Here is a 50,234-nt window from a genome sequence, read left to right on the forward strand (position 1 = left end):
TTGAGTGTCGTGGTCTTGCCCGAGCCAGTGCCCCCGGCCACCAGAATATTCAGCCGCGCCTTGACGCAGGCTTCCAAAAAGATGGCCATTTTTTCACTCATGGTTCCCAGGCCCACCAAATTTTCTACCGACAGTGCCTTTTGGGAGAATTTACGAATGGTGACCGTTGGCCCAATCAGAGACAGCGGCGGGATTATGATATTTACACGGGAACCATCGGAAAGACGGGCATCGACCAAGGGCGAGGCTTCATCAACACGCCGCCCCAGCGGTGCCAATATACGCTCAATAATATTCATCAAATGGTTATCGTCATAGAAGCGGGTATCCGAGAGAAGCAGCTTGCCATTGCGCTCCACGAAAATATCCTTGGGACCGTTGACCATGATTTCGGTAATGGAATCGTCCTTCAACAGCGGCTCCAACGGGCCAAGACCCAGGAGTTCGTCACAGATATCGTCCACCAGCACCAAACGTTCCGCCCGGGACAGATTGTAATTGTTGTTGACCATTTCCCGTTCCAGATAGGAAGCAATCAGGTTCTTGATCTGTTCCCTTGCTTCTTTCCCTTGGGAAATTAACTGCTGTTCCGCCACCGTCATTTCATCCACGATACGACGATGAATAGCCAGACGCAGCTGCTGAATCTGGTCAATCTGCACTACAGCCGAACGCCGTGCCGCAAAAGCCGAAGCCATCTGCGGCTGTTCTGTATTTTTCTGCTCCATCAGGCGGGAATAAGTCTGATTTGCTTCCACCTTGCTGGTTGTCACCGGCCGTGAAACACCATTGCCAGCAGCTACCTGCTCCGGCCTGTTTTCTACGGACAGATTTGCCCCCCGATTTTCCACTTCTTTAATCGCTTGTTCTTTAGTTCTGCCCAAACGCTTTAAGAGCGACATATCATCCCCACCTTGTTTTACATTACATTTACCAAAAATATCCCCAATTATTGCCTACATGCTTATGTACTATGTATTACCGGCACTAGATTGCTCCGGTTCTATTGGCATAGTGCATTGTAAGTTTAGTTTTTTCGGTAAAAAAGGAATAGCTATATTATCATCACGTGTCAACTTCACCGTTACAGTTACCGAACCAATGTCTGTGGAATTATTCGCTTCTTCAACATTTGCATTGAACTCAGGATTATACAAATTAGTCAAAGGCTTATAGTATTTATTCGCAGAGTTGCTGCTGTTCACCATATTTACAAGACGAGTACGCTTATCTGTATCACTCTGAACGGCGATTTCCCTGGCAGCTTCCCGCACAGCAGTATTGTATTGCAGGTAATCGGCAAAAACAAACCCGCCATAAATCATATTTAAGAGCAACATAAAAATCAAAGGAAGAACAAAAGCCAACTCCACTACAGACTGACCTTTCTGCCTGTTCATCAGCATCACCTTCCCCCTGAATAGCATTAGTGAAGAAAAGAGCTTCCCAAAATCTTAAGAAGCTCTTTTCTCTAATTTAAAAACCATTCTTCATTATAAGATAATTTACGGAGTTGTCGTACCAGTACCGTTTATTTTATTCGTTACTTCCGTAAATTTGGCTTGAATTGCCTGCCCCATACCGCTATCAGTCTTCAAAGCTATAACTGCAATCGCCACCACAAAAGCCAGAATCAGTGCATACTCCACAATGCCCTGACCTTTTTCAGACCAAATCTTAATACGCTGTAACATATCATCCACATCCTTTCTAGATAAAACAGGTTAATATAAATAATATAAATTATACATCTATGTGAACAATCTTCTGAATGACCACATAGCCGATAAGCTCCAAAAAGAGTGAAATCATCAATGCCATACGCCCCAATGGGTCATCAATCAGTATCATCAGCTGTTCAGGCTTAAAGATATACATGAATAACGCCATTACAAAGGGAAGAACAAGCAGTACCCATGCTGACAATCTGCCTTGTGCAGTCAGGGCGAAAATCTCGCGCTTCATGCGAATCCGTTCCTGAATGGTATCGCCGATATTATCGAGAATCTGTGCCAGATTGCCGCCGACTTCCCGCTGTATCAGCACGGAGGTTATCATCAAATCCAAATCGGCACTGCCAACACGGCGGCCCATGGCCTCCAGTGCCGCCTCCAAGGGCACACCCATGGAAACTTCCCGGGAAACCTGCGCGAATTCGTCACTGATGGGCGGTTCCATTTCCTTGGCCACCACCTCGACTGCCTGCGGAAAGCTATAGCCTGCACGCAGGGCATTAGCGACAGTAGTCAGACAATCCCCCAGCTGCTCTGTGAAGGCATTACGGCGGCGGTATGCCCGCCAGGCGACAAATATCCAAATAGCAGCCGCGACCAGCCCGCCCAGCAGGAAAGCCGTTGCCAGCTCCAAAGTCAGCATCCAGCCAATCAGAAAAGCAGCTAAGGCACTAACTACTAATAAGACCATAAATTCGCCGCCCAGCAGGGGAATTCCTGCCTGCCGCATACGAAAATCCAACGCTTGTATCGGCCCATGTTCCGCAATTGGTGCCGCCGCCTTCCGCAGCCAGCGGCGTATGCGCTCCAGATAGGGCTGCTCCATGACCTGACCAGCTTCAATCACATGATGACGGCGCAAGCGGTAAAAAATACTCATTCGCCGCACATGCTGGAAATACACCGCCACCAGGAGAATCAGGAAAAAAGCGGCCAAAGCAGAGATTATTGCTGCCAGAATAATCATCGCGCTCACCTCCGGTCACCAATAAGTGCAAAGGCAAACTCGGACACGGCATCAACAAAAGGTGACCCCTCCGGCAAGTCTTTCATCAACCGCCCGCTTCCCGTAACTTCTTTTATCCGCCGTTCCTCCGGCAGCATCAGCGTTACAGAACGCCCCAGTTCCCCCTCCAGTTTGCGCTTATGATTCTCGGTACAGTTCTGCACACCGGAAAACATCGTGTAAACCCGCTTTCCATAAGTGTCCCACATGTGGAACATTTTCAGCGAACGCTTCATGTGCCGGACTTCCTGCCCACTGCTCAGCATGGAAATCAGAATATCCGTATCCGCACATTCAGCCAAGGCCAAAGAAATCGGATTGAACCCCATCGGCAAATCCAATATGACATAGCGGAACAAACAACCCGCCATACGCACCACTTCAATCAGGCGGTTTGCTTCTACCAGTTCAGCGTGTTCCGGCTGCAGCGGACCACTCATAATCCAAACACCATTGCCTACCGGGTGAAAATAATTTTCCAGCGCAGCCGGTGTCAGCAAATTGATATCATGCGAGGCTTCCACCACATTATGGCGGGGTACTGCATCAAAGAACATAGCCACGTCTCCAAATTGCAAATCCGCATCAATAATGCCTACAGATTCACCACTTTTTTTAGCCAGTTCAATAGCCAGCACGGTTGCCACGGTAGTACGCCCCGAATGGCCTTTGGGACTGAAAAACGCCAATGTACGGGTCGGCAGGGCTTTTCCCCGCCGCTTGTAAATCTTCAGCGCTTCTATAACATCGGCAGAATTGAAGGGCTTCAGAATACAACCACTGGCCCCCGCAGACAGAAGCTGTTCTGCAACATTGGAGTTCCACTGTCCCATAAGGCCCAAGACCTGCGCCTGCGGATAACCTTTGAGAAAACGGGGGATTAGCGCCACAGCCCTTGGTTCATCTACATTGATCAAAAATAAGGTGGGACGAAAAACGCTGCTCTGCCCATAGGCCACATCCGCATCATGATAGGTCGAAGCCAAATCAAATGCATTATCAGCCTTGAGTATGCCCGCCATGCGGGACAGCAAATCCGGGTCCCGTTCTACAAGTATTACGCGATAAGTCACCTTGGTCACCAGCCCTTACTTCATATTCTGCGCCGTCAGCCATTCATCATCACCAAACAGCCACGAAAGGATTTTCTTTGCTCCCTTCTTTTCCTCCACCGGCATTGGCGTGATACGGGACTTCTTGGTGCGGTTGGTATAGCGGCCCACCAGCTGCCAATAACTCTGTGTCAGCGGTGACAAAGGTACACAATACATAAGCGGCTTTCCCATGCGGATAGAATAGGTAACAGCCGAGGAATCACTGGGCAAATGATGATAAATCGTCGTCCCTAGGAGCCGTTCTACATCGCGTGCTTTGATATAACGGTCTGAATCCGCCTGATTTTCCACCAGACAAATCTTACTTTCCTCATAATCAAAGCGCAGCAATGTGTCATAGCCAACTTTATAGTTCTTTACCGCCGGCAGAAAATCCAGCACACCCACAAAATTGATAACCGTACTCATATCCAGCATAGCCAGATTCAACGTGCTGAACACAGAGGTCAAATCCAGAACAATGAAGTTAAAGCCCTTCATGGAACTGATTATTTTCTCTACAGCCTCCACACTGATCAGATAAGCATCGTTTATCTCCCGTGGCGGTGGCAATACGGAAAAAGCCGTATCACCACACTTGTATTCCGTCAGGTAATCATCGATCTTGAAATTTTCCTCATCTTTCAGTATAGCCTTTTGGGCATCGGCGATGGTAAAATCACTCACCATATCCAAATAGCCCATAACATCGCCAAACTGCAAGTCCAGGTCTACCAAACATGTCCGATACCCTTCCTCTGCCAGTCCTGCAGCCAGATTGATGGCCGTAATGGTTTTACCACTGCCGGAGGAAGTGCTGAAAACAGAAATGATAATACTGCTGGTTGCATCCATTTCATCAACCCTCCCCTTCCCATATTGCGGCAGACTTTTACTTTTTATTTAAGACATCACGGTTCAGATATTTATCCAAAACGGACTCACTGGCCATTTCAGATGCTACCTGCTGGGAATTATCCCCTTCCCGCGTTACCGTATCTGCCTGTTCTTCTACAGCAGCTTCTTTCTGCTGCTCTGCTGTCGCATTTTCTTCATTGAGGTCTACTTTTTTCATTGCAGCCTTTTCCTGCTGACCTTTTCTGTAGAACTCCTGCATCTCGTTGGTCATATCCGCCTGAGAAGCACTGTTTTCGTCCACCAATCGCGGTGTAACCAAAATAATCAATTCCTGACGATTCCGGGATTTCGAGGTGTACTTGAAAAATTCACCAATGATGGGAATGTCACCCAGGAAGGGGAACTTGCGTACAACCTTATACTCCCGCGAATCCATCAGACCACCAATAACCATGGTGGAACCAGAAGTCGCTGTGACCACCGCATCAGCCCGTCGTTTATCCAAAATCGGCTGGTTATCCACGGTTTCCCCACTTGGCATGCTGACCTCGGTATGAATCGATGAAACAATACGATTTTCCGCATCGACCAACGGTTTGAACTGCAGGATAATACCATAATCCTTGAATTCTGTCTTGGGATTACCATTACTGTCCCTGGTTGTATAGGGAATCTCACCACCGACCTGAATCACAGCTTCTTCCCCACTCATCGTCGTAATGCTGGGACGAGAGAGAATCTTTGCCTTGTTCTGCGTAATCAAAGCCCGCAGAGCCACATTAATGTCACTATGATGTTCGGTCAACCATTTCCAAGGATTATTACGGAAGGTTGTACTGCCGCCCGGACCATAGGACTGTCCGCCGTAAAATACCCCCGGCGAATTGCCAAGGTATGAGCCGGAAGATGTGTCGGAAGATAAGTAGTCGGAAGCTGAGCCATAGACAAAACCCACATCCGAATTTTCTGTAGGATTGATGGCGACCACCTGTGCTTCCAAGCGGATTTGGGAAGGATGGCGCAGGTGCAACAGGTCAATTACCGTCCCCGTTGAGGAAAAATTATTTCCCCCGACTGCACCGGAGCGCGAATCCATACCAGATATTTGTGCCTGCATACGCATATTGGCATTGCTGCCTACACTGAGACTTCCATTCGCAGCTGTATCCTGTTTCACAAATAATTGTGCCGTCCGTACGGCCAAATTGCGTTCATACTGATTTTCCACTGTGCCGGTAAGCAAAATCTTGCCGTCAACCATTTTAACGCGTACCCCCGGCAAACCGATGGCGCTTTCAATGACTTTGGCCTGTCCTTCATCTTCGGGAGATACACCGACAATATATTCATACCGCGCCCCATCGACGCCCCAAACAAACAGGGAAGTCGTGCCAGCCTTATGCGCAACCAACAAAAATTCCGTTCGCGACGAGGGCACGCGCACAATCGTCGCAATTTCCGGGTCACCGACAGCAATACGGGCAATGGAGGTCGGCATAGATACATAACGAGAGCTGTGCACCCCGACGGATAATAACTCCGCTGCCGAAACGTTTGCTGTCCAAAGACAAAACAGGGCAAATAGTCCAATGATGATGTTCAAATTTTTCCGTTTCAAGCCGTCCACCCTCACTTCGCAGTAACTTTATCGCCTTCAATGATTTCAAAGCCGCCTGAGGAACGGGGCGCCGCTGGTGCACTGGCTGCCGGTGCATGATAAGCCGGAGCCGGCGCAGGTGCCGCCGCTTCTGTACGCGCTTTGACTACTTCGTTTCCTTTGGACGACCGCAAGGTATAGGTCTCCAAAAAGTTTCCTGTTTCTGCTGTATGGAACGGACGCAGTGCCAAATAAATATCGCCTATAGCTGCTGCAGAAACCAGCTGCAGCATATCGTCCGGCTCCAAAGCCAATGTAGCCGTAGCTGGCTTTGCCTGACCTGCTTTTTCCTTGACCGTATCTTTTTCCTTTGCCGTGTCCTGATTAATCCCCAAAAGCAGAACATTCTTGAGCAGGAAGCGGCTGGTAGCTCCCTGATTGGTTTTCTCCACCAGAATTACATCCACGTAATCCCCCGGTTTAGCAAACCCTGCAACACCGGTAATCTCGCTGATTCCTACTGACACTGCCCGGCAGTTTTCCGGTATTTCTCCTACAAAACCGACTTTGTTCTTGTCTACAATCAGTTTGGACAGGGTAACAATATCCCCGGCATAGATGGTCGAAGCTGCAGGCTGTCCCACTACATCCTGCATGCTCATCATCGCGCCCCGCGGAACTGCATCTACTGGAATTTCCTTGATTTCCAGCATATCTTCCTGTATCACCGTACGGGAGGGTATATCATCTTTAGCCATCACCACCTGTGTCATCGCTGTCTGTGTCTGTGCAGCAGGCACCGCCTTCTGCACATCTGCGGCCTTATTGCTCATCCCGGTCAAAGCCAGATAGACGACCAAAAATACCGCTACCGCCGTTCCCCCTGCCAGCATCAACAACTGTCTGGGCTGTAAATCGTTTAGTACATCCATTAGCTTGGAAAACATCGGCATCCCCTTCATTCCTGTATTATTTTTTGACACCCCATTGTAAATTGTCTATTTATTTTAATTATTTCTTTCTTTAATTATATCACCCTGCTGAAAAATTCGCAATAATTACACGTCATGCAACGAAATAAATATGACATCTGCTCATCGATTCGTAAAAAGTATTATGCATAACATTCGCTTTTTTGAAATAAAATCCTCTCTAAATACAATAAATATTTTCTCCATCTCTACTACTTTATTTACTGAAAATCTTCACTTTTTATGATATAATGTTATAAATATTAAAATTATCAAACAACAATAAAAACGAGGTGTAGCTTTATGGGTCGAAGAAGTATTCATAAAAAATTATTCCTGCTCTTAACCCTGATGGGCATAATCCCCATTGCAGTAGTGCTCGTTTACAGCGGATTTCGGCTGGCCGACCACATGGAACAACATGCCAAGAACACCGGCTGGCTGAATAATACCATTGTCAACGAACATCTGAGCAACATACTCCAAAATAATTTCTATACCCTGCATACCATTGCCGATGCACCAACCATCAAGAAATATCTGACCACCGGCAGCCCGGAAGATGAAGCGGCCCTTCTCCAATTGATTCGCAGCAATGATAACTTGTTCCGTGACAATAATATCACGGCAGTCACCAATACTGCCGGACAACAGTTACTCCGCAGTGATGGTTCTCCGCTCGTCGATGTCAGCCAGCGCCGGCATTTTCAGGAAGCCATGGCCGGACGGGATTATGCTTCCGATATTATTGTCAGCATGTCCACCGGCAAGATGATGATTGTTCTGGAAGTCCCCGTATTCAATGACCAGCGACAGCCCATCGGCATGCTGCAAAGGAATTTGACGCTGGATAACCTTCAGGAGTTCATTACCAAACAAAGCGTGAATGATATCTCCATTCTGGTTCTTGACCAGGAAAACAAGGTCATTGCCAACTCTCATCCGGATGCAGACGAGCCGGAAGATCCGGATTACTACAAAAAAATAATTCGCGTGATGGACGAAGAAAACGGCGTTGCCCGCATTGAACTGCTGGGAAAAAATTACTTTGTTACCTGTTCGCGCAATCAGCTGACCCACTGGAGTGTGGCGACTATTCAGCCGGCCAGCGTAGTTTACCGCACAGCCAACGAGGAAGTTGCCCGTGTCGGCATTATCGGCCTGCTGCTGCTGATTTTAGTCAGCATTTCGGCGCATATCATGGCCACCCGCCTAACCATTCCCATTCGCAAAATCTGCAAGGTGGTCACCGATATCGTCAAAGGCAATGATGATGAAAAACAGCTCAGCATCCTCTCCGAAGATGAACTCGGTGAAATGGCTATGGCCATCAACGAAATCCGCGCCATACGCAACAATATGAAACAGGAAAATGAAACCGACGCCCTGACCGGCCTTGCCAGCCGCGCTGCTGTAGAATCCATTTGCCGCCAGCGGCTGCAGGAATACGAAGAATCCTTCGCGCCCGGTATGATGGCCATTTTCCTTATCGATTTGGATAACTTCAAAAAAGCCACCAAGGAAGACGGTCACCAGTACGGCAACCGTATCTTGCAAAAATTTGCGCAGGGTCTAAAGGATATATTCCGTTCTTATGATACAGTCGGTCATCTCGACAGCGATGAGTTTGTTGTCATCATCGACCATCAGAAGGATTTGACCATCATCAAACGCAAGGCGGAAGAAATCAATAAAATGGCCCGCGAGCTCATGATTGGTGACACGAATGCCGGCATCAGCGCCAGCATCGGCATTGCCGTATCCCCGCAGAACGGCAAGACCTACAATCACCTGTTCCATGCGGCAGACCTGGCGCTGTTCGCCGCCAAGGAAAAAGGCCGCAACAGCTACCATATCGCCGGTGAAGACGAAGGCGAATTTGTCGGTCTGGAAAACCAAACGGACAGCCAATCCTAAAGGAAAAACAAAAAAAGCTAAATCTGCATGCATTTCGCAGATTTAGCTTTTTTTATTTTACTTGATTTTACTTGCCGATAATCCGGTCGTATATATATCCTTCCCGCACCCCCGAATCGCTGTAGGTAATCCATTGACTCTGAAACCTGCGGGACAGGACGCTGGCAATAATCAGCCCCGGTATGATGGTATTGAGCCGTTCCGGTACTGAACGCATCAATGTGACCGCCATATCCGGTGTCATGCCCAAATCGCTGACAAAAGTACTGATCATGGTACGGATATTTTTGGTTTCCAGCCGCCGATTGGCTGCGGGCAAATTAAACAGCTCATTATTCAGGGCACAGGCCCCCTTGAACGTGCCGCCAATACCAACGATTTCCGCCTCGCTGATGTTCAAGAAATCCGCAGCAGCACTAATGGTCGCTTCGGCTTCTCCATGCATTTCCATACATTCCTGCATGGTCGGCAGGATACCGCTTACATATTTTTTGGCAAACCCCAAAGATCCCAGCGGCAGGCTGGTCTTATATTGTATCTGCCGTTCCCGGTAGGTGACAATCTCTGTACTGCCGCCGCCAATATCAATCAACAACCCTGAAGCATTGTTCAGGCTGTGCGTTGCCCCGATAAAGTCCAGCGTGGCCTCCTCGTCACCACTGATAACCTGAATCTTTATTCCCGTGCGGCGCTCAATCTCCCCTACGGCCTGACTGCTGTTTTTGGCATTGCGCAAAGCCGCTGTGGTAAACGCTGAAACCTGTGTGATCTGAAAGCAGTGGAGGAATTTCTTGTATTCCAGCAAAGTCTCTACCGCCCGCTCAATTCCCTCTGGCTGCATAATACCATCTTCCACATAGGAAGCCAGTCCCACTGTGTTTTTACGCTTCATCAGCTGTTCAAAATGACCGCCTTCGATTAGATACACCGCCATACGAATGGTGTTGGAACCAATATCAATTATGCCATGGAGCATATATTGTTCTCCTGTTCACAATACGGCAAAAATCAGCGTTTCAAGCCGCTGCCCGTGATGGGAATAACCACCTTGTAGTTATCCGGCTTGCCATCAGCAAAGAACTTCTCTGCCCCAGCCAAAGCAGCTGCAGACGTCAGTTCTGCATATACGCCCTTGGAGCCTAAATACTTCTTGGCCTTGAGAATCTCTGCGTCCTCAACCGTCACCACATCACCGCCGGTTTGTTTGAGGATTTCCAGCATGGTGGTAATTCGTTTCGGCCGTTCAATGCGGATAGCATGCGCAATGGTGGTCTTTTTCGGCTGTTCCTCTACAACCTTGAATGCTTCATAGAGCGGTGCACACTTGGAACTCTGTACCGCCACAAAATGCGGCAGACGGCCCAGTTCCATAAAACCTAAATACAGGCCAATCATCATCGTGCCGTTGCCTACAGGCATGAAGATATATTCAGGAATCTTGTTGCCCAGCTGCTTGTAGATTTCCTTGGCCATGGGGCGCATGCCTTCAAAGAACAGCGGATTATACACATGGGAAGCATAATACGCATCGCCCAGTTCCTTCTTGACAGCGGCACAGGTGCTCATGCGGCCATTGGGTACTTTAACGATCTTGGCTCCATAAGCCTCAATCTGCTTGGACATTTCCGGGGAAATATCATCCGGCACATAGACGGTACATTCCATTCCGGCTGCCGCTGCATAAGCAGCCATCGAAGCCCCGGCATTGCCTGCAGAATCCAGCGCAATTTTCTTAATGCCCAGATGATGAATCTCATTGATCAGGGTATGGGCACCTCTGTCTTTGAAAGAACCCGTGGGCTGCAGATTTTCCAGTTTCAGGAGCACTTCCAGTTTACCTGCTTTAATGGGCAGCAGCGGTGTTTCTACTTCGCCCAAAGTAATCTCCTGATGCACTTCATCCATCGGATCTTTATGCAAACGGAACATACCACCGCACTCGCAGACATAAGAGTGCGTGTTCAATGGATAAGGTTTCTTACATTTTTCACAATAAAAATACATGGCAATTCCTCCCCCATAGATTGCTCAAAATCATGCTGATTGTGTATTCGTATGCTATTTTAATATATTCGCTATTCATGCCGCAATCCCTTTTTTCTCCCGTATTTTCCACAAATTTACAGAAAATGTAATTTTTCTATTGAAATCAAATGGCAAGTGTTGTATTATAAAAGAGGGAGAACAACGACATCTAGTATGTTGTTGTAGGCAGAAGGTATAGAGGCGGCAAAAGCGGGAACGTTCGGTAGTTCCCGCTTTTGTATTGCCTATTTTTATAAGGATGTGTGATATGGAAAATAAAATTTACGCCCTAATGGGGGCCCAGGCTTCTGGAAAAGCTGCTATGGCGGCCCAGCTATTAGACATCGGTATTCATTTCATACCAGTTTACACCACCCAGGATTTCAGTATACAAAAACGCACCCGTTACCATAGCCCCCGCGGACGTCTCTTTCACACGGTTCCCCGCGAGGAATTCAACCCGATGGATTTTGTCGTAGAATTCACGCACAAAGGGGAATACTATGGCTACCGCAAGGATGATATCCTCAATTCCCTCAGAGATCACACCATCAGCGTGATTATTTTGGAGATAGAGGGACTGAAGCCCATGAGCAAGCTAATCAAGAAAAAGCTGGAAACCATCTACCTGATGGCCGATTATGTGACCTTAGTGGATCGTCTCCTGCGTCTGGGCTACACAAATGATGAAATAAAATATCACCTGCAATATGCTGAAAACAACAAAGAATTCGATTTATGGAAAATCTGTAATCATATCATTCGCAACACCTGTGCTAAGGAAACCGCTCTTATCCAGCTTTTAAGCCTTATGGGGCTGACCACTCTGCTGCCGCAGGAAGAATTTGATCAACTGACAAAATAAGAGAATGGAGGAGGATTTTTATGGGCAATTTTGGAAAACTTGCAGGCAGATTTTTTTTGGCTTTGTTGTTTTTTACGGTATCCCAGCTGGGATTGGTCTGTGCATTGCCTGAGAGCGGACAAATTGCAGCAGCAAAGGGGATTTTATCCCAGGAGCGGATAAATGACTTTTGCGGTTTTTGGGAGGAGTCCCAGGATAAAATCGTCAGAATCAACGTCACCACGGCCGAGGAGGGTTGGTTTGGCATTGAGGTTTCCTGGCGGAGGAACAGCCGTCAGGTGGATATGTGGACGATGACCGCCAGACCGATAAACACCGATACACTGGAGTATGCCGACTGCAGTCATTATCTTCTCACCTATGGCCCACAGTATATCGAAAAAGAGGAACTTCTCTACAAAGATGGCACCGGAAAAATTCAGCTGTCGGGCAAAGATGTGCTGACCTGGCAGGATGACCAGGAACACAAGGGCGACGGTTTCGTGTTTATCCCCCTGACTTCACCACTGGGCGGCGGCCTGTAAGGAATTTAATCTGTAATTTTATAAAATGAGCCTTCTCCTGAGGAGAAGGCTCATTTTTATTGTCGTTTGAATTTATCGGCCGTTTGCCTGTGCACGCAGACGGGCAATGCGTTCGCTGGTCTGCGGATGCGTGCTGAACAGCTTGCTCATGGTCGAGCCAATCCCGCTGAACGGATTGATGATGAACATATGCGCCGTAGCCGGGGTGGCATCGCTCATCTGACGGCCATTCAAGGCATAATACTCGATTTTTTCGAGAGCATCCGCCAGATAATTGGCATTGCCGCAGATTTCAGCACCATCATGGTCGGCTTCATACTCGCGGGAGCGGGAAATCGCCATCTGAATCAGGCTGGCAGCTAGTGGAGCAAGAAAGACCATCAAGAGGGCTGCAATCGGATTGCCGCCTTCGTCATCATCACTGCGGCCGCCGAAGAAGGCAAAGAACTGCGCCGTATAGGTGATTACCGTAGCCATCATCGCCGCAATCGTGCCCGTCAGAATATCGCGGTTCTTCACATGCGCCAGTTCATGTCCCAAAACGCCGGACAGTTCGTTATAGTCCAAAGCACGCATAATCCCCGTAGTTACCGCTACCGCTGCATGGGACGGATTACGGCCGGTCGCAAAGGCATTCGGCGTATCCTCGTTGATGATGTAAACGCGCGGCATGGGAAGCTCTGCGTTAGCGGCCAGATTCTCTACCAGGCCATAGAGCTGCGGAGCTTCCTCCCGGCTGACTTCGCGGGCGTTGTACATCTTGAGCACCACCGAATCACTGAACCAGTAGGAAAAGAAATTCATGCCCAACGAAATCATGAGCATAAGCATCATGCCGCCCTTGCCGCCCACAAGACCGCCAATGAAAATCATAATGGCAGCCAGCAGCACCATCAGCATCAAGGTCTTCAAATTATTCATTATCCGTCACTCCCAACTTTTCTGTTCTCGCATAGCGTCTGTTCAAATAATAACCGGTCCCCAAAACAATAGCGACAAAACCGACCTTCATCGCTAAAGCATAGGGTTCAAAATACATGCCCAAACCTTTGTCTGCCACCATAAGTTCTGCCGCCGTCCAACCCAGGATTGCCGCGCCACCATAGATAAGGGCAGGCACCTTCTGCATGAGCTTCAGGAAAATCTGTGCCCCAAACAGCACGATGGGGATGGAGATCAACAGACCGCAGATGATAAGGCTCCACTTGCCTTCCGGCACTGTATTGGCCACACCAGCCAGCGACAGGATATTGTCGATACTCATGATGAAGTCGGCAATCAGAATCGTGCGTACCGCCGCGCCAAAGCTTGCCGGTGCTTCGCCTTCCTCGTTATTTTCCTTATGGTCGGTCAACAGTTTCACCGCAATGTAGAGAAGGGCCGCCCCGCCGATAAACTCGATATAAGGTGCCGCCAGCACGCTGGTGGCAAAAAGCGTACATACAATGCGGATAAAGACCGCACCGAAGCCACCGATAAAGATGGCTTTTTTCTTGTGATGCTCCGGCAGATTCTTACAGGCCAGCGCAATCAAAATCGCATTGTCACCAGAAAGCAGAATATCCAAAAGCAGAATCCCCGATAATGCCGCAAACCATTCGGGACTGAACATCCCTGCAAATAAAGATTCCATCATAGCTGCTCAAACTCCTTTTTTCCAACAAAAATAAATACCAAAAAGACCTCGCCCTACAAGCCGCCCGCAGGCCGCCTGTAAGACAAGGTCTTGCTTACTAAATTATAGTCGGCCATACCGGGTGCGATGCACCGTATTGACGATATCTGACCGTTCAGCTACTCCCCTTGTACGGGATTTATGCTATTACTATATCATAAAAAATCGGAATGTCAAATTAAAATTTGCTTAAATATCGAGATTGCGTACCAGTTTGGCATTTTCTTCGATGAACTGGCGGCGTGGCTCTACCTTATCGCCCATGAGAATCGTAAAGAGCTCGTCAGCGGCTTCAGCATCAGCCATTTCCACGCGCAGCATGGTGCGTCCTGCAGGGTCCATAGTGGTTTCCCAAAGCTGTTCCGGATTCATTTCACCCAGACCTTTGTAGCGCTGTACAGTGACACCGTCACGGCCAACTTCGTCGAGCTTCTTGGCCAGTTCTTCATCGCTGTAGGTATACCAATGTTTCTTGCCCTTGCGAATCTGATAGAGCGGCGGCTGGGCAATGAATACATGACCATGCTCAATCAGCGGTTTCATATAGCGATAGAGGAAGGTGAGGAGCAATGTCCGGATATGGGCACCGTCCACATCGGCATCTGTCATGATGATGATTTTGCCGTAACGGCGTTTTGCCAAATCAAAATCATCGCTGATGCCCGTACCAAAAGCCGTAATCATCGTGCGGATTTCAGCGTTGGCAAAAATCTTGTCGAGACGTGCCTTTTCGACGTTCAGAATCTTACCGCGCAGGGGCAGGATAGCTTGGAATCGTCTATCACGGCCCTGCTTGGCGGAGCCGCCTGCAGAGTCACCCTCTACGAGGTAGATTTCGGCCATTTCCGGGTCTTTGACGGAGCAGTCAGCCAGCTTGCCGGGCAGGCTCGATACTTCCAGCGCATTCTTGCGGCGCGTAAGTTCACGGGCCTTGCGGGCGGCTTCGCGGGCACGGGCGGCCATAATGGCCTTTTCGATGAACTTCTTCGTGATAACCGGGTTTTCCTCGAAGTATTCGGACAGACCTTCCGTCACGATGGAGTCCACAATACCGCGCACTTCGCTGTTGCCCAGTTTGGTCTTGGTCTGACCTTCGAACTGCGGGTCACGCACCTTGAGGCTGATAACCGCCGTCAGGCCTTCACGCACATCGTCACCGGAGAGATTGCCGTCCTTGTCCTTCAAAATATTCTGTTTGCGGGCAAAGTCGTTGGCTGCACGGGTCAGGGCGAGCTTAAAGCCAGCCAGATGGGTACCGCCTTCTTCGGTGTTGATGTTATTGACGAAGGAGTAGATATTCTCCTGATAGCTGTCGTTATACTGCAGGGCAATTTCCACGACCGTATCATCTTTGATGCCGTTGAAGTAAATCGGCACCGGATTGATTTTTTCCTTTTTGCGGTTCAGATGTTCGACAAAAGAGCTGATACCGCCTTCAAAATGGAACGTATCGCTTCTGAGTTCCTCACCACGCTCATCGTTGAGCACAATGGTAATACCATGATTCAGGAACGCCAGTTCACGCAAACGGTGTTTCAACGTGTCGTAGCTGTACGTGGTCACGGAGAAAATCTCCGGGTCCGGTACAAAGTGCACACGTGTTCCCGTAATCTCCGTTTCACCGGTTACATGGAGCTTTTCCACGGTTTCACCGCGCTTAAAGGAGATTTCATGGATTTTACCGTCACGTTTAACCTGTACTTCCATCGAAGTGGACAGGGCGTTAACAACGGATACACCTACACCGTGCAGACCGCCGGATACCTTGTAGCCGTCACCACCGAATTTACCGCCGGCATGGAGTACCGTCAGTACGACTTCCACAGCCGGCATACCGCTTTCATGCATGTCTACAGGGATACCACGGCCATTATCCGTAACGGTAATGCTGTTATCCTTGTGAATGGTTACATCAATCTTGTCGCAGAAACCAGCCAAAGCCTCGTCAATGGAGTTATCGACCACTTCGTAGACGAGATGGTGCAGGCCGCGCTCGGAAGTGCTGCCGATATACATACCGGGACGCATACGCACAGCTTCCAGACCCTCAAGAATCTGAATCTGTTCAGCACCATAATCGGCATCTACAGCCGTCACTTCAGCGCTGCTTTCATCGGTATGAATCTCAATGCCGGTGGTATCCACGCTCTCTATGCTGCTTTCTGCATTTTCTATATTCAACTGTTCATTATCGTTTGCCATGAAATCTTACGCTCCCATCATTCCGTAAAAGACTCCGATACTGCAAGGGGCGCAGCATCCTTTTCCATATCCATTGTATCATAAACCATCTGCGACCGCCGTTTTAAAGTCCATGGCGAAATCGCGGACAGGTAAGTTTTCTTATCGGTGAGGATCAGAGACTTTTTAGCTTCCTCATCTTTGCGAATTTCCAAGGGCAGCGTGTTCACCAGCCGTCCTGCCGTCTGCTCATTTTCCAAAAATTCGCTGCCTGTTCCTTTTTGAAACAGGGAATAATCGTGTATGGCAATCACATCTTTGGTTCGCACAGATACGCCATTGCCTAAATGGAGAAACATGGGTTACCTCCTCCCAAGTTTGATGACCTCATAGCGCTTGGGTGCTTTATAATCCTTGGGCCGATGCATATCAAACCGCAGGTCATAAAGTGCGCGGGTTATATTATCCTCATTGAGCTGCTCCGGCGGCAGACAGCGGTAGAGCATCACGAGCGTTTTGGCTTTTATGCTGGTCTTGTCGTTCACATCTGTATCGGCAGCCAGTTTCTGTACCATGATGGAGCGCTGTTCATTGACCATCTTCGTCGTACATTCCGGTACGTACTTTTTGACCTCCGGGTATCTTGCCCAAGGCATATCCCGAAGAACCTGCCGAACAGCTGCTGTTATTTTATCCCGCTGACTGCGCCTGCATTCATCGCACAAAGATTCCTCCGGTGCCATCAGACGGCCGCATTGCGGACATTTTTTATAGCTCTTGGCCAGCTTCAACTTCTGCAGCTGCAAATGCTTGCGGTAAAGATTACTTACAGCCCTGCCAATTTCCTCGTCCTCAGCCTCCGACCCCAAAACTTCCGCCGCCTGCATTTCTACAGGAGACAGGGGCATCTTGCATCGCTCCCGGCCCAAATTTTCCTCTGCTTCGGCAGGTGTCAGCCGGATTTCATCGATACCTTCACTATCGGCTTTTTCCCAGCGTTTGGTAAAAGCCACCTTCTCAATCATCTTTTGTCCTGCAAAATTATTGACCGATTGCACGATTTGCGGCATCATCATCTGCAATTCATTACGTAAAGACGAATTATCACTGTATATGTATAGGGTATCCTTGCGTATACCTTGCGGAGATGTATTATTGGCAATAAAATCGCCTACAATCTCAGGCCAATGCCATAGAACCCAGTGCATATAATATTTCTTTTCACAAGCTTTACCCATATGATTGAATGTCTTGCGGATAATACTATCCGGACGTTCCAAGCCCGGACTGCGGGCCTTCAAATTACCTGCCATAGCTTACCTCGTAATTTTCCCGGCCTCCACCTGATAATAGGTCCCCATACGCTCTGCTGGAAAATATGCACTGTCCGTTGCGGTAATCATCGTCTGAATCCGCTCCCGGCGAATGAAATCCAGCAACTGTCTGCGGCGGGAAGCATCTAATTCACTCATTACATCGTCCAGCAAGAGCACCGGATATTCCCCCGTCTCCGAGCGCAGAAATTCCAATTCAGCCAGTTTCAACGATAGCACGCCGGTACGCTGCTGTCCCTGCGAGCCAAAAGCGCGCAGATTGATTCCATTGACGGTAAGAATGATATCGTCCAAATGAGGTCCGCGGCCTGTAGAACCACGGAGGATATCGATTTCCCGATGACTTGCAAGCTCTTTATTATACCATGAATTGAGGTCATTTGTCACGTTTTGCCCCTCAGCACCATGAATATCATAGGTTATGGACAGGTTCTCCAGATTGCCGGAAATACGTCTCTGCATAAGGTTAGCCAGCATATTCAGCTTCTTGACTGCCTCCAGACGCTTCTGCGTAATTTTTATGGCACTTTCCACCAGCTGAATATCCCAAAGATCCAACATATCCACGCCCGCTTTGTGTTCCCGTATCTTTTTCAGGAGATTATTGCGCTGCGTGATGATTTTGCCATATTTGGCCAATTCATGATAATAAGCCGGACTGGCCTGGCTTATCTCCCCGTCCAAAAAACGCCGGCGAAGTGCCGGCGCCCCCTTGATCAGAAATAAATCCTCCGGGGAAAAAAGAACGGTATTCAGGCTGCCCACCAAATCTTTCGGACGAATCGGGTGCTCATTCAAGATAATCCTGCGCCGCTTATCCCGGCTGAATTGAAATTCCAAACCATTTTCTACGCCCAAGCGGGTAAATCCTAGCTGTACTAAAGCTTGTGGACAATCCCAACGAATAAGGTCTGTATCTGTATGCGTCCGATGGGAACGTCCCAGTGAAGCATAGTAAACCGCCTCAATGATATTCGTCTTACCCTGAGCATTCGCGCCCAGAAAAATATTGATGTTCGGATCAAATGTTAACTTTAACTCACTATAATTTCGGTAGTCCTTTAAATGTAATGAATAAATATGCATAAATGTACCATTCTATGTCTCTCAGTGGCGGACACAGACCCGCCAGGCCCCCATATCCGTGATTTCGACGATATCGCCATCATGGAGTTTACGGCGGCGAGCCGATTCTTTTTCGCCATTACGGTAAATAAGGCCCTCAGCCAGCAGGGCCTTGACTTCACCACCAGAGGGCAGTACGCCTGCCCATTTCAGAAACTGGTCCAACTGAATCTCCTCAGTTTCAATTTCAATATTTTCAGGTTTCATATGAAAAAAATCTCCTTCGTTTTAATGTGCAGTACGTACTGGCGTAACGACATAGATAAAGGCATCGTCTTTTTCCTCTTTGACCGTCATCGGAGAAAGCGGTTTCGTCAGGCGCAGTTCGCAGTTTTTGCTGTCAATGATCTTCATGACATCTGTAAGATACTGAGCGTTGAAGGCAATCGTGACATCAGGACCTTCGATAGACGCCGGAATGGTTTCTTCCGCATTGCCGATATCCGGGTTGTTGGAGGTGATATGCAGCTGGCCCTGAGCAAATTCCATCTTGATTACATTGTAGTCACCAGCTCGGGAAATCAGGGATACGCGGTCAACCGCAGCATTGAATTCCGCAGAATCCAAAACGACCAAAGTGTCGTGATTGGGAGGAATAACGTAATTGTAATCCGGGTACGCACCCTCAATCAGACGGGAAGTCATATAAATATTATCAAAGGCGAAGCTAATCTGGTTGAAATTGCAGCTGACCTCTACATCAGTGGGAATATCCGAGGTCATATTGTGGAGCAGTTCCTGCAGGATATTTGCTGGAATGATGACCTTGATGTTGCCTAGTGGTTCAGCGAACTGCTCATATTTCACAGCCAACCTGTGCATATTGGTAGCTGCCATGGTCACTTTGTTGTCAGCCACTTCCAGGTAACAGCCAGTAAATACCGGACGGGATTCGTCTTTGGAGCAGGCAAAAACGGTTTTCTTGATCAACGAACGCAGGATATTGTCCTTGATGGTGAACTGGACATTGCTTTCAATTGCCTTTACCGTTGGGAATTCGGCAGCGTTCATGCTGAGCAGGGTGAAATTTGCCTGATTGGAAGTAATGTTGATGATTTTTTCTGTACGATTGTAAGAAAGTGTCAGGCTATCCCCAGGCAGCTTGCGGATAACTTCCAGGAAATAACGTCCACTGACAGCGATTTGTCCCGGTTCTTCAATTTCTACAGGAATACGGCATACCAGGCCGATTTCATTGTTGGTGGCATGAAGTTCCAGAATATTATTTTCCGCTCTTAGAAAAATCCCGGCCAATATGGGGGTTTGGGGCTTGGAGGCTATGGCTTTGGAGACAATGGAAAGAGCGCTGGACAGTTCTGATTTAACACAGGTTATTTTCATGGGGCGAGGTCCTTTCTTTTTTTTAATATTACTCTATAGATTTATAAATAAATAGCCGTAGTAGTAGTAGGGCCTGTGGAAATGTGGAAAAGGGCGATGACGGCAGAGATTATCGACAGGCCGGCTGTTAATAAGGTGTTGACAATAAGAGGGTGGGTTATCCACATTATCCACGGAAATAAACACAGCTCTTATTTATCCACAAATTGCCAACAGGATTTCAAGATGCCTTTCCACAAAGTTATCCACGCCCTCATTGTGTAAAACGAGGGCGTGGATTAAACTTAGGTCAGACCTTCTGTATACGGTCAATCAATTCGTTGAGAATGCCGCCAAGGCGGGCATCGGTTTCTTTGTCCTGACTGATTTTGTCATAAGCATGAATAACGGTAGTATGATCCCGGCCGCCAAAGAATTGGCCAATCTGCGGCAGAGAGGTTTCCGTCATTTCGCGGCAAAGGTACATGGCAATCTGCCGCGGGTACGCTATTGTTCGCGTGCGCTTCTTGGATTGAAGGTCTTCAATTTTTATTTTGAAATAAGATGCTACGATTTCCTGAATCACGTCCATGGTGACTTCCTTGGCCTTGCCGTTGGGAAAGATATCCTTCAGGGCTTCGGCTACGAGGTCTGTATTCACCGGGCGTTTGGTCAGCGAAGCAAATGCGACAACGCGGGTCAGTGCACCTTCCAGCTCACGGATATTGCTGTCGATGCGGCTGGCGATGTAAACCATCACATCATCAGGAACACTGAAGTGGTCGCTCTGGGCCTTGTTCTTCAAAATGGCGATGCGGGTTTCCAAATCCGGTGCCTGAATGTCCGTGGTTAGTCCCCATTCAAAACGGGAACGCAGGCGTTCTTCAAGGCGTTCCACTTCGCGGGGCGGCCTATCGGAAGAAAGGATAACCTGCTTCTGGGCATCATAGAGGGTATTGAATGTATGGAAGAATTCTTCCTGCGTACTGGTCTTGCCGGAGATAAACTGAATATCGTCAATCAGCAGAACATCAATGTTGCGGTACTTCTGACGGAATTTGTCCGAGGTACCCTGCTGGATAGCCTGAATGATTTCGTTGGTAAACTGCTCGCTGGATACATAGAGCACCCGCATCTCGGGGTGGTTTTTGAGTACCCGGTTGCCGATAGCATGCATGAGATGGGTTTTGCCCAGCCCCACGCCGCCATACATAAAGAAGGGATTGTAAGTCTTGCCGGGCTTATCGGCTACCGCCATAGCTGCTGCATGGGCGAAATTGTTGGACTTACCGGTTACGAAGGTATCAAAGGTATATTTGGGATTAAGGGAAGAATTGTCGCCCGGAGCTACGATATGCGTTTCCGGAACGGGCTGTTCATCGGCAGTTTTTCCTTCGGGAAAGAGTGTTCCCTGATTGGGATTTTCTTTTTTCGCCGGCCGGCGTACAGGTTCATCTTCCGCAACGGCAGATGTGTTTTCCTGTACCGTCAGCAGGACGGTGATGGGGGCACCCAATACGGCGCGCGCGGCATCTTCAATAAAAGTCTGATAGTGTCCGGCAATCCACTCCTTGGCCATTTCGGTCTGGGTGCCGAGTTCCAACGTGTCATTTGCAAGGGAGAGCGGCTCAACGGGATTTAGCCAGTTAAATGCTGTGGGGGCCAGTTGTTCCTTCATCTTGTCCAGAATCTGTGCCCAGACAGCCTGCAGCTGTGTTTGCTCCATTTAGAAAGTTCCTTTCTGCATATAAAGTATGATAGGATTTTTTTCCACAGGTGTATAACTTTATCCACATGATTATCCACAGCTGTGGATAAGTAAAGGTTTCCACGAGGGGTGAGGCGGGAAAATGGGATAAAAATGCGGGAGTCAAATCCTCCCGAAAATCAATGCCTGTGAAGTTTTCCGCTAATTTATCAACAATATCTTACCAAAATCAAAGTGAGTTATCAACAGTTTTTCTGTGGATATGATGATATTGGCAAAAATTATCCACAGAAAGACGGCAAAAAAGCGTGGATATTATATTGACACTGCCACGGCCTTAAGCTATAATTTACAGTGATTCTTAGTGCGAGGGAGACCCTTGCCTGAGAGATGAATACGAATTTCTGAAATCAGAATAATATCCGTTTAAGGAGGTGTATACCGAATGAAGATGACTTTTCAGCCGAACAACCACTGGAGAAAGAAGACCCATGGCTTCCGTGAGCGCATGAAGACGAAAGGCGGCCGTCTCGTTTTGAAGAGAAGACGCCAGCGCGGCAGAAAGAAGCTTTCGGCATAAATTTTAAAGCAAGGTCACTTCCAAGTGACCTTTTTCTTTGATTATTAACGTTAAGTTTTTAGATAGATTTTGGTGAATTTAGGTATGTTTGAATTACCGAGAAGGCGAATGCTCAAGCGCCGTAACGACTTTCAGCGGGTTTACCGTCAGGGAAAGTCACTGGCTAACCGCTATTTTGTTCTCTATGTATTTGAATCGGAGGCTTTAGCGGGAAAAGTCGGTTTTGCTGCTGGAAAAAAACTGGGCTGTGCGGTGAAACGCAACCGGGTAAAACGGCTTTTGCGGGAGACTTACCGCCTGCACAGCCATGAACTGCGTCCGGGAATTGCCCTGCTTTTGGTAGGGCGGCAGGCTATGCTGAATGCAAAATGCCCGGCAGTGGAGCAGTCCTTTCTGTCGCTGGGAAAAAAGGCAGGCATTTTTCAGTGAAACGATTTTTGCTGGGGCTGGTTTGGCTATATCAGCATTTTATTTCCCCGTTGAAACCGCCGACTTGCCGTTATATTCCGACTTGTTCGGAATATGCGCGTATTGCGATTGAGAAATATGGGGCCCGCCGTGGCGGCTGGCTGGCGTTAAAGCGTATTTTGCGCTGTCACCCTTTCCACAAAGGTGGTTATGACCCTGTTCCATAAGGTTTATAGGTTTTTAGATTAGGACGTGATGGTTTGGAATTTTTTAGCTCGATTTTTTCTCCGATTGAAAGTCTCCTGCGTTTTGTGCTGGAGAGCCTCTTTGCGATAACCAGTGCGGCGGGTTTTGCCAGCTATGGTTGGGCAATCATTCTGCTGACGATTATCGTCAAGATGGCGCTTTATCCGCTGACGGTAAAGCAGGTCAAGTCCATGAAGGCCATGCAGGAACTGTCCCCGAAGATGAAGAAGATTCAGGAAAAATACAAGGATAACCCGCAGATGATGCAGCAGAAAATCGGTGCGCTGTATCAGGAAGCAGGCGTCAATCCGTTGGCTGGCTGTCTGCCGCTGCTCATTCAGATGCCGATTCTCATGGGCATGTATTATTCCCTGTATAATTTCAGCTATCCTACGCCGGAGTCCGCTTATTTCCTCTGGATGACCAGTATGTCTGACCCGGACCCGCTCTATATTCTGCCCGTCCTGTCGGCACTCACGACGTTCCTCCAGCAGAAGATGACCACGACGGATTCCAACAATCCGCAGATGAAGATGATGATGTTCATCATGCCGCTGTTTATCGGTTGGATCAGTATTAATTTCCCCTCCGGTCTGGTACTTTATTGGGTAACGATGAACGTGGTACAGATTGTTCAGCAGTGGTGGATGTATCGTGGTGATAACACCGCACCGAAAAAGGAGGCTGCCTGATGGCAAGCGTAGTTGAGGCAACGGGGAAAACCGTTGCAGATGCACTGTCTTCCGCTCTGCGGCAGCTAGGCTGCACGGAAGATGACGTGGACTATGAAGTTTTGGAAGCTCCTTCCAAGGGCTTTTTGGGCTTGTTTGGTGTAAAACCAGCCAAAATCAAGGTGACGAAGAAGGAAGCGACTGTGCAGAAGACGGCTGCTCCTGTAGAGCAGGAACCTGCGGCTGCAGAGACGGTTTGTGTCGAACCTGAAGCCGTTGAGGTGGAAGCTCCTGCCGAGACAAAGATAGCTGGTGTTTCCGCCGAGGAACAGCTGGCGCGGGCAGAAAAGTTCCTGCGGGAAGTATTTGCCGTCATGAACCTTGAGGTCAACTGGCAGCAGAGCGAAAGCGAAGAAGGCGTTGTCTTTAACCTTGAAGGCGAAAATTTGGGTATCCTGATTGGCAAACATGGCCAGACGTTGGATTCCCTGCAGTATCTGACCAATCTTGCCGCTAACCGCGGTGTGGCCGAAGACCGTGTCCGCGTGATTATTGACATAGAAGGCTATCGCGCCCGCCGCGAGGAAACCTTGATGCGCCTGGCTGGTCATCTGGCTGAAAAGGCCTGCCGCATCGGCGAGGAAGTTCATCTTGAACCCATGAACCGCCATGAGCGTAAAATCATTCACATGGCTCTGCAGGATAACCGCCGTGTGTCAACTTACAGCGCCGGGGAGGAACCGCGCCGTTATGTGGTGATTGTTCCCCGCCGCCGTCGTTCCCGCCGCCGCGATTATGAAGCGCAGGAACGCTACAACGAAGATTAATAAGCAATTTTGCTAAGAGAGCTGTGAAAGGGCTGTCTCATTATTGAGGCTGCCCTTTTACTATTATCGAGTAGGTGAGATTATGCAAGGAGATACGATTAGTGCTATTGCCACCGCCCAGGGCGAGGGCGGTATCGGCATTATCCGTCTGAGCGGAGAACAGGCAATAGCTGTAGCGGAAAAGATGTTCCGGCCTGCCAGCGGCAAGGTGCTTAGCGACTATGCCAGTCATCGGGCTGTCTATGGCCGTATTGTGGACGAAGCTGGTCAGGTTATCGACGAAGCGATGGTGCTGATTATGAAGGCGCCCCATTCTTATACGAAGGAAGATGTGGTGGAGCTGCAATGTCATGGCGGCGTTATGCCCCTGCGCAAGACGTTGGCGCTTACTTATCAGCATGGCGCAAGACCGGCTGAGGGTGGTGAGTTTACCAAACGTGCATTCTTAAATGGCCGTCTGGACTTATCCCAGGCACAGGCGGTTATGGATATCATCACCGCCAAGACCGACCGCTCGCTGAAAATGGCAACAGGCCATCTGACCGGTGCGTTTTCCGCGCAGATAAAATCCTTCCGGCAGGAGATTTTAGGGCAGATTGCGCACTTGGAAGCCGCCATTGATTTTCCCGAAGATGAAGTAGATGATGTGGTAACGGAAAGTGTAGCTGAAAAAGTGGTTGAAATACGCAACTATATAGCAAAACTCATTAAAACCGCCGGCACAGGCCGTATTCTGCGGGATGGACTTATGACCGCTATCGTCGGCAAGCCTAACGTTGGCAAGTCCAGTCTCTTAAATGCCTTATTGCAGGAAGAACGCGCGATTGTCACCGATATTCCCGGTACGACCCGCGATTCCATCGAGGAATATGCCAATGTGGGCGGCGTTCCCCTGCGCATTATCGACACCGCCGGCATTCGCGCCACGGAAGATGTCGTGGAAAAAATCGGTGTCGAAAAGGCACGGCAGATGGTCAGTGAGGCCGCTTTGGTACTGGCTCTCTTTGACGGTTCAAGGCCGCTGGACAGCGAGGACGAGGAAATCCTCTCCCTGCTTGCCGGGCGGGATGCTATCGTCCTGCTCAATAAGAGCGATTTGCAATCCGTGGTTACGGCAGAGGTATTATCTGCCAAGGCAAATGTTCCGGTTATCGAAATTTCCACCAAGGAAAATCATGGTCTGGATACGCTGGTGCAGGCGATTCAGGATAAGGTTTACGGCGGCGCGGTGGCAGCTGATGAAGGCAGTTTTGTCAGCGATGAACGGCAGGCCAATCTCCTGCGGCAGGCAGATATTCATTTAGCTGCGGCCCTCACGACCATTGAAGCAGGCATGGGGCTGGACTTTATCTCCATTGACCTGCGTTCTGCCTGGGAAAAATTAGGCGAAATCACCGGCGATACGGTGGGCGAAGATATCATTGATGAGATTTTCTCGAAGTTCTGTATTGGTAAATAAGAAGGTAAGGAAAATGGAAAGTAAAAACGTATTTGTTGCCGGCTCTTATGATGTAATCGTAGTGGGGGCAGGTCATGCCGGCGTAGAGGCGGCACTCGCAGCTGCCCGCATTGGCTGTAATACCCTGCTGACAACGCTTTCAATGGACAATATTGCCATGATGCCCTGCAATCCGTCCGTAGGCGGCCCGGCTAAAGGCCATCTCGTGCGGGAGCTTGATGCTTTAGGCGGGGAAATGGGCGTCAATGCCGACAAGACCTGCATTCAGTTCCGTATGCTCAACACGGGCAAAGGCCCGGCTGTCCATGCCCTGCGTGCCCAGGCGGATAAAAAGCTCTATCAGTTCACGATGAAGGAAACCTGCGAACAGACAGAAAATCTGGATGTCAAACAGCTCTTGATTGATAAACTGCTGGTCGAAGATGGCAAAGTTACCGGCGTACAGTCCGAAACCGGTGAAATCTATCAGGCCAAGGCTGTCGTTATGGCTACGGGAACTTACCTCAAGGGCCGTATCATTATCGGTGAACACACTTACGAGGGCGGCCCTGCCGGACAGCGGGCGGCGGTGAAGTTCTCCGATTCGCTCAAAGAATTTGGCGTAAAGCTGATGCGCTTTAAGACGGGTACGCCCGCCCGCGTAGATGCCCGCACCCTCGATTACAGCAAGATGGAAATTCAGCCCGGTGATGAGGAATGCCGCAACTTCTCCTTTATGAGCGATGAAGTGACCCGTGAGCAGATTCCCTGTTACCTGACCTACACCAACGAAGAAACCCATAAAATCCTGCGGGACAATATGGAACGTGCCCCGATGGCCAATGGCATTATCGAGGGTATTGGCCCCCGTTACTGCCCGTCCATTGAAACGAAAATCCTGCGTTTCCCAGACAAAGAGCGCCATCAGCTGTTCTTAGAGCCGGAAGGCCGTCATACCAACGAGGTCTATGTGCAGGGCATGTCCACGTCCATGCCCATGGATGTACAGCTCGACTTCCTGCGCACCATTCCGGGGCTGGAACACGCCAAAGTCATGCGCGCCGGTTATGCCATTGAATATGACTGCATTGACCCCACCCAGTTAAAGCCGACGCTGGAATTCAAGAATATCCACGGCTTTTTCTCGGCCGGACAGGCTAATGGCACCTCCGGTTATGAAGAAGCGGCGGCACAGGGCATTATCGCCGGTATCAATGCCGCCATGCTGATTAAGGGTGAAGAACCGTTGGTATTAAAGCGCAGTGAAGCCTATATCGGCGTGTTGATTGATGATTTGGTGACTAAGGGAACCAATGAGCCGTACCGCATTATGACGAGCCGCGCCGAATACCGCCTGCTGCTGCGGCAGGACAACGCCGACCAGCGATTGACGCCGCTCGGCCGCCGTGTCGGTTTGGTCAAAGATGACCGCTGGGCAAGATATACCGAAAAACAGAATGCCATCAATGAAGCCTTGGACTATCTGCGCAAGAACAGCATTAACCCCACCAAGGAAATCACGGAAAAACTCACGGCAGCAGGTATTGAACCGGTGCGCAATGCGACGAGTTTCTATGACCTCCTGCGCCGTCCGGATTTGGACTATGATAAACTCGCAGAGCTTTTCGACCTGCCGGAACTCAATAAGGAAGTCAAACAGCAGGTGGAAATCACCATCACCTATGAAGGCTATATCAAAAAACAGCTGGAACAGGTCGAGCGCATGGAAAAACTCGAAGAAAAACTCCTGCCGGAAAACCTCAACTACGATGATGTACCCAGTCTGCGTGATGAGGGCCGGGAGAAGTTAAAGGCTATCCGTCCCCGCTCCGTAGGCCAGGCCAGCCGTATCAGCGGCGTATCGCCGGCAGATATTTCCGTGCTGCTTATCTGGCTTGAACAACAGCAGCGCCTTAAGGCAGGGGAGGGGAAAGCCGATGTTTAAGGAAGAACTTGCCAAAGCGGCAGCCGAATACGGCATAAACCTTAGCGCTACGCAGATGGAGCAGTATAACCGCTACTTCGAACTGCTGGTGGAGTGGAATGAAAAGATTAACCTCACCGCCATCACCGAGCCGAAGGAAGTTGCCATCAAGCATATGATTGACAGCATTACGGCCTATGATGAAAACCTCTTTAAGGACGGTACCACCGTGATTGATGTGGGCACCGGCGCAGGCTTTCCCGGCCTGCCCTTAAAGATTTTCTGCCCGGAAATCAAGCTGACGCTTATGGATTCCCTCAACAAGCGCATCAAGTTCCTGCAGACGGTGGTTGAGGAACTGGGGCTAAAGGATGTTGAATGCGTCCATGCCCGCGCTGAAGAAGGTGCCCGCAATAAAAAATACCGCGAGTCCTTCGATATCGCGGTATCCAGAGCCGTAGCAAGACTGCCCATTCTCTGCGAATACTGCCTGCCCTTTGTCAAAAAAGGCGGTCATTTTATCGCCCTCAAAGGCATGCAGTATCATGATGAAGCAGATGAAGCCGCCAAGGCCATAAAGGTCATGGGCGGAAGTAAGACGGAAATCCGTCCGGTGAAATTGCCGGAGCTTGACGACAAGCGGGCGGTCATCACGATTACCAAGACCATGCCCACGCCGAAAGCCTATCCGCGCAAAGCCGGGACACCAACCAAAAATCCAATCGTATAAAGCAGGAAAAGCCCTTATTCAACGCGAATAAGGGCTTTATAGCGATATGCGCTTTTGCGGAGAAAAATGAATGTTGAAAGGAGCGTTGTCTATGTGGAAAAAAATCGTTGCTGCCGTAGGCTGTGGGGTATTGTTGTGGGGAGGCAGCCCCGCAATGGCCGCTGAGCAGCAGAATGCCATGCAAGTCTATAAAGAGGCATATATGGCCAATCTCGATGATGAGCGGGCTTTATATACCAGTATGGATTTGTTTGGCCCAAATTATCATTGGGAACTGGATGCCAAAGGCAAGGTCTTGCGGAATAACAGCATGTATTTGCAAGGCAATCTGAGCTGGGAGCTTACGGAAAAAAAGACCGATATCACCAGCCATGAAAATATCCCCTTTTATATGGAGAATGAAAACAGCATTCTGACCATCTATGCACAGCGGGCAGGCAGCTGGGGCAAATTGACACTGCCGGGGATTCCTGCAGAGCTGGCAAATGTTTGGCGGACTGGTGCCGTAAACTTTATGGACGAAAGCCTGCAGGCGGTGAAAAACGTCTCCATTGAAAATGAAACCGACAAACATCAGGGCTTGCGGATTGTTATGGACGCAGGCAAAATGATACAGATATCGGAAAAATATTTAGACGACGATGGTACGGTTAAGCTTTCGGAAAAGGAAAAACAGGAACATAAAGCGATGATGGATAACCTGGCGAAGGCACTGCAAGGCACGGATTTAACGGTGGACTGGGTAGTGAATAAGGCCGACCGTAAGACTGTGACCATCAGCACCGATTTAACCCCAATGATTCGGGCGTATGCTAGAAATGTCATCAACGATATGGCTGCCGGAAAAATCAAATTGAGTGATGACGAACGCGAAATGATGGAATCGCTGGGCTATTTCAGCGAATTGAAGTTCTATATGAGCTATATGGGCGTCAATCAGAATGAAAAATTCACTATACCTAATGATGTCCGCAAATCCGCAGTGGAACTGCTCAATCTGACCGATATTCAAAAAGGCGTATCCGAAGCGTCACAGACGGGGAAAAAGTAAGAAAAAGACAAACGAAAAGCCGTCCATTGGTCTTGGACGGCTAATCTCCCTCTACGGCTGACCTTTGCCCGAGGTATTTACTGATTGCTGCACTACTTCATCAGCACGGTGAATAGATAGTTGGCTACCAATCCTGCTATCAAAGAAAGCAAGAAGTCACGCAACAAGGTTGAAAAATGCATTCACAGACCTCCCTTCCGCTGAGAGGTGCACAGCAAAATAAGTATAGCATTTTTTTTAGATGTATGCTACAATGAATATAGGTTGAGAATTGCATGAACAGTAGCGTTGCAGGTTGACCGCTTGTGACGCACAGGGTCCGCTATGAGGACATGAAAAGCCACTCTTTTGGTCGAGAGTGGCTTTTTTTTCTTGTATTTAAAATATAAAAATGGACTTTTGTGAAAATTTACGCTATAATGTAGGGTGCAGATAAAGATGAAAGATTACTGTGGATTACAAAAGGAATTGTAGGAGGACAGTGGAGATGGTGAAGAAGAAGGTATTGACGGTATTAGTTGTGGGAGCATGTCTTTTTGGGGGACAGTCCTTTGGTTTACTTCCTATAGATAAGGATTGTGCGGTGGCTGAAGCAAAAAGCCAGCCCCGGATTGAGGTTATGGATCGGGAGCTGAAAAAGAATAAGGGATATGAAGCTTCTGATGTATATCGTCGTGCTCACGAAATGATTTATAACGATGAAAAGCCGGGGCGTGATGGCCGCACCCGCATTGCCGTGGTCATCAATGGCGATGAAAATATGATTGTGGAAGACCGTATAAAGAATCAGGTGTACAGCCATTTACGAAAAAAATTCCCCATTGATTATTTTGCGGTTATGAAGGGGACAGATATCAACAGCAGGTTGTTGCAATATGCTGAGGACATGTATTATGACCAGCGGGAATATGCAACGACTAAGGAACGTGAGTATAACCATTCCAATTCCACGAGAGGAATAAGCGCTAAGATTAGCGGGGTAAAAAATATTTTTGATTCGGTAACAGATTCAGCACATAATGTGACATCATCAGATAATATTAAGGGAACTCGAAACGGTAATATGTATAATACCTATGAGAATGATAGTGACCTTGATGGTGATATTGATAATAGGTGGTATGGAGGGGAACGTAGGTCTGATGACTATACAGGTACAGTAGACCGCAATGCATCAGGAACAGGACATGTTGATACTGACACTGACCATAAGGGCTGGGGGGCATCTATTGGTTTTGGAGCCAGTACCAGTAGCAGTTCTGGGGATGAAACACGTGTAATAAAATCCTCAAAAGTTGACGTTGATGGCATGGCTGTGGGGAATCGTCCCCGTGGTCTTGCCGATATGCGGCGAATGGATTATGTGCGGGCTGGCCGCGAATGCAATTACGACTATGTATTTGTCCTGACCCTTAGCAATGGCAAAGGAAAAATCTATGGGCACGACTTTATTGTAGCGAATACCAATACAGTAACGAAAAATGTGTGGCTGCGTGTGCGCTTGGTGGATGTAAAGAGCGGCGATTATATCTATCGCAATGACATAGCCGCCCGCGGCGAAACGCATAACGGACATATCAATGGCCGCGTTTTGGAACGTTCGGTAGCTAATGCGATGAAGGAGGCGATGGACGATATCAAGGTTAGTGAGCGTTGACCATGTTGCATGATGATATAAGCAGGGGAAATCCCTGCTTATTTTTTCAGGGACGGAGAAAAGGATTTTTTTTACACATGGAGAAATAGTACACAAGATAGTTTTGTCAGAATAGAGGTGGGATAATGAAGAAGTGGCAGGGGTGGACAGTTGCAGTCCTTACGGCTTTGTGCTTGTGTATGCCTTTGACAACGCAGGCGGCAGAGGAAATCGGAGAAGAACCCGAAGAAATAACGACCAGTGAACCGAGAACGGACAACAGCCGTGCAGACGATTGGTTCAGCAAGCAGGACAGCAGCAGTTCGGAAAAAGGTGCTTTGGGCAGAGCGCTGGATAGCAAGCGTCAACAAAATGGAGAGGCCAATAAGAAGGTACGCTATGTCTATTTGTTGGAAGATAATGGTTTTGCCTACTATATGGACACGCGAAGTGCCAAATGGAAGAAAATACCTTATTCGGAAAATGAGGATATCGTAGATGTTTGGATTCGGCTAGTGAAAACCACGCCTGATGATGAGTACAGTTATCCGCAGAAGTATTTTCTTGAACACTATTATTTGCGGCCCAAGACGAAGCAAATCCAGTTTTTAAGTGAACTGGAGGTTGCCGGACGGCCGGATAATTCGATTAAGGAACGGCAGTACCGTGTACAAAATTGGGAGGATTTGATTTCTGGTTCCCTGGAAGATGAGATTTACCATAATGTCATGAAGTATATGAAGCGTGACCCCGTAGCTCATTGGTTTAAGGGAAAGAGTATGCGTGATGTGCTGGAAGATACCCTGCGTATATCCATATAAGAAAAAATACAAAATCGCTGACGGATTGCCGCCAGCGATTTTGTTGTGTGTATAGTATGTAAGAACGGGGTAAGCAAATTAATGATGGAACAAGCGAATATGCGTCATAGCCATGGTCATATTGTACTTGTCGCAGGTGGCGATAACATTATCGTCACGGATGGAACCGCCAGCCTGCGCGATGTAGCTGACACCGCTCTTGCGGGCGCGTTCGATATTGTCGCCGAAGGGGAAGAAGGCATCGGAGCCAAGAGCCACACCGGTTTGCGTAGCCAGCCAGGCTTTCTTTTCTTCGCGGGTAAGCGGTTCCGGTTTTTCGGTGAACAGATGTTCCCAGTTGCCGTCGGTTAATAGGTCTTCGCTTTCTTCGCCAACGTATACATCAATGGCATTGTCTCTGTCCGGGCGGCGAACTTCTTCTTTGAAGGGCAGGTTCATCACCTTGGGGCACTGGCGCAGATACCAGATATCTGCCTTGTTGCCCGCAAGGCGGGTGCAATGTACGCGGGACTGCTGACCAGCGCCAATGCCGATGGCCTGACCGTCCTTGGCATAGCAGACGGAATTGGACTGGGTGTATTTCAGGGTAATCAGGGAAATCAAGAGGTCACGCTTGGCGCTTTCCGGCAGTTCTTTGTTGACCGTGGGAATTTCCGTCAGGCAGTCAGGCGTAATCTTGATGTCATTGCGCTGCTGTTCAAAGGTAATGCCAAAGACCTGCTTCTGCTCCAAAGGCTCCGGCTGGTAGTTCGTATCCATCTGAATGACCAGGTAAGTGCCTTTGCGCTTGGATTTTAAGATTTCCAGTGCTTCGGCGGAGTAGGAGGGGGCAATGATGCCGTCGGAAACTTCGCGCTTCAGGAAGCTGGCCGTCTGGGCATCGCATTCATCGGAGAGGGCGACGAAATCCCCATAAGAGGACATACGGTCAGCACCACGGGCGCGGATATAAGCCGTAGCCACAGGGCTGAGTTCTACGCCCTCGACAAAGTAGGCTTTTTGCAGGGCTTCGGAAAGGGGAACGGCAACCGCTGCGCCAGCCGGGCTGACGTGCTTAAAAGATGCAGCGGCAGGCAGGCCGGTGGCTTCTTTGAGTTCACGCACAAGCTGCCAGCTGTTAAAGGCATCGAGCAGGTTGATATACCCCGGTTTGCCGTTCAGCACCGTAAAGGGCAGACCTTTTTCGCAGAAAACTCTGGCCGGTTTCTGATTGGGGTTACAGCCGTATTTCAGTTCCATTTCCGTCATTGCAAATCTCCTCCATATAACGCAAAAAAGCCGACACAAATCCAGGCATTCACCCAGACGGTCGGCTTTTCTTCCCTGTGCTCCCTGTGGTTATCCACTTCCGTCAGTCGCACAGCATCAACTACAACGAATTTAACACGAATAATATGCGCTTGTCAAGGACATTTTTAATTAGGCAAATGGCGAAAAAATTTCTGTTAGATTTCTTCTTTTTATGGTATGATAGGGATTAGTGAGGTTTGTTTTTTCCTGCGGCCAGCAAAAATGACCGCAGATTGCTTATAATTCAAGGGGGAACTTCGATTATGTTAAAAAGCATTGCAGTCATGACCAGCGGCGGCGACAGCCCCGGTATGAATGCGGCAGCCCGTGCAGTTGTGCGTACGGCGCTCTATGAAGGGGTAAAAGTTTGGGGTATCCGTGATGGTTATCATGGCCTGCTCGAAGAAAATATGTTTGAAATGCAGTCCAAAGACGTTGGCGATATCATTCAGCGTGGTGGTACGTTCCTGGGAACGGCACGCTGCAAACGCTGGAAGACGCCGGAAGGTCGTATGCTCGGCTATCAGCACCTCGTTGACCGTGGGATTCAGGGCCTGTGCGTAATCGGCGGTGACGGCTCCCTGCGTGGTGCTTCCCTGTTGTCGCAGGAAACGGGCATTCCTATCGTAGGTCTGCCGGGCACCATCGACAATGACGTTTGGGGTTCTGACTACACGATTGGCTGCGATACGGCAGCTAATACCATCATTGATGCCATCAATAAGTTACGTGACACGGCTTCGGCCCATCGTCGTGTCATCGTTATGGAAGTAATGGGCCGCAGTTCGGGTTGGCTGGCATTAGTTGCCGGCATCTCCGGTGGTGCAGAGTACATTCTCGTACCGGAAGAACCCTTCGATTTGGACAAGCTCTGCGATGATATGAAGAACGCTTATGCTCAGGGCAAGCGCTATATCCTCGTGGTTGTTGCTGAAGGTGCAGGCAATGCACAGGAAATCGGTGATTTCATTGCCAAGAAGACGGAACTCGATACCCGTGTAACGGTACTCGGCCACATTCAGCGTGGCGGTTCGCCGACGGTCATCGACCGCGTACGCGCCAGCCAGCTCGGTGAGCAGGCTGCACTGGCCTTGATTTCCGGTCTGTCCGATGTGGTATTTGGTTTCAGCAAGGGCCGTGTAGTGTCCATCGACCTGCATGACTCCGTAAACAACAAAAAACAGCTTGACCCGGAATACCTGCATCTGGCAAAAGTTTTGTTCTAAACATAATGATAAATAAACACAAAAGGGAGGCGATTCGCCTCCCTTTTTGCTGTTGTATGTTATTTTTGTCGAACGTGAATAATGTGGATAAATCTGTGGATAAAATGTGATTAGCTGTGGAAAAGCAGCGTTATTTTTTTACCAATTCTTTTGCCAGTTCGACCGCTTTTACGCCATCTGGTGCGTAGGCATCGGCGCCGGCACTGTCCGCATACTCTTGGGTAACGGCGGCGCCGCCGACCATGACTTTGGCGGCACAGCCTGCCTCTTTGAGGTCGGCAATAACCTTGTCAATCTGCACCATGGTGGTGGTCATCAGGGCACAGAGGCCGACAATATCGGCATTGTTTTCGATGGCGGCTCTGACGATATCGGTGCTGTCCACATCTTTGCCGAGGTCGATTAGCTTAAATCCGCTATTGGCCAGCAGGGCGCCGGTGATGTTCTTGCCCAAATCGTGCACATCGCCTTTGACGGTGGCAATGACGACTGTTCCCTGTTCCGGGGCCTGATTGACCGGTGTCAGTTCTTTGAGCTTGTTAAAGGCTGCCCGCATGGTTTCGGCAGACAGGAGTACCTGCGGCAGGAACATACGGCCTGCGCCGAAGTCCACGCCGATATCCGTCATGGCGGCAGTCAGTGCCTGCTCCGTGATGGTGTTGCCGTCAATTCCGGCGTTGAGGGCATTTTCGACCAGCATGGGCACTTCGTCCTTTTCACCGTCAATTACGGCTTGTTTGATGGCTTCCAGCGGTGTCTGCTCCGTCACTTTGGCGGTGGCGGCGGCTTTTGGTACGGCCAGGTTGGCCGCATTTTTGCTGTAGGCAAGACCGTTGGGGTCATCGCCTAAGAGCGCGGCAGAAGCCATCAGGGCGTTCTGCATGGATTCGTCATAGGGATTCATAATGGGGGCGTCGAGTCCTGCCGCCAGACACATCGCGAAGAAGGTGCTGTTAATCAGCGGGCGGTTAGGCAGGCCAAAGGAGATATTGGAAAGGCCCATGGTCGTCGGATAGCCGAATCGCTCTCGATACATCTGCAGGGTAATAAGCACTTCATAGCAGGCGTTCTTGTCGGCAGAAACAGTCATAACCAAAGCATCCAGCAGGAAATCGCCATCGTCTAAGCCTGCGTCCTTAGCGGCGGCAATGATTTTGTGCATGACTTCGATGCGTTCTTCGGCAGTTTTGGGAACGCCGTCCGGCGTGATGGGCAGACAGAGAATGGCAGCACCGTAGCGCTTCGCCAGAGGCAGGAATTTTTCAATGCGTTCCGGCTCGAAACTTACGGAGTTGATGAGGGCGCGGCCGGGATAGGCTTTGAGTCCTGCTTCTAATGCTTCGGCATCGCTAGTGTCAATGGCCAGTGGCGCATCGGTAAGCTGGGCGATTTCGGTGACGGCCTTGGCCATGGCTGCAACCTGGTCGATGCCGCCTACGCCCATATTGACATCGAGCAGATGAGCGCCGGCTTTGACCTGATTGACGGCTTCTTTTTTTACGCCGAGCAGGGAGCCTTCGCGGATTTCGGCGGCCAGTTTTTTACGTCCCGTGGGGTTGATGCGTTCACCAATCAGGCGGGTAGGCAGGCTCTTATCAATGCAGACGCTTTTGCTGCGGCTGGTCAGCCAAAGTCTTTTGGCTGGAAGTCTGCGTTCCGGCAGGGGCAAATCCTTTACGGCTTTGGCCAGTTCCCGGATATGTTCGGGGGTTGTGCCACAGCAGCCGCCTAAATAGCTGGCACCGGCTTCCAAAAGTTTTACGCCCCATTTGCCGAAATCTTCCGGCCCCATGGGAAAGACGGTCTGACCGTCTTTAAGGTAGGGCATGCCGGCGTTGGGCAGTACGCTGATGGGGCAAGTGCAGTTTTCCGCCAGCGTCTTTACGATGGGCACGAGTTCTTCCGGGCCGAGGGAGCAGTTGACGCCGATGATGTCTGCGCCCATGGCATCGAGAAGAATGGCGGCCGATTGCGGGTCAGTACCTGTGACGGTGCGGCCGTCCTCGCTGTAGGAAAGCTGACAGATTACCGGAATATTGCAGGCATCTTTGGCTGCCAGCAGGGCGGCACGCATTTCCTGAATGTCGATACAGGTTTCAATGATGAGGTAATCGGCACCGGCCTGGGCAAGGGCCTGTGCTTGCGCGAAGAAATTATCATAGGCTTCATCGAAGGCCAAATCGCCCAATGGTTCGATAAAACGGCCCGTTGGCCCCATGGAACCGGCGACTTTTGCCCGGCCCTGTGCGGCTTCTTTAGCAATTTTTACAGCGGCGGCATTGAGTTCGGCCATGCGGTCGGTCAAGCCATAGTGCTCTAATTTCAGCGGGCTGGCACCAAAGGTATTGGTTTCAATAATGGTGGCGCCAGCTTCGATATATGCCCGATGGATATTTTTTACCACTTCGGGATTTTCGATGTTCATGAGTTCCGGGCAGGCTCCGGGCTGAAGGCCGCCAGCTTGCAGCATGGTACCCATGGCACCGTCAAAGATTTCAATTTTACACATACATTCAGCTCCTGTTCTGGGAGATTTATTTTCTGCGGGAGGGGCAGTTCTTTTGCGTACAGGCGGCACAACCCTTGGGGCTGTGCTTCGCCGTACTGTTTTCCTGTTTGCGGTAGAGTCCAATGAGGGCGGTGATGCTCTTGCGCGGGGTGAGCATCATGGAGGTGGTGAGCTTTACGCCAATTTGTTCGGCCTTGGCCAATCGGATTAATTCCGGCTGCTGCGTTAGTGGCCAGTCCCCATAGCCGGGACTAAAGCGCCATTTCCGTAAAAAGCCCTGCGCGGCCATCTTGGGGCTGATGGCCTTTTCCATGCCATCGGCAAGTTGTTCCACGGCAGCGGTCGCGGCCGCGTCCATGAGGACAGCGCTGCTGTATTCCCCGCTCGAAAAGCGTCTGGTGATATCTTCTTCGATATCTTCGCCTACGGTAGCCGATAGGGCAATAACCTTTTCGCAGCCAGCCAGATGTTGGCCAATTTTTTTCCCCTGCAGCTTGCAGGGGGGATTGGCGTTTATCGTTTGTGTTTCACAATCGTAATCGTAAATCTCCCAGATTCCTTTAGGTTTTGCCAATAAGCGGGTATCTTCGCAGGCTTCCAGGATTTTTTCTTCGTCAAAGTCAACGGCTTTTTGCAGGCCTGCATAGCGCCGGGCTTCGGTTGCATCAATGGAAAGCAGGGGTGCATTATAAATAGGCATCAACTCACCACCTTAAAATTTTTTTACTGTTTCACGTGAAACAATAGCATTTTTTTGCATTTCATATTATTATATAGGTATGCTGTTTTTGGGCGAGGGTAAAATTTACATCTGTCCAAAAGAAAACCTGTAATGTAACAATTATACTTACTTTTAAGGAAATACACAAGCATTACTGTAACTTATAGCACAGTGTAAGAAAGTGGTGAACGATTTTGGCAAAGATTATCGCAGTTGCCAATCAAAAGGGCGGTGTGGGCAAAACCACAACGTCGGTGAATTTAGCGGCCTGTCTGGGGGCAAAGAAAAAGAAGGTCCTGCTGGTGGACTGTGACCCGCAGGGAAATGCCAGCAGTGGTTTTGGCGTGGATAAATCGACCTTGCAGGGCAAGACCATCTATCAGGTGCTGATTGACAATGTACCGGTAACAGAGGTGCTTCAAAAGACGGAATTCAAGGTGGATATTCTGCCGGCCAACATTGATCTGGCTGGTGCTGAGGTCGAGCTGGTGGCCGCAATTTCCCGTGAAACGCGGTTGAAAAAAGCACTGGATGCCGTGCGGGATAATTATGATTACATCATCATTGATTGCCCGCCCTCATTGGGGCTGTTGACGCTTAATTCGCTGACGGCGGCCGATTCAGTACTGGTGCCGATTCAGTGCGAATTTTATGCGTTGGAAGGTGTAGCGCAGCTCATGCGCACGATTGAACTCGTACGCAGCAATCTGAATGCGAATTTGAAGCTGGAAGGCGTGGTCATGACCATGTATGATTCCCGTACAAAACTGGCAGAACAGGTAGTGGCTGAAGTACGGAACAGCTTTGACACGATGGTTTACAAGACCATGATTCCCCGCAATGTGCGCCTGAGTGAAGCACCTTCCTTTGGTCAGCCCATCATTTATTATGATAAGAAATCCAAGGGCTCGGAAGTGTATATGAAGCTGGCGAAAGAGGTGATTGCTTGTGGCTAAGCAAGGCGGCCTGGGCAAAGGGTTAGGCGCATTATTGGGCACGCCAAAACCGGTCAGTGAAAACGTATCTGCAGAGAAGGCGCATAAAATCGCGATTGAGGCGATTCAGCCCAATCGCTATCAGCCACGCTTGGAGTTTGATGAAAGTGCCTTGGAGGAGCTCAAGGATTCCGTTAAGGAGTTTGGTGTTTTGCAGCCTTTACTGGTACGTAAGGTGGCAGAAAATCATTATGAGCTGATTGCCGGAGAACGGCGCTTGCGGGCGGCAAAACTGGCTGGTCTTACGGAAGTTCCGGTAGAAGTCCGGGAATACAACAACGAAGAAATCGCTCAGATTGCCCTGATTGAAAATATTCAGCGGGAAAATTTGAATGCGATGGAAGAAGCCAAGGCTTATGAGCGCTTGATGAAAGAGTTTAAGCTCACGCAGGAAACGGTGGCCAAAAAAGTGGGGCGCAGCCGTTCCCATATTGCTAACTTCCTGCGGCTCCTGAATCTTGCTGAACAGGTGCAGGCATATGTGGCCAACGGCAGTCTTTCCATGGGACAGGCCAAGCCACTGCTGGCTTTGGAAAATAAAGATTTGCAGCTGGAAGCGGCAGATTATATTCAGAGCAAGGAGCTTTCTGCCCGCCAGTCGGAACAGCTCGTGAAGAAACTGCTGGAAAATCCGCAGCTGTTCCATGAACAGGCAGGAGAAAAGCCGGAGAAGGTAAAGCCTGTGCAGGACATCTTTATTCGTGATGCCGTGGATACACTGAAGGAAATGTTTGGCACGCAGGTGCGGATTCAGAGCGGCAAGAAAAAGAGCAAACTGGAAATTGAGTTTTATTCCCCTGAGGACTTAGAGCGCATCATGGGGACTTTGCTTGACCGAACGAATGCGAAGCAGGTAAAGAAAGATGCGCAGCAGCAGTCTGTTCAGATGGGGAAATTCACGGTATAAAAAAGAGGGGTTTTGGTTTCTAGCATGGATATGAAATATTTTATGAAGTTTATGGGCGATAATATGCCATTTTTAGTAGTGATTATGGCTGTGGTTATATTGATTATGCTTTGCATTATGATTAAGCAGGCATGGACGCTCAGTTATATGAAGAAGCGCTATCGCAAAATGATGAGTGGCGTTGATGGGGATAATCTGGAACGGCTGCTCATGGGACATATCGATGAGGTGCGTCATGTGGTGGAAGAAAATAAGCGGCTGGATACTGAAAACCGCCGTATAGATGAGCTTTTGCAAATGGCAGTTACCCGTGTAGGCATGGTCCGTTTCCGGGCTTTTGAAGATATGGGCAGTGACCTCAGTTATGCCGTGGCCTTGTTGGATTCCCACAATAATGGCGTAGTGATGTCCAGTATTTTTGGACGCGAGGATTCTCGTGGTTATGCCAAACCGATTGAAGATGGAAAATCCATTTATCCGATGACGAAAGAAGAAGAACAGGCTTTGCAGGAAGCGATGAGCAAGGCAAAATGATTTTTTTGAGAAAGGAAGGCTCAAATGTCAGCAGACAATGAAAAAAGTAAGACTGCTGCGGAGGAGTATACGATTAAATTTATCCCCCCACAGGGTGGCGACACTAAGACGATTCGCCTGCCGGGTGCGCTGTTGAAATACGGTGTGATTTCTCTTTTGGCTGGCGCGATGCTCTTTGTTGGTGCGTTCAGCTATGCGGTGTACAGCACGTTTGTCAATCGCAATGGCGCCGCCGAGATTGAAGATTTGCGTCAGGTAAACAGCATTCAGCAGGAACAGCTTTTGCAGCTGGCCAAGAAAGCGAATGCGCTGCAGGAAGATATGAACCAGCTCAAGAAGCTGGAAGAGGATATTCGGCGTTTATCCGGGGCACAGCCGATGCAGGAAAATAATTCAGGCAATGGTGATGGCAGCCAAAGTACTGACCCGGAAACGCATAACGGGCAGGGGGGGCCAATCAGCACACCTACGGTGCAGAATGTCAGCGATACATTGGCATTGGTGGAGCAGGGCCTGGCTGTCCGGCGGCAGTCCCTGAACGCATTGAAGGAAGAACTCAGCCAGCGGCAGCAGGAACTTAAGGCAGTCAGCATTAACCTGCCTGGGGGCACAACGCCTGCTATTTGGCCTGCACGCGGTGTAGTAAGTTCGCCGTATGGTCTGCGCTGGAATGGTTCGGATTTCCATCCGGGAATTGATATTGCCAATGATATGGGAACACCGATTCTCGCAACGGCAGACGGTGTGGTGCGTGTGGCTGGCTGGAATGATGGCGGCTACGGCAACATGGTGGATATCGACCATGGCAATGGCATTATGACCCGCTATGGGCATGCCATGCAGGTGGCGGTAACGGCTGGACAGCAGGTTCGCCGGGGGCAGGTAATCGCCTATATGGGCAGTACCGGATTCTCGACGGGGCCGCATGTGCATTATGAAGTGCGGATTAATGGGCAGGCGGTAAATCCATCCGCATATCTTCATTAAATTTTGTTTGGTTAACCTCATAGCATAAAGGCGCCCGCGGGGCTGTTGTTATGTTTTCTTCGCCATAGACAGGCTTGTCAAAAGCTGCGAAAACATAACAACAGCCCCGCGGGCTTAGTTTGTTGCATTGGATTTTTCATCTTGGCAATAAGGCGCCCCAGGGGACTGGCAGTATTTTTCCTTCGCTGAGACAGGCTTGTCAAACGCTGCGGAAAAACACAGCCAGTTCCCTCGGGCTTGGTTCGCATTATAGAAGATTTTCCTTTAGGTGTTATAGGGGCTGTTCGTTTGGATAGGGGATTGCTTGTTTTGTAGTCCTTTGATGATGTATAATTAAATATGTCTATAGAATATTAAGAAAAGTTATAACCGGAAATAGGGGCGGTTGTATGTCGTTGAGTGGGGATTTAGTCGTATTTATTGACGCGGAAAATGCTTCGCCTAAGTGGGGCGTGCCGCTTTATGTGTGGCTCTGCCAAAATTTTAAGGTGCGGGAATGTTATTGCGTGGGCAATCGGTCTAAAACGGGAAATGAGTATTTGCGTCTGGAAGGGCCGAAGTTCCACATTGTCAATAGCATGGTGGGGAAGGATTCGGCAGATACCTGGCTGGTTATGCTGGGGACGCGGGAGCTTTGTTTGCGGCGTTCGGTGAAGAAAATTGCGATACTTTCCAATGACCGGGATTTTGCGCCGCTGGCCTATCTTGCCGCTGAACGCAAGAAGAAGCTGATTATCTATGCGGCTGCGGTCAGTGGTGTGGAAGGGCTGAAGCAGGCGATAAAGCGGATTGAGCCAGGGGAATCTGCGGCGGTGGAAACCATTGATTTAGATAAGCTCGTCGGTCAGCAGCTGGGCCGGCCGGTAGAGAGCTGGCAGGAAAAGCTGCTCACGGGTGCTAGAAAATTAATTAAGTTTCCCGGAAAACTTTGGCCGAGAAAAAACAAGACTGCTGCTCTGCCTTCGGCGAATGTAATGGAGCCGTATCTGCTGACACTGGCAAAAGGAAAAGCGGTCAGCAGGAATGTGGGCAAGAAAAAAAAGAAGGGGCATCAGAAGCAGGAACTCTCGTTGGTTTTCAGCCAGCCGGATGGTGCAAGTGAACGCTTATTTCGCAATTTATCTCCGGAACTGCACAATTATTTAGCCAAACGCCAAAGTCAGGTAAAGTTGATTCTCGCACCGGGAATAAATGGTGAGATTATAGAAGTTCCCTTTATCAATGGTATGCGCGATACGGTTTTTTTGGCGTTTCTCGTCGCCTTTAAGGTGGTCAAAAAAGGTAATCTTGATGATGTATTTTACCGTTCACTGGGGTTGGTTTGCCGTCAGAACGCTGTCTATTACGACAGTGAGGAATTGGATTCTTTTGCTGCTGATGAATAAGTATTATGTATACTTGTTTGCTGTTCCAGCGAAAGGAAGAAGGCTATGTATTCCTGTATACCGTAAAAAAATACATAACATAACAAAAGCATTATAAAAGAAAAAGCCTTATGCATTTCCGTGCATAGGGCTTTTTTATTGCCTTTTCAGCTATACCTAATTTGTCACACTGTAAATGAGTATTTTTATAAAAATACAATTATAAGAATAATTATACATAAAATAGATTATAAATCGCTATTTTATAAGGGGTTATCACAATCATAAATGCATAATTTTTAGCTTTGGTCTTATTGACACAGGTTTACAAAGTTCTTATAATATTAATTACGTTGTAATAAAAATACATTGAGTAAGGACAAAGATGTGATATTTTGTATACATTCGCAAAGGAGCGACAATTATGTGCAGAATTGGTTCGATAAAAAGCAAGGTGCCTATTCAGCCCTCCAAGGCCCTTCATTTGATGCTTCCACAACAGGAAGGACATGATAATTCGGGCTTTGCCATGGTCATGCAGGACCTCTATGGCATTTTCTCCAATTATAAGGATAAGCCTTTGCTTTCACTGGCTTGCACGCAGCGTGGTGCTCAGCTGGTCGAGGACTATATGGATGCGCATAACTTTGTGCCGCTCGCTGAGTGGATTCCGGTTCCGGATAAGCGTCCCGGCCTCGATATCAAGGCCATGCCTTACTACATCTTCCGCAATTATGATTATCCGGAAGAAGCTGGTCATATGAGCAAAGAGGAGAAGGAAAATCTCCTGCTCGATACGCGGCTGGCTCTGCGCAAAATCCTCACGGAAAACAATGCCGGTTTTGTGTATTCTTTTTGGCCGGATGTGCTGACGCTGAAGGAAATCGGTGACCCCGCAGATATTGCGACCTATTTCCATCTTTGGGATGACAATGGCTGTCTCGTGGCTAAATCCATCGTGGCACAGTGCCGTCAGAATACGAACTATGACATCGTGCGCTATGCAGCCCATCCGTTCTTCCTGCAGGGCTATACGCTTTGTGCTAACGGCGAAAATACCTTCTATACGAAGAACAAGGAATTTCAGTCTTCCCTGCACCGCGGCTATATCGGTTTTGAATCCGATTCCCAGTGCTTCCTGAATACCCTGCATTATGTGCACCATGAACTCAAATGGCCGCTGACCTATTATAAGCATGTCATTACGCCGCTGCCCTTTGAAGAATGCGAGCAGCGGGAGGATAAGGATGTGCTGGTGGCCATTCGCCAGTCCCTGGCCAATCTGGAAATCAACGGGCCGAATACGGTTATCGGTGTGCTGCCGGATTGCCGCATGATTACCTGCTGTGATTCCAAGAAGCTGCGCCCGGTAGTGGTGGGCCGTGATGAAAACATGGTAGCGATTTCTTCGGAGGTCTGCGGCATCAATGAAATCATGCCGAATCGTGACCAGTCGCAGGATATTTATCCCAATGAACGTGAGATTGTCGTGATTGACAATGACCTGGAGGTACAGAGATGGAAGCAGTAAAAACACAGGATATCGGCGTCAATGACCTGCCGTGGAAAATCGAATATCACGCAGAACGCTGTACTATGTGCGGCAGCTGCGTGGCTGGCTGTTCCTTCAAGGCCATCAAGGTAGAAGTGCAGAAGCAGTCGCTGACGGTATCGGAAGGCAGCCAGCCGGAACCGAAACATACGCATATCGCAAGACCCATCATCAAGCAGGTGGCCAGTCTCACGGATTTCTGCCGCGGCTGTGGCATGTGTGAAAAGATTTGTCCGAATAATGCCATCCGTCCGGTGCGCAATGCAGATACCCGCAAGACCCTGCTCTCAAAGGATAATGGCCCCATCAAGCGCGGTGGTCGTACGAATCTCAACGCCCAGCGCACGCTGGACAGTATTGTGGTGGGCCGTATCTCCCAGATGACGGACCCGTCTTTGGACGCTGCCCGCCATACCTTCGATATCCGCGCGCCTTTCGGCCGGGTACTGCCCGCTAAAGACCTGCCCTTTGAAATCAAGGACGGCAAGCTGGTGCAGAAGTCTAAGACCCCGCCCGTGGATTGGATTTATCCGCTGATTTTCTCCGATATGTCCATCGGTGCGCTGTCGACCCGTGCTTGGGAAGCTGTGGCTTTGGCTGTCGGCTATCTCAATGAGAAATGCGGTCTGCCGGTGCGCATGAGCTCCGGTGAAGGCGGTATGCCGGTTAAACTGTTGGAATCGGATTATCTCAAATACTTCATTATTCAGATAGCGTCCGGCCATTTTGGCTGGAACCGCATCATCAAGGCTATGCCGCATATGGTTACGGACCCGGCGGGTATCCTGATTAAAATCGGTCAGGGTGCAAAACCTGGTGACGGTGGCCTCTTGCCCAGCGCGAAAGTTGCTGAACATGTACAGGCTATCCGTGGCGTACCGAAGGCAACCTTGGCTTCGCCGCCGAACCATCAGGGCTTGTACTCCATTGAGGAATCGGTACAGAAAATGCACTTGTCCATGAATGCGGCTTTCGGTTTCCGCGTGCCGGTCGGCATCAAATGTGCGGCTTCGGCAACATCCGTATCGGTATACAACAACCTGTTGCGTGACCCCTATAAGATTTGCGGCGGCTTCTTCATTGATGGCATTCAGGGCGGTACTGGTGCAGCCAATGAAGTTTCCCTCGACCATACGGGCCATCCGGTGGTTTCGAAGATTCGTGACTGCTATCTGGCGGCCGTCAAGCAGGGCCTGCAGGGGCAGATTCCCCTCTACGGCGGCGGCGGTATCGGCATGACCGGCAATGCGGCGGCCGATGCGTTTAAGCTCATGTGCCTTGGTGCCAACGGCGTATTCGTCGGTAAGGTACTCATTCAGCTTCTGGGCTGTGTCGGCAACGAGCAGGGCCGCTGCAACTCCTGTAATACGGGCAAATGTCCCATGGGTATCTGCACACAGGACCCGCGTCTGGTCAAGCGTCTGGATATCGACAAGGGCGCGCAGAAGATTGTGGACTATGTACTGGCCTTCGATTCCGAGCTCAAAAAGCTTATGGCGCCTATCGGCAACAGTTCGCTGCCTATCGGCCGCAGCGATGCATTGGTATCCACGGACAAGGCCGTGGCCGACCAGCTCGGCATTCAGTATGTATGTTAATAGGGGGATAGCGTAATGTTCAAGATTAATACCATGAAGGGACATGACCGTATGTCCACCCAGGACCTGCTGCTGGCTATTGAAGAAGCCGTACGGCAGGGCGAAACGGAATTTGAAGTAGCGGCTTCCGGCCAGCATGATATTGGCGGCCCGCTGTGGCATCCGGAAGGCAAGACGCTGCATTTCCATATTACCAATGCCGGTCAGCGTGCAGGCTCCATGTGCCTGCCGGGCACGGAAATCGTGGTAGAGGGGGCGACCTCTGCTGATGTTGGCTGGCTTAACGCTGGCGGTATCATCACCGTCAAGGGCGATGCCGGCGATACGGCAGGTCATTGCTCCTCCGGCGGTAAAATCTTTATCGGCGGTCGCAGCGGTACCCGTACGGGTTCCCTGATGAAGCATGACCCGCTCTATGAAGAACCGGAACTCTGGATTCTCAAAAATACGGGGTCATTCTCCTTTGAATTTATGGGCGGCGGCCGGGCCGTGGTTTGCGGCTATGACAGCGCCGAATTTTCTTCTGTGCTCGGTGAACGTGCCTGTGTCGGCATGGTCGGCGGTGTCGTCTATGTTCGCGGCAATGTCGATGATTTCCCGGCGGATATCAAATGCCTGCCCTTAGATGATGAGGATATTGCCTTCCTGCAGGGCGGTATGGACGATTTTCTGAGCCATATCGAACGTACGGAGCTGAAAGGCGAACTCACCAACTGGCAGGAATGGCAGAAGCTCACTCCGCTGACCTTTGCGGAAAAGGCAGCCAAGGGCAACAACAAGCCGTCCATGCAGGCCTTTCGCTTGAATGAATGGGTTAAGGGCGGTATCTTCTCCGATGTTGCCCATGATGATTTTGCGGTGCATAACACGCTGTCGACGGGGCTTTACCGTCTGCGTGTACCGAGCTGGGATAATGCCAAATTTGCGGCACCCTGCGAATTCAACTGCCCGACTGGGATTCCGACCCAGCGCCGCTTTGACCTGATTCGTCAGGGCAAGCTCGATGAAGCCTTCCAGCTGGAGCTTGATTATACGCCATTCCCCGGCTCGGTTTGCGGTTCCGTATGTCCGAATCCCTGTATGGATGGCTGTACCCGCGGCAGCATTGATGAGCCGATTCAGATTGGCGCCTTGGGCTATCGCTCGGCCTTCCTGCCGGTGGCAAAACCCTCCGTACAGACAGGCAAGAAAATCGCCGTTATCGGCGGCGGTGTAGCAGGCCTTTCGGCCGCTTGGCAGCTGGCCCGCAAAGGTCATAGTGTAACGGTCTATGATGAAGCGGAGCATATCGGCGGCAAGCTGGAACAGGTTATCCCGCGCGGCCGTCTGTCCCATGAACTCCTGGAAGCCGAACTCAAACGCATTGAAAGCGTAGGCGTAAAATTCGTATCTTCCTGTAAGGTGAATAAAGATAAATTTGCCCAGCTGCGCGGTGAACATGATGCTGTTGTTGTGGCAACAGGCGGCACAAAATCCCGCTTCTTCCCCTGGGAAGGTGCAGAACGACTGACTATGGGCCTCGAATACCTCAAGGCCATCAACCGTGGCGAGCACCCGAAGACGGGCAAGCATGTCGTCGTTATCGGTGCAGGCAACTCCGGTATGGATACCTGCCGTGGCGCTTACGAAATGGGCGCAGAAACAGTAGTAGCGGTGGACGTACAGAAACCGGCAGCCTTTAAAGAGGAAATCGACTATGTGGAAGGTTTGGGCGGCAAGCTCGTCTGGCCGTTCTTCACCAATAAGATTACGGCTGAAGGCGTCTATGCCAATGACGGCACCTTCATTCCCGCCGACCAGGTTATTGTGTCCATCGGTGAGGAGCCAGTGCTCGATTTCCTGCCCGAAGATGAAGGCATTGAATTCTTCCGCAAGAGTTGGCTCGTGCCGAAGGCTGACCAGTCCATTGCAGAGGGCGTATTCACGGCCGGTGATACCATCAAGCCGGGCAGACTTACGGACGCCATCGGCAGCGGCCGTAAAGCGGCTTACTACGTTGACCAGTATGTGATGGGACAGGAGATTAAGCCCTTCCCGCAGAAACAGCAGATTCCGGCGGGGAGACTCTCCAAGGCTTACTTTGACAAATGCCATCACTGCCTGCTTGGCGACCCGGTGGACGACCATGCACGCTGCGTCAGCTGCGGTACCTGCCGTGACTGTAAGATGTGTTTGGAATCCTGTCCGGAAAAAGCCATCACTCGCATTGAAAAAGCAGATGGCAGCTGGGAATATGTATCTGACCCGGATAAGTGCATCGGCTGCGGTATCTGCGCTGGTGTCTGCCCCTGCGGTGTTTGGAGCATCGAGGATAATCCGGAACCGATTAAGATGTATTCTACCGGTGCAAAAGCCTAAAATTAGATATTGTTTCACGTGAAACAAAAAGAGGATTGCTCATGGCGGGCAATCCTCTTTGTTTTCGCTATGTTTATTTGGCGCAAAAGCCTGCGCTGGTCAGGCCGTCGATGGTTTCGACAGCTTTGCCGTTTTGATAGTGCAAATCCGATACAAGCACCTTGCGAATATAGTGTTTCTGTTTCTCGCCTTTATCAAAGGTGAAATAGCTGCTGGCTGAGTGAATGACGAGGGGATTTCCGTTCGCGTCCTGTCCTAAGTACATCATCACATGACCGGGCTTGAACAGAAGTGCTCCCACAGGTGCCTCTTTTACCTTGGCGAAACGCTGGGCTGTGGTGAGACCGTCGAATTTCAGGCTCTGGGTCATGGCCAGCTCCTGCTGGTCGGCGTCGCGCGGAAGTTCAATGCCCATGCTGCGGTAGATATCAGCGACAAAGGAGGAACAATCCACGCTGTCGTCCATACCGCCCCAACCATATTCATCACCGAGGAATTTCATGCTCTGACGTATAAAGTTGTTTTGGGTGCAGGGGAGGAAACCTTTATGGACGCTGTCATCATCGGTGATTTTTACCGTTGCTTCGCTCAAGACACCGTTTACCTCTACGGGCACATAAGCCAGCCAGGTGTCATGGGCCTGCAGTTTATTCGAGGCCAGCGGGATAACGCTGCCCATTTGGAACAGAACCGTCCAAGCGCCGCCTACAGATACAACTTTTTTATTGGCTGTTACGACAAGGAAATCCTTGGGATTGACATAACGCTGCCAATGCTGGTGGTCGGTGACAGCCAGTGCACCAAGGCTTACCCAGCCCGTATAATGGCGCGCCTGACAAAAGGCAAAGGCACCGTCTTTGCTCTTGTGCAGAATAATCACAGGCTCTGCCGGGTCGAGTGCTGTGGCCTGCATGGAATCATAGTGGAGACAGGTCACATCATCAAAGTAATTATCGGCTGTAGGCAGCAGGCGCATATTCGTGCGCTCTGTGATTAAAGCATATTGTCCGGTGATATTGCCGGTTAAGTTTTCAAGATTACAGTTAGCTTGTACTTGTTTGAAGTGCTCTGTAGAAACTTGTTTGCCCTTCGCATCATAGGCCTCTCCAGGCGTTTCTTCACCACGGTAATCCTGTTGGGCAGCCAGTATCATTTCTTTAACATCTGCAGCCGATTTGTTGATATTATAGGCTGCTAAATCCACCAGACTACTGCTTTTTTCTCGCATTGTGCGGTTGATGGTATTGATTTCCTGCTGGGTGAGCAAGTCTTTGTCGCCATTAACTGTATGTTTTGTCCAATACGACGGTGTGGCAAGCTGGCCGGTAATGGCAATGCTATCGGCAGCAAATGCCGGAAGTGGTGAAAACATCATGGCACAAAGTCCAAGGCAACACCCGCTCATAGCAGTCAGAATTTTTTTCTTCATCGAGAGACTTCCTTTCCAATTTTAATAAGTGACTCTACTATATATTCGCCATGATGTGAGCATTATCCTATCTGTTTTTTGTTTCACGTGAAACATAAGCAGGCATTCAATGTTTTCGGCTTATTCGTTTTTTGGCTGAGGTTATCCAAAATGCCGTAAAAACCCTAACTTTAGTTATGGGGATATAAGGCGTGTCCACCGAATTTACGTAAGTAATTGAAATTACTTTTTAACTTGTGTTGTATTATTTTTCTTAAAGTTGTATAATACAAATATGGGAGAAATAAAATATCATTCAATCCACAATATCGTATATTCATGTAAGTACCATATCGTGTTCTGTCCCAAGTACCGCAGAAAAGTGTTGGTCAATGGCGTTGACACCAGACTAAAGGAGCTGGTCAAGTCAATCTGTGAAGAAATCCAAGTCGATGTAATCGAAATGGAAATCATGCCAGACCATGTGCATCTTCTACTGGAGGTTCACCCGCAGTTCGGT

General features: G+C 49.5%; 47 protein-coding genes and 1 riboswitch (1 of these 48 only partly in view). Of the genes, 24 read left to right on the forward strand and 23 right to left on the reverse strand.

What is annotated here, in order from left to right:
• The 8 genes from G598_RS0103310 to cpaB all read right to left on the reverse strand — a co-directional run.
• Nucleotides 1-728 carry the 5' portion of a TadA family conjugal transfer-associated ATPase gene (locus tag G598_RS0103310; protein ID WP_037363123.1) on the reverse strand. Its footprint begins 622 nt before the window's first position, so only the first 728 of its 1,350 coding nucleotides appear in the window; the start codon lies at nucleotides 726-728; its stop codon lies off the left edge, out of view.
• 243 nt (nucleotides 729-971) lie between these two features.
• On the reverse strand, nucleotides 972-1,400 hold the full coding sequence (locus tag G598_RS0103315; RefSeq protein ID WP_157833260.1) for a TadE/TadG family type IV pilus assembly protein: 429 nt from the start codon (nucleotides 1,398-1,400) through the stop codon (nucleotides 972-974).
• 105 nt (nucleotides 1,401-1,505) lie between these two features.
• Entirely contained in the window at nucleotides 1,506-1,694 is a 189-nt protein-coding gene (locus G598_RS0103320) for a Flp family type IVb pilin (protein ID WP_026765742.1), read from the reverse strand.
• Nucleotides 1,695-1,743: 49 nt separating this feature from the next.
• Nucleotides 1,744-2,700, reverse strand: a complete 957-nt coding sequence (locus G598_RS0103325; protein ID WP_051179869.1) for a type II secretion system F family protein — start codon at nucleotides 2,698-2,700, stop codon at nucleotides 1,744-1,746.
• A gap of 5 nt (nucleotides 2,701-2,705) precedes the next feature.
• Nucleotides 2,706-3,821 carry a CpaE/TadZ family protein gene (locus tag G598_RS0103330; RefSeq protein WP_026765744.1) on the reverse strand — a complete coding sequence of 372 codons (1,116 nt, stop codon included), beginning with the start codon at nucleotides 3,819-3,821 and terminating at the stop codon, nucleotides 2,706-2,708.
• Nucleotides 3,822-3,827: 6 nt separating this feature from the next.
• On the reverse strand, nucleotides 3,828-4,688 hold the full coding sequence (locus tag G598_RS16910; protein WP_051179871.1) for a CpaE/TadZ family protein: 861 nt from the start codon (nucleotides 4,686-4,688) through the stop codon (nucleotides 3,828-3,830).
• Nucleotides 4,689-4,725: 37 nt separating this feature from the next.
• On the reverse strand, nucleotides 4,726-6,309 hold the full coding sequence (locus G598_RS16915) for a type II and III secretion system protein family protein (protein WP_051179873.1): 1,584 nt from the start codon (nucleotides 6,307-6,309) through the stop codon (nucleotides 4,726-4,728).
• Nucleotides 6,310-6,320: 11 nt separating this feature from the next.
• On the reverse strand, nucleotides 6,321-7,235 hold the full coding sequence (gene cpaB / locus G598_RS0103345) for a Flp pilus assembly protein CpaB (RefSeq protein ID WP_157833261.1): 915 nt from the start codon (nucleotides 7,233-7,235) through the stop codon (nucleotides 6,321-6,323).
• Between the two features lie 327 nt (nucleotides 7,236-7,562).
• Between cpaB and G598_RS0103350 the strand changes: the two genes are divergently transcribed.
• Nucleotides 7,563-9,176, forward strand: coding sequence for a sensor domain-containing diguanylate cyclase (locus G598_RS0103350; protein ID WP_026765746.1), 1,614 nt, complete (start codon nucleotides 7,563-7,565; stop codon nucleotides 9,174-9,176).
• A gap of 67 nt (nucleotides 9,177-9,243) precedes the next feature.
• On the opposite strand, the gene G598_RS0103355 is transcribed toward G598_RS0103350, so the two are convergent.
• Nucleotides 9,244-10,152 carry a Ppx/GppA phosphatase family protein gene (locus G598_RS0103355; protein WP_026765747.1) on the reverse strand — a complete coding sequence of 303 codons (909 nt, stop codon included), beginning with the start codon at nucleotides 10,150-10,152 and terminating at the stop codon, nucleotides 9,244-9,246.
• Nucleotides 10,153-10,184: 32 nt separating this feature from the next.
• Nucleotides 10,185-11,180 (reverse strand): pyridoxal-phosphate dependent enzyme, encoded by a 996-nt coding sequence (locus G598_RS0103360; protein WP_026765748.1) that lies wholly within the window; start codon nucleotides 11,178-11,180, stop codon nucleotides 10,185-10,187.
• Between the two features lie 289 nt (nucleotides 11,181-11,469).
• Here G598_RS0103360 and G598_RS0103365 point away from each other — a divergent pair, with 289 nt between their 5' ends.
• Together G598_RS0103365 and G598_RS0103370 are read left to right on the forward strand one after the other, a co-directional pair.
• The gene (locus G598_RS0103365) at nucleotides 11,470-12,066 is read left to right on the forward strand and encodes a nucleoside/nucleotide kinase family protein (RefSeq protein WP_026765749.1); all 597 of its coding nucleotides are present in this window, start codon (nucleotides 11,470-11,472) and stop codon (nucleotides 12,064-12,066) included.
• A gap of 20 nt (nucleotides 12,067-12,086) precedes the next feature.
• The gene (locus G598_RS0103370; RefSeq protein WP_026765750.1) at nucleotides 12,087-12,590 is read left to right on the forward strand and encodes a hypothetical protein; all 504 of its coding nucleotides are present in this window, start codon (nucleotides 12,087-12,089) and stop codon (nucleotides 12,588-12,590) included.
• A gap of 72 nt (nucleotides 12,591-12,662) precedes the next feature.
• On the opposite strand, the gene htpX is transcribed toward G598_RS0103370, so the two are convergent.
• From htpX to dnaA, 9 genes are all read right to left on the reverse strand, one after another.
• Nucleotides 12,663-13,511, reverse strand: a complete 849-nt coding sequence (gene htpX / locus G598_RS0103375; protein WP_026765751.1) for a zinc metalloprotease HtpX — start codon at nucleotides 13,509-13,511, stop codon at nucleotides 12,663-12,665.
• Nucleotides 13,504-14,226: a TerC family protein gene (locus tag G598_RS0103380; protein WP_336433143.1), complete on the reverse strand. Its 723-nt coding sequence runs from the start codon at nucleotides 14,224-14,226 to the stop codon at nucleotides 13,504-13,506. Before G598_RS0103380 ends, htpX begins: the two co-directional genes overlap by 8 nt.
• A 228-nt stretch (nucleotides 14,227-14,454) precedes the next feature.
• Nucleotides 14,455-16,467 carry a DNA topoisomerase (ATP-hydrolyzing) subunit B gene (gene gyrB, locus G598_RS0103385; protein WP_026765753.1) on the reverse strand — a complete coding sequence of 671 codons (2,013 nt, stop codon included), beginning with the start codon at nucleotides 16,465-16,467 and terminating at the stop codon, nucleotides 14,455-14,457.
• Between the two features lie 17 nt (nucleotides 16,468-16,484).
• Nucleotides 16,485-16,805 carry an extracellular matrix regulator RemB gene (remB, locus tag G598_RS16920; RefSeq protein ID WP_051179874.1) on the reverse strand — a complete coding sequence of 107 codons (321 nt, stop codon included), beginning with the start codon at nucleotides 16,803-16,805 and terminating at the stop codon, nucleotides 16,485-16,487.
• Between the two features lie 3 nt (nucleotides 16,806-16,808).
• Complete coding sequence (locus tag G598_RS18450; RefSeq protein WP_026765754.1) at nucleotides 16,809-17,759, reverse strand: DciA family protein; 951 nt, start codon at nucleotides 17,757-17,759, stop codon at nucleotides 16,809-16,811.
• Nucleotides 17,760-17,762: 3 nt separating this feature from the next.
• A complete protein-coding gene (gene recF, locus G598_RS0103400) occupies nucleotides 17,763-18,866 on the reverse strand; it encodes a DNA replication/repair protein RecF (RefSeq protein ID WP_026765755.1) in 1,104 nt (367 codons plus the stop codon).
• Nucleotides 18,867-18,887: 21 nt separating this feature from the next.
• Nucleotides 18,888-19,112: an RNA-binding S4 domain-containing protein gene (locus tag G598_RS0103405; protein WP_026765756.1), complete on the reverse strand. Its 225-nt coding sequence runs from the start codon at nucleotides 19,110-19,112 to the stop codon at nucleotides 18,888-18,890.
• 21 nt (nucleotides 19,113-19,133) lie between these two features.
• A complete protein-coding gene (dnaN, locus tag G598_RS0103410; protein ID WP_026765757.1) occupies nucleotides 19,134-20,246 on the reverse strand; it encodes a DNA polymerase III subunit beta in 1,113 nt (370 codons plus the stop codon).
• A gap of 289 nt (nucleotides 20,247-20,535) precedes the next feature.
• On the reverse strand, nucleotides 20,536-21,951 hold the full coding sequence (dnaA, locus tag G598_RS0103415; RefSeq protein ID WP_026765758.1) for a chromosomal replication initiator protein DnaA: 1,416 nt from the start codon (nucleotides 21,949-21,951) through the stop codon (nucleotides 20,536-20,538).
• Nucleotides 21,952-22,378: 427 nt separating this feature from the next.
• On the opposite strand from dnaA, the gene rpmH reads away from it, so the two are divergent.
• The 11 genes from rpmH to G598_RS18455 all read left to right on the forward strand — a co-directional run bounded on the left by rpmH (nucleotide 22,379) and on the right by G598_RS18455 (nucleotide 32,265).
• Nucleotides 22,379-22,513 carry a 50S ribosomal protein L34 gene (rpmH, locus tag G598_RS0103420; RefSeq protein WP_014425951.1) on the forward strand — a complete coding sequence of 45 codons (135 nt, stop codon included), beginning with the start codon at nucleotides 22,379-22,381 and terminating at the stop codon, nucleotides 22,511-22,513.
• Between the two features lie 84 nt (nucleotides 22,514-22,597).
• A complete protein-coding gene (rnpA, locus tag G598_RS0103425) occupies nucleotides 22,598-22,942 on the forward strand; it encodes a ribonuclease P protein component (RefSeq protein WP_026765759.1) in 345 nt (114 codons plus the stop codon).
• The gene (gene yidD, locus G598_RS0103430; RefSeq protein WP_026765760.1) at nucleotides 22,939-23,148 is read left to right on the forward strand and encodes a membrane protein insertion efficiency factor YidD; all 210 of its coding nucleotides are present in this window, start codon (nucleotides 22,939-22,941) and stop codon (nucleotides 23,146-23,148) included. The genes rnpA and yidD overlap by 4 nt, the downstream gene beginning before the upstream one ends.
• A gap of 33 nt (nucleotides 23,149-23,181) precedes the next feature.
• Nucleotides 23,182-23,859, forward strand: a complete 678-nt coding sequence (locus tag G598_RS0103435) for a YidC/Oxa1 family membrane protein insertase (protein WP_026765761.1) — start codon at nucleotides 23,182-23,184, stop codon at nucleotides 23,857-23,859.
• Entirely contained in the window at nucleotides 23,859-24,665 is an 807-nt protein-coding gene (jag, locus tag G598_RS0103440) for an RNA-binding cell elongation regulator Jag/EloR (RefSeq protein ID WP_026765762.1), read from the forward strand. Before G598_RS0103435 ends, jag begins: the two co-directional genes overlap by 1 nt.
• 82 nt (nucleotides 24,666-24,747) lie before the next feature.
• Nucleotides 24,748-26,124 (forward strand): tRNA uridine-5-carboxymethylaminomethyl(34) synthesis GTPase MnmE, encoded by a 1,377-nt coding sequence (gene mnmE, locus G598_RS0103445; RefSeq protein ID WP_026765763.1) that lies wholly within the window; start codon nucleotides 24,748-24,750, stop codon nucleotides 26,122-26,124.
• 13 nt (nucleotides 26,125-26,137) lie between these two features.
• On the forward strand, nucleotides 26,138-28,048 hold the full coding sequence (gene mnmG / locus G598_RS0103450; protein ID WP_026765764.1) for a tRNA uridine-5-carboxymethylaminomethyl(34) synthesis enzyme MnmG: 1,911 nt from the start codon (nucleotides 26,138-26,140) through the stop codon (nucleotides 28,046-28,048).
• On the forward strand, nucleotides 28,041-28,757 hold the full coding sequence (rsmG, locus tag G598_RS0103455; RefSeq protein ID WP_026765765.1) for a 16S rRNA (guanine(527)-N(7))-methyltransferase RsmG: 717 nt from the start codon (nucleotides 28,041-28,043) through the stop codon (nucleotides 28,755-28,757). The genes mnmG and rsmG overlap by 8 nt, the downstream gene beginning before the upstream one ends.
• Nucleotides 28,758-28,848: 91 nt before the next feature.
• The gene (locus G598_RS0103460; RefSeq protein WP_026765766.1) at nucleotides 28,849-29,808 is read left to right on the forward strand and encodes a hypothetical protein; all 960 of its coding nucleotides are present in this window, start codon (nucleotides 28,849-28,851) and stop codon (nucleotides 29,806-29,808) included.
• A 487-nt stretch (nucleotides 29,809-30,295) separates the two neighbouring features.
• The gene (locus G598_RS0103465) at nucleotides 30,296-31,465 is read left to right on the forward strand and encodes a hypothetical protein (protein ID WP_026765767.1); all 1,170 of its coding nucleotides are present in this window, start codon (nucleotides 30,296-30,298) and stop codon (nucleotides 31,463-31,465) included.
• A 125-nt stretch (nucleotides 31,466-31,590) separates the two neighbouring features.
• Nucleotides 31,591-32,265: a hypothetical protein gene (locus tag G598_RS18455; protein WP_051179877.1), complete on the forward strand. Its 675-nt coding sequence runs from the start codon at nucleotides 31,591-31,593 to the stop codon at nucleotides 32,263-32,265.
• Nucleotides 32,266-32,343: 78 nt separating this feature from the next.
• On the opposite strand, the gene G598_RS0103475 is transcribed toward G598_RS18455, so the two are convergent.
• A complete protein-coding gene (locus G598_RS0103475) occupies nucleotides 32,344-33,513 on the reverse strand; it encodes a phosphoribosylaminoimidazolecarboxamide formyltransferase (protein WP_026765768.1) in 1,170 nt (389 codons plus the stop codon).
• Nucleotides 33,514-33,557: 44 nt separating this feature from the next.
• A riboswitch (ZMP/ZTP riboswitch) is annotated at nucleotides 33,558-33,634 on the reverse strand.
• A 184-nt stretch (nucleotides 33,635-33,818) separates the two neighbouring features.
• On the opposite strand from G598_RS0103475, the gene pfkA reads away from it, so the two are divergent.
• Nucleotides 33,819-34,781 (forward strand): 6-phosphofructokinase, encoded by a 963-nt coding sequence (gene pfkA, locus G598_RS0103480; protein ID WP_026765769.1) that lies wholly within the window; start codon nucleotides 33,819-33,821, stop codon nucleotides 34,779-34,781.
• Between the two features lie 130 nt (nucleotides 34,782-34,911).
• On the opposite strand, the gene G598_RS0103485 is transcribed toward pfkA, so the two are convergent.
• Nucleotides 34,912-37,290: a homocysteine S-methyltransferase family protein gene (locus tag G598_RS0103485; protein WP_026765770.1), complete on the reverse strand. Its 2,379-nt coding sequence runs from the start codon at nucleotides 37,288-37,290 to the stop codon at nucleotides 34,912-34,914.
• A gap of 25 nt (nucleotides 37,291-37,315) precedes the next feature.
• Nucleotides 37,316-37,990, reverse strand: coding sequence for a vitamin B12 dependent-methionine synthase activation domain-containing protein (locus G598_RS0103490; RefSeq protein WP_026765771.1), 675 nt, complete (start codon nucleotides 37,988-37,990; stop codon nucleotides 37,316-37,318).
• Between the two features lie 215 nt (nucleotides 37,991-38,205).
• Between G598_RS0103490 and G598_RS0103495 the strand changes: the two genes are divergently transcribed.
• The 8 genes from G598_RS0103495 to G598_RS0103530 all read left to right on the forward strand — a co-directional run bounded on the left by G598_RS0103495 (nucleotide 38,206) and on the right by G598_RS0103530 (nucleotide 48,306).
• Nucleotides 38,206-38,967: a ParA family protein gene (locus tag G598_RS0103495; RefSeq protein WP_026765772.1), complete on the forward strand. Its 762-nt coding sequence runs from the start codon at nucleotides 38,206-38,208 to the stop codon at nucleotides 38,965-38,967.
• The gene (locus G598_RS0103500; protein ID WP_026765773.1) at nucleotides 38,960-39,913 is read left to right on the forward strand and encodes a ParB/RepB/Spo0J family partition protein; all 954 of its coding nucleotides are present in this window, start codon (nucleotides 38,960-38,962) and stop codon (nucleotides 39,911-39,913) included. The genes G598_RS0103495 and G598_RS0103500 overlap by 8 nt, the downstream gene beginning before the upstream one ends.
• 24 nt (nucleotides 39,914-39,937) lie before the next feature.
• Nucleotides 39,938-40,447 (forward strand): DUF4446 family protein, encoded by a 510-nt coding sequence (locus G598_RS0103505; RefSeq protein WP_026765774.1) that lies wholly within the window; start codon nucleotides 39,938-39,940, stop codon nucleotides 40,445-40,447.
• A 24-nt stretch (nucleotides 40,448-40,471) separates the two neighbouring features.
• The gene (locus tag G598_RS0103510; RefSeq protein ID WP_026765775.1) at nucleotides 40,472-41,434 is read left to right on the forward strand and encodes a M23 family metallopeptidase; all 963 of its coding nucleotides are present in this window, start codon (nucleotides 40,472-40,474) and stop codon (nucleotides 41,432-41,434) included.
• 389 nt (nucleotides 41,435-41,823) lie between these two features.
• The gene (locus tag G598_RS0103515) at nucleotides 41,824-42,819 is read left to right on the forward strand and encodes an NYN domain-containing protein (RefSeq protein WP_026765776.1); all 996 of its coding nucleotides are present in this window, start codon (nucleotides 41,824-41,826) and stop codon (nucleotides 42,817-42,819) included.
• Nucleotides 42,820-43,222: 403 nt separating this feature from the next.
• Nucleotides 43,223-44,329 (forward strand): class II glutamine amidotransferase domain-containing protein, encoded by a 1,107-nt coding sequence (locus tag G598_RS0103520; RefSeq protein WP_026765777.1) that lies wholly within the window; start codon nucleotides 43,223-43,225, stop codon nucleotides 44,327-44,329.
• A complete protein-coding gene (locus tag G598_RS0103525; RefSeq protein ID WP_026765778.1) occupies nucleotides 44,317-45,948 on the forward strand; it encodes a glutamate synthase-related protein in 1,632 nt (543 codons plus the stop codon). Before G598_RS0103520 ends, G598_RS0103525 begins: the two co-directional genes overlap by 13 nt.
• A gap of 15 nt (nucleotides 45,949-45,963) precedes the next feature.
• Complete coding sequence (locus tag G598_RS0103530) at nucleotides 45,964-48,306, forward strand: FAD-dependent oxidoreductase (protein WP_026765779.1); 2,343 nt, start codon at nucleotides 45,964-45,966, stop codon at nucleotides 48,304-48,306.
• 73 nt (nucleotides 48,307-48,379) lie between these two features.
• Here G598_RS0103530 and G598_RS0103535 read toward each other — a convergent pair whose 3' ends face one another.
• Entirely contained in the window at nucleotides 48,380-49,735 is a 1,356-nt protein-coding gene (locus tag G598_RS0103535) for an NlpC/P60 family protein (RefSeq protein ID WP_051179879.1), read from the reverse strand.
• Between the two features lie 274 nt (nucleotides 49,736-50,009).
• Between G598_RS0103535 and tnpA the strand changes: the two genes are divergently transcribed.
• A partial coding sequence (tnpA, locus tag G598_RS18925) for an IS200/IS605 family transposase (RefSeq protein WP_037363978.1) occupies nucleotides 50,010-50,234 on the forward strand: 225 nt, incomplete at its 3' end.

This window comes from Selenomonas ruminantium subsp. ruminantium ATCC 12561 (assembly GCF_000424065.1).
GTDB lineage: Bacteria > Bacillota > Negativicutes > Selenomonadales > Selenomonadaceae > Selenomonas_A > Selenomonas_A ruminantium.

Bases quoted from the DNA above. Each gene is read 5' to 3' on its own strand.
- G598_RS0103510 (WP_026765775.1), top strand. From the start codon at position 40,472: ATGTCAGCAGACAATGAAAAAAGTAAGACTGCTGCGGAGGAGTATACG.
- G598_RS0103320 (WP_026765742.1), bottom strand. From the start codon at position 1,694: ATGTTACAGCGTATTAAGATTTGGTCTGAAAAAGGTCAGGGCATTGTG.
- G598_RS0103525 (WP_026765778.1), top strand. From the start codon at position 44,317: ATGGAAGCAGTAAAAACACAGGATATCGGCGTCAATGACCTGCCGTGG.
- htpX (WP_026765751.1), bottom strand. From the start codon at position 13,511: ATGAATAATTTGAAGACCTTGATGCTGATGGTGCTGCTGGCTGCCATT.
- G598_RS0103360 (WP_026765748.1), bottom strand. From the start codon at position 11,180: ATGTATTTTTATTGTGAAAAATGTAAGAAACCTTATCCATTGAACACG.
- mnmE (WP_026765763.1), top strand. From the start codon at position 24,748: ATGCAAGGAGATACGATTAGTGCTATTGCCACCGCCCAGGGCGAGGGC.
- G598_RS0103465 (WP_026765767.1), top strand. From the start codon at position 30,296: ATGGTGAAGAAGAAGGTATTGACGGTATTAGTTGTGGGAGCATGTCTT.
- G598_RS0103485 (WP_026765770.1), bottom strand. From the start codon at position 37,290: ATGTGTAAAATTGAAATCTTTGACGGTGCCATGGGTACCATGCTGCAA.
- rsmG (WP_026765765.1), top strand. From the start codon at position 28,041: ATGTTTAAGGAAGAACTTGCCAAAGCGGCAGCCGAATACGGCATAAAC.
- cpaB (WP_157833261.1), bottom strand. From the start codon at position 7,235: ATGTTTTCCAAGCTAATGGATGTACTAAACGATTTACAGCCCAGACAG.
- G598_RS0103365 (WP_026765749.1), top strand. From the start codon at position 11,470: ATGGAAAATAAAATTTACGCCCTAATGGGGGCCCAGGCTTCTGGAAAA.
- G598_RS0103530 (WP_026765779.1), top strand. From the start codon at position 45,964: ATGTTCAAGATTAATACCATGAAGGGACATGACCGTATGTCCACCCAG.
- G598_RS0103475 (WP_026765768.1), bottom strand. From the start codon at position 33,513: ATGACGGAAATGGAACTGAAATACGGCTGTAACCCCAATCAGAAACCG.
- gyrB (WP_026765753.1), bottom strand. From the start codon at position 16,467: ATGGCAAACGATAATGAACAGTTGAATATAGAAAATGCAGAAAGCAGC.
- rnpA (WP_026765759.1), top strand. From the start codon at position 22,598: ATGTTTGAATTACCGAGAAGGCGAATGCTCAAGCGCCGTAACGACTTT.
- rpmH (WP_014425951.1), top strand. From the start codon at position 22,379: ATGAAGATGACTTTTCAGCCGAACAACCACTGGAGAAAGAAGACCCAT.
- G598_RS0103315 (WP_157833260.1), bottom strand. From the start codon at position 1,400: ATGAACAGGCAGAAAGGTCAGTCTGTAGTGGAGTTGGCTTTTGTTCTT.
- mnmG (WP_026765764.1), top strand. From the start codon at position 26,138: ATGGAAAGTAAAAACGTATTTGTTGCCGGCTCTTATGATGTAATCGTA.
- remB (WP_051179874.1), bottom strand. From the start codon at position 16,805: ATGTTTCTCCATTTAGGCAATGGCGTATCTGTGCGAACCAAAGATGTG.
- G598_RS18455 (WP_051179877.1), top strand. From the start codon at position 31,591: ATGAAGAAGTGGCAGGGGTGGACAGTTGCAGTCCTTACGGCTTTGTGC.
- G598_RS0103460 (WP_026765766.1), top strand. From the start codon at position 28,849: ATGTGGAAAAAAATCGTTGCTGCCGTAGGCTGTGGGGTATTGTTGTGG.
- G598_RS0103505 (WP_026765774.1), top strand. From the start codon at position 39,938: ATGGATATGAAATATTTTATGAAGTTTATGGGCGATAATATGCCATTT.
- G598_RS0103515 (WP_026765776.1), top strand. From the start codon at position 41,824: ATGTCGTTGAGTGGGGATTTAGTCGTATTTATTGACGCGGAAAATGCT.
- G598_RS18450 (WP_026765754.1), bottom strand. From the start codon at position 17,759: ATGGCAGGTAATTTGAAGGCCCGCAGTCCGGGCTTGGAACGTCCGGAT.
- G598_RS0103490 (WP_026765771.1), bottom strand. From the start codon at position 37,990: ATGCCTATTTATAATGCACCCCTGCTTTCCATTGATGCAACCGAAGCC.
- G598_RS0103520 (WP_026765777.1), top strand. From the start codon at position 43,223: ATGTGCAGAATTGGTTCGATAAAAAGCAAGGTGCCTATTCAGCCCTCC.
- G598_RS0103370 (WP_026765750.1), top strand. From the start codon at position 12,087: ATGGGCAATTTTGGAAAACTTGCAGGCAGATTTTTTTTGGCTTTGTTG.
- dnaN (WP_026765757.1), bottom strand. From the start codon at position 20,246: ATGAAAATAACCTGTGTTAAATCAGAACTGTCCAGCGCTCTTTCCATT.
- G598_RS0103325 (WP_051179869.1), bottom strand. From the start codon at position 2,700: ATGATTATTCTGGCAGCAATAATCTCTGCTTTGGCCGCTTTTTTCCTG.
- recF (WP_026765755.1), bottom strand. From the start codon at position 18,866: ATGCATATTTATTCATTACATTTAAAGGACTACCGAAATTATAGTGAG.
- G598_RS0103380 (WP_336433143.1), bottom strand. From the start codon at position 14,226: ATGATGGAATCTTTATTTGCAGGGATGTTCAGTCCCGAATGGTTTGCG.
- pfkA (WP_026765769.1), top strand. From the start codon at position 33,819: ATGTTAAAAAGCATTGCAGTCATGACCAGCGGCGGCGACAGCCCCGGT.
- G598_RS0103350 (WP_026765746.1), top strand. From the start codon at position 7,563: ATGGGTCGAAGAAGTATTCATAAAAAATTATTCCTGCTCTTAACCCTG.
- G598_RS0103535 (WP_051179879.1), bottom strand. From the start codon at position 49,735: ATGAAGAAAAAAATTCTGACTGCTATGAGCGGGTGTTGCCTTGGACTT.
- G598_RS0103405 (WP_026765756.1), bottom strand. From the start codon at position 19,112: ATGAAACCTGAAAATATTGAAATTGAAACTGAGGAGATTCAGTTGGAC.
- G598_RS16910 (WP_051179871.1), bottom strand. From the start codon at position 4,688: ATGGATGCAACCAGCAGTATTATCATTTCTGTTTTCAGCACTTCCTCC.
- G598_RS0103355 (WP_026765747.1), bottom strand. From the start codon at position 10,152: ATGCTCCATGGCATAATTGATATTGGTTCCAACACCATTCGTATGGCG.
- dnaA (WP_026765758.1), bottom strand. From the start codon at position 21,951: ATGGAGCAAACACAGCTGCAGGCTGTCTGGGCACAGATTCTGGACAAG.
- jag (WP_026765762.1), top strand. From the start codon at position 23,859: ATGGCAAGCGTAGTTGAGGCAACGGGGAAAACCGTTGCAGATGCACTG.